53 protein-coding genes, 1 tRNA gene and 1 pseudogene are annotated in these 56454 nt (G+C 70.7%); 21 read left to right on the forward strand and 34 right to left on the reverse strand.

The window, feature by feature from the left end:
• Positions 1 to 60 precede the first annotated feature (60 nt).
• Entirely contained in the window at positions 61 to 852 is a 792-nt protein-coding gene (locus tag ACYVAQ_RS21845; RefSeq protein ID WP_460792686.1) for a hypothetical protein, read from the reverse strand.
• Positions 853 to 1286: 434 nt separating this feature from the next.
• Entirely contained in the window at positions 1287 to 2465 is a 1179-nt protein-coding gene (locus tag ACYVAQ_RS21850) for a hypothetical protein (protein WP_460792687.1), read from the reverse strand.
• Between the two features lie 386 nt (positions 2466 to 2851).
• Between ACYVAQ_RS21850 and ACYVAQ_RS21855 the strand changes: the two genes are divergently transcribed.
• The gene (locus ACYVAQ_RS21855) at positions 2852 to 2977 is read left to right on the forward strand and encodes a hypothetical protein (protein ID WP_460792688.1); all 126 of its coding nucleotides are present in this window, start codon (positions 2852 to 2854) and stop codon (positions 2975 to 2977) included.
• Between the two features lie 70 nt (positions 2978 to 3047).
• Here the strand turns inward: ACYVAQ_RS21855 and ACYVAQ_RS21860 are convergent, their stop codons facing one another.
• Together ACYVAQ_RS21860 and ACYVAQ_RS21865 are read right to left on the reverse strand one after the other, a co-directional pair.
• Positions 3048 to 4421 (reverse strand): helix-turn-helix domain-containing protein, encoded by a 1374-nt coding sequence (locus tag ACYVAQ_RS21860; protein WP_460792690.1) that lies wholly within the window; start codon positions 4419 to 4421, stop codon positions 3048 to 3050.
• A 309-nt stretch (positions 4422 to 4730) separates the two neighbouring features.
• Complete coding sequence (locus ACYVAQ_RS21865) at positions 4731 to 5960, reverse strand: IS256 family transposase (protein WP_460792692.1); 1230 nt, start codon at positions 5958 to 5960, stop codon at positions 4731 to 4733.
• 180 nt (positions 5961 to 6140) lie between these two features.
• On the opposite strand from ACYVAQ_RS21865, the pseudogene ACYVAQ_RS21870 reads away from it, so the two are divergent.
• Positions 6141 to 7091, forward strand: a pseudogene (locus ACYVAQ_RS21870) (beta family protein); the annotation flags it as partial.
• On the opposite strand, the gene ACYVAQ_RS21875 reads toward ACYVAQ_RS21870, so the two are convergent.
• From ACYVAQ_RS21875 to ACYVAQ_RS21905, 7 genes are all read right to left on the reverse strand, one after another.
• Complete coding sequence (locus ACYVAQ_RS21875; protein WP_460792693.1) at positions 7038 to 7967, reverse strand: sce7726 family protein; 930 nt, start codon at positions 7965 to 7967, stop codon at positions 7038 to 7040. The pseudogene ACYVAQ_RS21870 and the gene ACYVAQ_RS21875 sit on opposite strands and share 54 nt — an antisense overlap.
• Entirely contained in the window at positions 7964 to 8965 is a 1002-nt protein-coding gene (locus ACYVAQ_RS21880; protein ID WP_460792695.1) for a hypothetical protein, read from the reverse strand. Before ACYVAQ_RS21880 ends, ACYVAQ_RS21875 begins: the two co-directional genes overlap by 4 nt.
• Positions 8962 to 9462: an ImmA/IrrE family metallo-endopeptidase gene (locus ACYVAQ_RS21885; protein WP_460792696.1), complete on the reverse strand. Its 501-nt coding sequence runs from the start codon at positions 9460 to 9462 to the stop codon at positions 8962 to 8964. Before ACYVAQ_RS21885 ends, ACYVAQ_RS21880 begins: the two co-directional genes overlap by 4 nt.
• Positions 9463 to 9748: 286 nt before the next feature.
• Positions 9749 to 10888 (reverse strand): Fic family protein, encoded by a 1140-nt coding sequence (locus tag ACYVAQ_RS21890; RefSeq protein ID WP_460792697.1) that lies wholly within the window; start codon positions 10886 to 10888, stop codon positions 9749 to 9751.
• 904 nt (positions 10889 to 11792) lie between these two features.
• On the reverse strand, positions 11793 to 14171 hold the full coding sequence (locus tag ACYVAQ_RS21895) for a hypothetical protein (RefSeq protein ID WP_460792698.1): 2379 nt from the start codon (positions 14169 to 14171) through the stop codon (positions 11793 to 11795).
• Positions 14168 to 14626, reverse strand: a complete 459-nt coding sequence (locus ACYVAQ_RS21900) for a hypothetical protein (RefSeq protein ID WP_460792699.1) — start codon at positions 14624 to 14626, stop codon at positions 14168 to 14170. The genes ACYVAQ_RS21895 and ACYVAQ_RS21900 overlap by 4 nt, the downstream gene beginning before the upstream one ends.
• A gap of 312 nt (positions 14627 to 14938) precedes the next feature.
• Positions 14939 to 15015: transfer RNA gene (locus ACYVAQ_RS21905), tRNA-Met, on the reverse strand.
• 94 nt (positions 15016 to 15109) lie between these two features.
• Here ACYVAQ_RS21905 and ACYVAQ_RS21910 point away from each other — a divergent pair.
• A complete protein-coding gene (locus ACYVAQ_RS21910; RefSeq protein ID WP_460792700.1) occupies positions 15110 to 15763 on the forward strand; it encodes an alpha/beta hydrolase in 654 nt (217 codons plus the stop codon).
• Positions 15764 to 15775: 12 nt separating this feature from the next.
• Here the strand turns inward: ACYVAQ_RS21910 and ACYVAQ_RS21915 are convergent, their stop codons facing one another.
• The 5 genes from ACYVAQ_RS21915 to ACYVAQ_RS21935 are packed head-to-tail and all read right to left on the reverse strand — an operon-like array spanning position 15776 to position 21134.
• Complete coding sequence (locus tag ACYVAQ_RS21915; RefSeq protein ID WP_460792701.1) at positions 15776 to 18700, reverse strand: UPF0182 family membrane protein; 2925 nt, start codon at positions 18698 to 18700, stop codon at positions 15776 to 15778.
• Positions 18693 to 19244, reverse strand: coding sequence for a PPA1309 family protein (locus tag ACYVAQ_RS21920; protein ID WP_460792702.1), 552 nt, complete (start codon positions 19242 to 19244; stop codon positions 18693 to 18695). The genes ACYVAQ_RS21915 and ACYVAQ_RS21920 overlap by 8 nt, the downstream gene beginning before the upstream one ends.
• Before the next feature lie 26 nt (positions 19245 to 19270).
• Positions 19271 to 20326: a YlbL family protein gene (locus ACYVAQ_RS21925; RefSeq protein ID WP_460792703.1), complete on the reverse strand. Its 1056-nt coding sequence runs from the start codon at positions 20324 to 20326 to the stop codon at positions 19271 to 19273.
• A 34-nt stretch (positions 20327 to 20360) separates the two neighbouring features.
• A complete protein-coding gene (locus tag ACYVAQ_RS21930; RefSeq protein ID WP_460792704.1) occupies positions 20361 to 20669 on the reverse strand; it encodes a hypothetical protein in 309 nt (102 codons plus the stop codon).
• A 36-nt stretch (positions 20670 to 20705) separates the two neighbouring features.
• Entirely contained in the window at positions 20706 to 21134 is a 429-nt protein-coding gene (locus tag ACYVAQ_RS21935; protein WP_460792705.1) for a molybdenum cofactor biosynthesis protein MoaE, read from the reverse strand.
• 24 nt (positions 21135 to 21158) lie between these two features.
• Here ACYVAQ_RS21935 and ACYVAQ_RS21940 point away from each other — a divergent pair, with 24 nt between their 5' ends.
• Together ACYVAQ_RS21940 and ACYVAQ_RS21945 are read left to right on the forward strand one after the other, a co-directional pair.
• Complete coding sequence (locus ACYVAQ_RS21940; RefSeq protein WP_460792706.1) at positions 21159 to 22508, forward strand: zinc-dependent metalloprotease; 1350 nt, start codon at positions 21159 to 21161, stop codon at positions 22506 to 22508.
• On the forward strand, positions 22505 to 23047 hold the full coding sequence (locus ACYVAQ_RS21945) for an NUDIX hydrolase (protein ID WP_460792708.1): 543 nt from the start codon (positions 22505 to 22507) through the stop codon (positions 23045 to 23047). The genes ACYVAQ_RS21940 and ACYVAQ_RS21945 overlap by 4 nt, the downstream gene beginning before the upstream one ends.
• A gap of 51 nt (positions 23048 to 23098) precedes the next feature.
• Here ACYVAQ_RS21945 and ACYVAQ_RS21950 read toward each other — a convergent pair whose 3' ends face one another.
• The 3 genes from ACYVAQ_RS21950 to ACYVAQ_RS21960 all read right to left on the reverse strand — a co-directional run bounded on the left by ACYVAQ_RS21950 (position 23099) and on the right by ACYVAQ_RS21960 (position 25734).
• On the reverse strand, positions 23099 to 23482 hold the full coding sequence (locus ACYVAQ_RS21950) for a M48 metallopeptidase family protein (protein ID WP_460792709.1): 384 nt from the start codon (positions 23480 to 23482) through the stop codon (positions 23099 to 23101).
• 20 nt (positions 23483 to 23502) lie between these two features.
• On the reverse strand, positions 23503 to 24558 hold the full coding sequence (locus ACYVAQ_RS21955) for a PHP domain-containing protein (RefSeq protein WP_460792710.1): 1056 nt from the start codon (positions 24556 to 24558) through the stop codon (positions 23503 to 23505).
• Between the two features lie 357 nt (positions 24559 to 24915).
• Positions 24916 to 25734 carry an enoyl-CoA hydratase/isomerase family protein gene (locus ACYVAQ_RS21960; RefSeq protein ID WP_460792712.1) on the reverse strand — a complete coding sequence of 273 codons (819 nt, stop codon included), beginning with the start codon at positions 25732 to 25734 and terminating at the stop codon, positions 24916 to 24918.
• Positions 25735 to 25876: 142 nt separating this feature from the next.
• On the opposite strand from ACYVAQ_RS21960, the gene ACYVAQ_RS21965 reads away from it, so the two are divergent.
• Positions 25877 to 26035, forward strand: a complete 159-nt coding sequence (locus ACYVAQ_RS21965; RefSeq protein WP_460792713.1) for a DUF5679 domain-containing protein — start codon at positions 25877 to 25879, stop codon at positions 26033 to 26035.
• A 126-nt stretch (positions 26036 to 26161) separates the two neighbouring features.
• Positions 26162 to 26965, forward strand: a complete 804-nt coding sequence (locus ACYVAQ_RS21970; protein WP_460792714.1) for a hypothetical protein — start codon at positions 26162 to 26164, stop codon at positions 26963 to 26965.
• A gap of 10 nt (positions 26966 to 26975) precedes the next feature.
• Here ACYVAQ_RS21970 and ACYVAQ_RS21975 read toward each other — a convergent pair whose 3' ends face one another.
• From ACYVAQ_RS21975 to ACYVAQ_RS22000, 6 genes are all read right to left on the reverse strand, one after another.
• On the reverse strand, positions 26976 to 27137 hold the full coding sequence (locus ACYVAQ_RS21975; RefSeq protein WP_460792716.1) for a hypothetical protein: 162 nt from the start codon (positions 27135 to 27137) through the stop codon (positions 26976 to 26978).
• An 88-nt stretch (positions 27138 to 27225) separates the two neighbouring features.
• Positions 27226 to 27387 carry a hypothetical protein gene (locus ACYVAQ_RS21980; protein ID WP_460792717.1) on the reverse strand — a complete coding sequence of 54 codons (162 nt, stop codon included), beginning with the start codon at positions 27385 to 27387 and terminating at the stop codon, positions 27226 to 27228.
• A gap of 42 nt (positions 27388 to 27429) precedes the next feature.
• Positions 27430 to 27696: a WhiB family transcriptional regulator gene (locus ACYVAQ_RS21985; protein WP_460792718.1), complete on the reverse strand. Its 267-nt coding sequence runs from the start codon at positions 27694 to 27696 to the stop codon at positions 27430 to 27432.
• Positions 27697 to 27837: 141 nt separating this feature from the next.
• On the reverse strand, positions 27838 to 28059 hold the full coding sequence (locus tag ACYVAQ_RS21990) for a hypothetical protein (RefSeq protein ID WP_460792719.1): 222 nt from the start codon (positions 28057 to 28059) through the stop codon (positions 27838 to 27840).
• Between the two features lie 128 nt (positions 28060 to 28187).
• Positions 28188 to 30251 (reverse strand): ATP-dependent helicase, encoded by a 2064-nt coding sequence (locus tag ACYVAQ_RS21995; protein WP_460792720.1) that lies wholly within the window; start codon positions 30249 to 30251, stop codon positions 28188 to 28190.
• A gap of 39 nt (positions 30252 to 30290) precedes the next feature.
• Positions 30291 to 32051 (reverse strand): CocE/NonD family hydrolase, encoded by a 1761-nt coding sequence (locus ACYVAQ_RS22000; RefSeq protein ID WP_460792721.1) that lies wholly within the window; start codon positions 32049 to 32051, stop codon positions 30291 to 30293.
• An 89-nt stretch (positions 32052 to 32140) separates the two neighbouring features.
• Between ACYVAQ_RS22000 and ACYVAQ_RS22005 the strand changes: the two genes are divergently transcribed.
• From ACYVAQ_RS22005 to corA, 3 genes are all read left to right on the forward strand, one after another.
• Positions 32141 to 32947 carry a hypothetical protein gene (locus ACYVAQ_RS22005; RefSeq protein WP_460792722.1) on the forward strand — a complete coding sequence of 269 codons (807 nt, stop codon included), beginning with the start codon at positions 32141 to 32143 and terminating at the stop codon, positions 32945 to 32947.
• A 96-nt stretch (positions 32948 to 33043) separates the two neighbouring features.
• Entirely contained in the window at positions 33044 to 33295 is a 252-nt protein-coding gene (locus tag ACYVAQ_RS22010; protein ID WP_460792723.1) for a mycoredoxin, read from the forward strand.
• 36 nt (positions 33296 to 33331) lie between these two features.
• Positions 33332 to 34291: a magnesium/cobalt transporter CorA gene (gene corA / locus ACYVAQ_RS22015; protein ID WP_460792725.1), complete on the forward strand. Its 960-nt coding sequence runs from the start codon at positions 33332 to 33334 to the stop codon at positions 34289 to 34291.
• Positions 34292 to 34297: 6 nt separating this feature from the next.
• On the opposite strand, the gene ACYVAQ_RS22020 is transcribed toward corA, so the two are convergent.
• Positions 34298 to 35596 carry a hypothetical protein gene (locus ACYVAQ_RS22020; protein WP_460792726.1) on the reverse strand — a complete coding sequence of 433 codons (1299 nt, stop codon included), beginning with the start codon at positions 35594 to 35596 and terminating at the stop codon, positions 34298 to 34300.
• Between the two features lie 64 nt (positions 35597 to 35660).
• On the reverse strand, positions 35661 to 36572 hold the full coding sequence (gene nudC, locus ACYVAQ_RS22025) for an NAD(+) diphosphatase (protein WP_460792727.1): 912 nt from the start codon (positions 36570 to 36572) through the stop codon (positions 35661 to 35663).
• A gap of 37 nt (positions 36573 to 36609) precedes the next feature.
• On the opposite strand from nudC, the gene ACYVAQ_RS22030 reads away from it, so the two are divergent.
• Positions 36610 to 37116: an OsmC family protein gene (locus ACYVAQ_RS22030; protein WP_460792728.1), complete on the forward strand. Its 507-nt coding sequence runs from the start codon at positions 36610 to 36612 to the stop codon at positions 37114 to 37116.
• Here the strand turns inward: ACYVAQ_RS22030 and ACYVAQ_RS22035 are convergent.
• Complete coding sequence (locus ACYVAQ_RS22035) at positions 37094 to 40249, reverse strand: UvrD-helicase domain-containing protein (RefSeq protein WP_460792729.1); 3156 nt, start codon at positions 40247 to 40249, stop codon at positions 37094 to 37096. The genes ACYVAQ_RS22030 and ACYVAQ_RS22035 overlap by 23 nt on opposite strands.
• Positions 40249 to 43437, reverse strand: coding sequence for an ATP-dependent helicase (locus ACYVAQ_RS22040; protein WP_460792730.1), 3189 nt, complete (start codon positions 43435 to 43437; stop codon positions 40249 to 40251). Before ACYVAQ_RS22040 ends, ACYVAQ_RS22035 begins: the two co-directional genes overlap by 1 nt.
• Positions 43438 to 43567: 130 nt before the next feature.
• On the opposite strand from ACYVAQ_RS22040, the gene ACYVAQ_RS22045 reads away from it, so the two are divergent.
• Both ACYVAQ_RS22045 and tpx read left to right on the forward strand, forming a co-directional pair.
• Positions 43568 to 45175 (forward strand): SCO7613 C-terminal domain-containing membrane protein, encoded by a 1608-nt coding sequence (locus ACYVAQ_RS22045; protein WP_460792731.1) that lies wholly within the window; start codon positions 43568 to 43570, stop codon positions 45173 to 45175.
• 103 nt (positions 45176 to 45278) lie between these two features.
• A complete protein-coding gene (gene tpx / locus ACYVAQ_RS22050; protein ID WP_460792732.1) occupies positions 45279 to 45767 on the forward strand; it encodes a thiol peroxidase in 489 nt (162 codons plus the stop codon).
• A gap of 1 nt (position 45768) precedes the next feature.
• Here tpx and ACYVAQ_RS22055 read toward each other — a convergent pair whose 3' ends face one another.
• Together ACYVAQ_RS22055 and moeZ are read right to left on the reverse strand one after the other, a co-directional pair.
• Positions 45769 to 46059, reverse strand: a complete 291-nt coding sequence (locus tag ACYVAQ_RS22055) for an MGMT family protein (protein WP_460792733.1) — start codon at positions 46057 to 46059, stop codon at positions 45769 to 45771.
• Between the two features lie 163 nt (positions 46060 to 46222).
• The gene (gene moeZ / locus ACYVAQ_RS22060) at positions 46223 to 47422 is read right to left on the reverse strand and encodes an adenylyltransferase/sulfurtransferase MoeZ (protein ID WP_460792734.1); all 1200 of its coding nucleotides are present in this window, start codon (positions 47420 to 47422) and stop codon (positions 46223 to 46225) included.
• Positions 47423 to 47580: 158 nt separating this feature from the next.
• Here moeZ and ACYVAQ_RS22065 point away from each other — a divergent pair, with 158 nt between their 5' ends.
• The 3 genes from ACYVAQ_RS22065 to ACYVAQ_RS22075 are packed head-to-tail and all read left to right on the forward strand — an operon-like array spanning position 47581 to position 48882.
• Complete coding sequence (locus tag ACYVAQ_RS22065) at positions 47581 to 48231, forward strand: TetR/AcrR family transcriptional regulator (RefSeq protein WP_460792735.1); 651 nt, start codon at positions 47581 to 47583, stop codon at positions 48229 to 48231.
• A gap of 26 nt (positions 48232 to 48257) precedes the next feature.
• Positions 48258 to 48485 (forward strand): DUF3107 domain-containing protein, encoded by a 228-nt coding sequence (locus ACYVAQ_RS22070; RefSeq protein WP_460792736.1) that lies wholly within the window; start codon positions 48258 to 48260, stop codon positions 48483 to 48485.
• 55 nt (positions 48486 to 48540) lie between these two features.
• Positions 48541 to 48882, forward strand: coding sequence for a hypothetical protein (locus ACYVAQ_RS22075; RefSeq protein WP_460792737.1), 342 nt, complete (start codon positions 48541 to 48543; stop codon positions 48880 to 48882).
• Here ACYVAQ_RS22075 and ACYVAQ_RS22080 read toward each other — a convergent pair.
• On the reverse strand, positions 48879 to 49250 hold the full coding sequence (locus tag ACYVAQ_RS22080) for a hypothetical protein (RefSeq protein WP_460792738.1): 372 nt from the start codon (positions 49248 to 49250) through the stop codon (positions 48879 to 48881). The two genes, ACYVAQ_RS22075 and ACYVAQ_RS22080, sit on opposite strands and share 4 nt — an antisense overlap.
• A 224-nt stretch (positions 49251 to 49474) precedes the next feature.
• On the opposite strand from ACYVAQ_RS22080, the gene ACYVAQ_RS22085 reads away from it, so the two are divergent.
• The 3 genes from ACYVAQ_RS22085 (at position 49475) to ACYVAQ_RS22095 (ending at position 52706) form a co-directional block, all read left to right on the forward strand.
• Complete coding sequence (locus tag ACYVAQ_RS22085) at positions 49475 to 49816, forward strand: hypothetical protein (RefSeq protein ID WP_460792739.1); 342 nt, start codon at positions 49475 to 49477, stop codon at positions 49814 to 49816.
• Between the two features lie 184 nt (positions 49817 to 50000).
• A complete protein-coding gene (locus tag ACYVAQ_RS22090; protein ID WP_460792740.1) occupies positions 50001 to 51944 on the forward strand; it encodes a hypothetical protein in 1944 nt (647 codons plus the stop codon).
• 171 nt (positions 51945 to 52115) lie between these two features.
• Entirely contained in the window at positions 52116 to 52706 is a 591-nt protein-coding gene (locus ACYVAQ_RS22095) for a hypothetical protein (RefSeq protein ID WP_460792741.1), read from the forward strand.
• A 2-nt stretch (positions 52707 to 52708) separates the two neighbouring features.
• Here ACYVAQ_RS22095 and ligD read toward each other — a convergent pair whose 3' ends face one another.
• Both ligD and ACYVAQ_RS22105 read right to left on the reverse strand, forming a co-directional pair.
• Complete coding sequence (ligD, locus tag ACYVAQ_RS22100) at positions 52709 to 53602, reverse strand: non-homologous end-joining DNA ligase (protein ID WP_460792743.1); 894 nt, start codon at positions 53600 to 53602, stop codon at positions 52709 to 52711.
• Positions 53599 to 54471 carry an ATP-dependent DNA ligase gene (locus ACYVAQ_RS22105; RefSeq protein WP_460792745.1) on the reverse strand — a complete coding sequence of 291 codons (873 nt, stop codon included), beginning with the start codon at positions 54469 to 54471 and terminating at the stop codon, positions 53599 to 53601. The genes ligD and ACYVAQ_RS22105 overlap by 4 nt, the downstream gene beginning before the upstream one ends.
• A gap of 30 nt (positions 54472 to 54501) precedes the next feature.
• Between ACYVAQ_RS22105 and ku the strand changes: the two genes are divergently transcribed.
• A complete protein-coding gene (ku, locus tag ACYVAQ_RS22110) occupies positions 54502 to 55398 on the forward strand; it encodes a non-homologous end joining protein Ku (RefSeq protein WP_460792746.1) in 897 nt (298 codons plus the stop codon).
• A 3-nt stretch (positions 55399 to 55401) separates the two neighbouring features.
• Entirely contained in the window at positions 55402 to 56361 is a 960-nt protein-coding gene (locus ACYVAQ_RS22115; RefSeq protein WP_460792747.1) for a 2-hydroxyacid dehydrogenase, read from the forward strand.
• Positions 56362 to 56454 lie beyond the last annotated feature (93 nt).

Raw genomic sequence — 56454 nt, forward strand, 5'->3', positions numbered from 1 at the left:
CGACCCCGTGGATACTGGTGAGCACGCCGCCATCGAGAGCGGCGAGTAGGGCACCGAGGATCACCTCAAAGCCCACCACCCCACGGGGCTCTGTCGGATCGACAGGACCTGGTCGTCATCCGGGTTTCCCGTGACGAGGGCTCGCTCGGTGCGGGCCAGCAGCTCAGACGACACCATCTCGTCAAGCTTGGCCGCATCGGCCAGGGCCGCAGCGATGACGGCAATCAGCGCATGCCCGGCCAGCACGTGACGCGTCGGCTCGGGCAGGACCCCGCCGTAGCCGGCCACCCGCCCCAGCGACCCGACTGCACGAAGAACATGGTGCGGCTCCGAACGAAGGGCCTCGTAGCGCAGGAATGAGACGAGCTCAGCCGGGACATGCCCGAGGCCCTTCAGCTGGGTATCGGTGCGCCGTTCAGCCGCTTCACATTCAGGACCGTCGACATGCGCGAACCGGTCGGGCAGCCAGGCGTGCGTCACCTCTCGTCCGGCCAGAGTCGACCCGTCGATGACCCGCAAGCCGAGCTCACGCGCCAGCCCTCGACCTCGCCTCGAGACCGTCTGGCGCACGAGCACGGCGCGTTCGAACCGCAGGTAGCGCTGGAGTCCGGCAAGCCACAACAACCTGTCAGGCTCCTTCGCCTGCCCCTTGCCGCTCTTGCACTCCAGGATCGAGCGCGACACGCGCAAGCGCCCATCGACGTCAATGGCCATGACATCGATGTCGGTCAGGACGTCGCGTCCCGCATCGGCGTCAATGCGTATCGGAACACGCAGACGGACCAGGGCGCCGTCGTTGAACTCGGTGCGCCCGACCCGCCGCTCGAAGTCAGCACCCGGTGTCGTCGGCATGTTGCTTGCAGCTCGGGACCCTTGGGACGCTCGCAATTCGTCGACCACCGCTCCAGCCCACCCCGGCTGTCGGCCGGTTGGAGTTCCGGTAGGGGCAAGCGGGGAGCCGGCGTCACTGAGCTCGTCGAGCCCGAGGCTCACTGCAGGGTTCGTCTCCGAGTCTGGTGATGAGACGACCTCGTCGGACGCGGCAGACGACGGCTCCGGCCGGACCCCCGGGAGAGGATCCGCCACATCCGCATCCTGAGGACTGGCGACTTCGGCCGCACCAGCGTCGTCGAGCCCGCCAGCGTCCTCGGGCAGATCAGGATCGTCGAACGGAAGCTGCTCATCCGACACCGAAAGTCCCCCCGGACGTGACGTCACGCAAGGCGGCGATCAGCCTGGCCGCCTCCACATCGTCGACTGCGCCCACCGAGGCGACCTTCGCCCTCTCACGCTCGACATGGGAGTACGCCCGCTGGTCGCCAAGATTGTGGAGGATTGTGGAGGCTTCCAACTTCTCCCCGCGCCAGCGCACTGCGGGAATCGATGATCGAGAGTGCTTCCTCGGCCACATCTGACTGGAGGAGGACCATGCGGTAGTTGCCGTTGCCGCGACCCGTGACCACCTGGATCGTTCCCGCGGTCTCGAGCATCGGATAGTCGCTGCCAATGTTCGGCGCATTGCCGGCCTCCCCGTCCTCGATGAGGCGGTAGAGGAAGGCACCTGGATTCTTCAATGGCCAACTGGCGAAGACAGACGCATAGATCATGCTGCCGACGAGCTGTCGGACGTGCCCCGATGGGTCCGTCGGGTTCGTTCCGAACGGGTCCCGCCTGAGGTGTGGGCTGAACAGGAACCCTTCTTCGGCTCCGCCGGCGGTCTGCACAACCGACCGCTCGACCAGACCCTGGGAGACCGCGAAGTCGATCCACCGGGGGCTGGTCGACTTCACGTGCTTGACCGGGATACCAGGGCTCTGTGCCACCTCCTCCAACAGGGCACCGACCTCGGAACTGGCACGGGCGTCTTGAGCGCGCAACGCTGCGCCGGCCGCCTGCGCGTCGTTCGTCCACACCTGCGGGTTGAAGACAACGGGGCGGTCGACTTCGTGTTCGACTCGGCGCACCAGGTTCACCTTCTCCAAGTGGCCCAGCGCCCGCTCAGCCGGCTCCTCGCCCCAGGCAAGCCCAGCCGCGGCGATCGCGTCATCGACCGGTAGTGGCTGCCTGCTGGTCGCCCGAATCAGGTCGAGGGCCGCGCGCTGAACGCCGTCGACCAACAAGACGTCCAGCAGACGCGTCGCATCACCGATAAGGATGTCGTTCGGCGGGATGAGCGCCTCCATACTGCTCAACCCACCCTGCGGGTCGCGGTGGCATTCCACCCAGCCGAGCGACTCCATCGTCGGCAGAACCTCACCGTGCAACTGCCGCACGCCAATGTGAGCCTCGATCGCGATCGCCTTGACACGCTCCGCGCTCGACACCTGGGACTGACGCAATCGCCACGCGAGTTCGTACACCTGACCGGCGAAGTACAGGCCATCGAGCGCAGCATGCGACGTCGACACCTGGTAGGCCGACAGGTGCCGGCTCAGGCCGAGGATCAGTTCAGCGTCGGAAAGCACACGTCCTCCATGCGGCCACGGCGCACGGCGTGCCCGGGGGCGGACGGGTTGCAGTCGCCCCACTCGACTGCAACGCCGCCGTCCCGGACACGAGATTCGTGCACGTCCCCTCCCCCGGTCGCAGCCCCCACGGCTCCCTCGCTTCTGGTCGCCGCCCGCCAGACACAGTCTGACACATTCAGTAAAACGGGCGCTCTATCACCCGACCGCTGAGGGACAGCAAATACACCGAGGCACACGAACCGCTCGCGCGAGCGCGCCTCATTTGCCTCATTCACCCCTCCGGTCACGGATCTGACAGATCGGGTTCCCTCACATCGGACATGGCTTTACAAAACGTGTCAGCACTGACATGTCTGTCTGTGCCTGACACGAAGGGAATCGTCATGCGCACCATCACCCGTTTCATTGCAGCCACGGCCATCGCACTCACCGCCTCGCTCGGGGTGAGCGTCGCAACAGCGCCGGAGATGGGCATCGCTCACGCCAACGTCGGGCCGCGCTGCTGCTGAGACAGCCGTCGACGCACCGAAGCGGCCCATCCCGAACCGGGATGGGCCGCTTCGCGGGACTCGCCGAGCGCTAGACCCGGGTTGCGACGGTGGAGGAGCCCAACCGGAAGCCCGAGGAGGCGCCTGCGCTGCGGAACGCGTCGACCGCCGCCTGAACGTCGCCGGCCTCGGTGAGGAGATTGGCCAGCTCGAACCACAGTTCGGCCGCCTCCCGATCCGCACCCACAGCGGTCAGTTCCAGCGCCGCCTTCCGGAACAGGTCACGAGCCTGTTCGATCCGCCCGTCAGCCATGGCGACCCGTCCCTCAAGGGAGAACGTGACGGCATGCAACATTGGCGCCCGCAACGGCGCTACCTCGCGAGCACGCGCGACGTCGTCGGACACGGCTGCAAAGTCGCCGAGCGCTGCGTGTGCTCGTCCGCGGACGATGTGCAACACGCTGCGGTCCCACGCCGACGCATCCGACCAGTCGAGTTCACGCTCGGCGCCTTCGAGCATCTCGAGGGCGGCCGAGACGTCGGCCGGGTCGGCCTGCAGGTGGAGGTTCGCAACCTGCACCTTCAGCTTGGCGAGGTTCCGATTGTCCTGACCCAGCTCGAACAGAGCGAGCGCCTTCTTGGCCAGATCGATGGTGGCCGGGGTCGCGCCTTCCATCGCGGCCCGAATAGAGCTCGCATTCCAATAGGCCGACGCCTTCGCGATCGGGGAATTGAACTTCTCAGCTTGGCCGAGAGCGCGCATGCAGGTCCGCATCGCCTCATCCATGTTGCCCAGACCCTCGTGAGCGGACGCGATTGTGACGGTGAGCTGAATCGCCTCGGTCAGCCCGCCGATCTCCAGCTCGGCGATCGTCACCTCTGTTCGTTTGCCGACGTCGATCGCCTTCGCGAACTCTCCACTGTCGCGGTAACAGCGCGCGAGAGCGATCAGCGACTTCAGCCATTCGGAGTCCGGGGTCGGGTCGCCAGCCAGCCCTTCGAGCACGAGGATCGCGCCGTTGAGATCGCCGGTGGCTTCCAGAGCACCAGCGCGGACCCGGAGCGCTCGGCGCTGAAGTTCTGGGTCGGGTCGCACCGCGATGCGGGTCAGAAGGGCATCGCTTTGCTCCAATGCCGTGGCGCTGTCTCCCGAGACCAACGCGAGCTCGGCGTAATCGAGGGACAGTTCGATTTCTGCATCGCGGGGGGTTCCGCTGGGCGGAGGGTTGGAGTCGTCCCCCAGCAATTTCTCGAGAGTGGTGCCCATCCGCGCGGCCATCCGCTCGAGGAGGGTCGCCTCGGGGCGACGTTGGCCGTCCTCGATGCGGGACAGATAGGCGGGCGTGACCTCTCCGCCAACGACCTCTGCCTGCGTCATGCCGGCCGCGATCCGTGCATTGCGGATGCGGCGACCAAGTTCCTTGACATCGATCGTGCGGCTCAGTTCAGCGAGGTAAGGCTCCACATTCCCCATTGTTCCTTGCATCTGTTGACGCGGCGAGCATTTCGACAGTTGCCCACCGCGGTAGTCCGGTCAACCAGGACGACGCGAGACACCAAAAAGTCGCCTCGCCGGACCCGCGACGCGAGATGAGACGCAGTGGACGCCGGTCAGCCACCTGTCCTATCCATCTGGCTACATCAGGAAACAGTTACAGAGACGCGGACCTGTTTACCCCAAGTGTCAACCGCCGTTGACACATCGAGTTACACTGCTGTCGTTCGGTCAGACAGAGCCCCGCGGGGTGGTGGGCTTTGAGGTGATCCTCGGTGCCTACTCGCCGCTGTCGATCGCGGCGATGGGTCCAGTATCGCTGTCGGGGTAGAGCAGCGCCATCGATCCTTCGGACAGGTAGCGGCGGTCGCCTGCTTGCCATTCGTCGTGCATGTCGGCCAGGACCGCTCCAACGAGACGGATCACCGCGGCGGGGTTGGGGAAGATCCCGACCACGCGGGCACGGCGCTTGATCTCCTTGTTGACCCGCTCGAGTGGGTTGGTCGACCAGATCTTCTGCCAGTGCGCCCGCGGGAAGACCGCGAAGGCGAGGACTTCCGGCTTGGCCTCATCCATCAACGGACCGATCTTGGGGAACGACTTCGCGAGCTGGTCACGGACCTCGTCCCACGCGGTGGCGACCGCGTCAGCATCGGGCTGGGCGAACGCGGTTCGGAACACCGCGGCGACCATGTCGACGTGCGACTTGGGCACGTGAGCCAGCAGGTTACGGGCGAAGTGCACCCGGCAGCGCTGGTGCCCGGCGCCCTGGAAGGACCGCTTGAGTGCCTTGACCAGCCCGGCGTGCTGATCGCTGATCACGAGCTTCACCCCGTGCAAGCCGCGCTGCTTCAAGGTGGCCAGGAATCCACGCCAGAACGTCTCGTCCTCGCTGTCCCCAACGTCGAGTCCAAGCACTTCGCGTGACCCATCAGCGGCGATCCCGGTCGCGACCACGACCGCCATGGACACCACCTGCGAGGTCTGGTTGCGGACGTTGAGGTAGGTCGCGTCCAGATAGACGTAGGGGAACTCGACGTGGTCCAACGGTCGGGTCCGGAACGCACCGACCTGCTCGTCCAGGCCGGCGCAGATCCGGGAGACCTCGGACTTGGAGATCCCCGAATCGGAGCCCATCGCTTCGACCAGGTCGTCGACGCTGCGGGTGGACACGCCGTGGACGTAGGCCTCCATCACGACCGCGTACAGGGCCTGGTCGATACGCCGGCGGGGTTCGAGGATGACCGGAAGGAACGAGCCCTTGCGCAGCTTGGGGATGCGCAGCTCGACATCGCCGGCCTTGGTGGTCAGCATCCGCGGCCGGTGGCCGTTGCGATCAGTGACCCGATCAGGAGTGCGTTCGTAGGGTGCGGCTCCGATGCGTTCGGTCGCTTCGATCTCGATCAATTCCTGCAGCGCGACGCGGACCGATTCACGGATCAGGTCCACGCCGTCGCCAGTGCGGAAAGCGTCGAGGAGTTCGGACAGGGCAGACTGGGGCAAGGCCATCGGTGGTTCTCCTTCAGTGCGTGCTTAGCCGTTACACACCGAAGATCCCGCCGATGGCCGCCTACGTCAGACAGCCCCGCCGTGGTCCCTCAAACCCCACCACTCCCGGGGACTCTTACTTCGGTTCACGCCGTTCGGCGCAACGGGGCGTGCTCAGGAGGGGATGCGATGTTGGGCGGCATGGAATACGTACCGGTGCTGAAGGCACGAGACGCGGAGATCAAGGCCCTGCTGCGGGCACCTTCGTCTCTGGACGTGATCCCGCTGTTCGAGCTTCAACCCGCGGACCGTGCCCGGCCGAATCCGAAGACCGGGCAGGTGCCACGCAAGAAGGGCACGCTGACAGACGCCGCCTACTTCTTGGACGACATCGCCCGGCTCTGGCTCGATCCCTTCTTCGTCGACATCAGCCGGGTCGCCGACCACGGTGATCGGCCGACGTGGTGGCACCTGTTGGCGTCCCTCAACGCCCTGGCCCCGAGCCCGGCGTCGATGATCCCCGTGCTCACCGACGACAGTTCGCCCGCCGAGGTGAGGGCAGCAGCGCAAGTGGCAGTCCTCAGCCGACGTGCGGCAGTCCGGATCAACATGTCCGTTGCCCGAGCTCACCCCGGTCGCGTAGGCAGGGCCGTCGGATCGCTGACGGCTGGCCTCGGTATGCCACCGGCAGCAATCGACGTCATCCTCGACTGGGCCGACACGCTCGAGCAGCACAACCTCGATACCCTCGTCACCGATACCTTGGCCGTTGCGAACGCATTGCCAGCGCACGGTCGCCTGATCACCTGCGGCACGCCCAACAGTGCAAGCTTCACCCAGGTCGGGGACTGGCACCCTGTCCGCCGCGAATGGTGGCTGTGGCTCCGACTCGCGCATCGCGGCCTCGACGTCGTCTACGGCGACTACGCCCTATACCCGCCCGCAAATCCGGTACCCGTCTCACCGAAGTACGGGCACCTTCGCTATTCGCGAGATGACCGGATGCACGTCCACCGCCGCGCGATGCCTCCAACCGGCGGAGGCCTGGCAGCAGCCTTCGAGGCGTGCTGTTCTCACCTGGTGAGTCAGCCGCACTGCTTACCGCCAAACTTCAGCAAGGCCGATCAACGGCTCCACGCGATCGCGGCAGGCGCCGACAAGGAGAGCAACGCAGGGAAGTGGCGTCAGATCGCCGCGGAACATCATTTCGCCGTCGTGAAGACGCAACTTGCGGCGCCACCGGCCGCGCCGCCGGGCCGGTACGGCCTGAGCGCCTGCAATGTCCCAGGGCAGCGCAGAGGGCACCCGCCGGTCGTGGTTCGCCAGCAGCGCTTCCCGAACACGTTGAACGGTCTGCTTGGAACCAAACTCGCTGGCGAACCTCAGCCGAAGGTCGTCGACAGGGACACCCGACAATCGCCGGTGGCCGCGTTCACGCAACGCGCTGAGGAGGTCCTCGCGCAGGAGGAACGATGTCACTGCCAGCGGGCTGATGGCGGGGTTGAGGCGGCCTCCCCGAACCTGCTGCACCCGCACCTTGTCGCCCGCCCAGCGCGCCGACCAGATGTTCCACCATGGCGGAACGATCTCAGTAGCAGCTGCACGCAGTCGGTCCCCGACGATCAGCGTCGCGCGTTCGACCACCATCCCGTAAGAGGCGACCTGGCGCGGCAGTCGAGACAGGGAGTCCACGTCGCTCTTGATCTCGAACCCGTGGATCCTGCTGGAAAGCAGCAACGCATCGAGACGAGCCGGGATCGACCATCGAACGTCGACCTCGTGCAGCAACACATGTCGCCGGTCGCCCATCTGCCGAGCAATCGCAACTGCCATGGCATCACGCACGTCAGCATCGCGCACGTGTCGCACGCTACCCCGGTTACCTCTGGTTGCTGCGGTGCCGGCCCCTGCTGTAGATCGACTCACGCCTGGGACCGTGCCGGCATCGGACGGCGCAACAATCTCCGACCCAAGGCAGTCCAGGCGACACGACCGGGCGATCAGCGCAACGGCGTTGTTGCCGGTCACGCAGGTGGCGCCTGGGGTTTGTCCGGCGTCGTCGGCGTCGCGACGGGAGCCGGCAACGGCGCTTCGTCCTCCAGGGCATCGGTGCCGATGTCTTCGGGCAATGTCTCGGCGCCTTCCATGCTGTTGTCTCGGAGAGCGTTGAGGCTGTCTTCGGGGACGATGGTGAACTCGCGGTGGTGGGAGTCGGGGAGATAGAGGCGAGAAGGCCAGGCCGGCTCATCGGCGCAGGCCCGGCACAGGTTGACCACGTCAAGCGGCTTCACGGCGCGATCTCGCAGTCGTGACAGCGCGACGTTGACCAGGTCCGCGTGCTGCCGGTCGAGCGCGAACAGGGGATACTCGCGGCCGTTCCACACACCTTTGAACTCACGGGTCTCCAGCAGGAGAAGATCTGTCAGCGGAAACACGGTTTCGTCGGCTCCCGCATCAACAGCGCAGTGAGCGAGCGCCCACGCGACCTCGACCGATAGGGTGAAGTAGCGGTGGCTGCACGCGGAGAACACTCGGAAGCCGGTGTCGATGCTCGGCCCGAAGTAGTCGTAGAGATACTGCTCAGTCCGATTGGCCAGGGCGGAGTCGTTGAGTTCGACCACGCCGGCGTCGGACGTCTCGATGGTCGGGTTGCGAGGGATTGAGCTCTCGCTGTCAGGGCCGGGGAACGTCGCGACGAATGCCCCTCCCTTGGTTGCGAGCGAGACGTCTGCCAGAGCGTCGCGTTCGTACATATCCATGGCCCGGAGCCATATCCTCACGGCCGTGTAGATGTCGGCTTCGCTGCGTACGCGGGTGGTGAAGATGAGTTCGTCGCCGACCGGCTTCCACAGCGTGAATCCGGGCTCGTACTTGTGCTCTCGCGTGAGGTCGCCAAGCATCTGGGGGAAGGCACGATAGAAGGACAGGAACGTTGCCTGCCAGATCTTCTGCTGCTGCTTGTACTTGGTCGAGCCGACGATGTCGCAGGACAGGAAGAGCAGCGATCGGGGATCGGATGCGCTCACAGCAGACGGAGCACCTTGGCACGCACCTCGACAGCTGCCGGGGACACTTCGAATTGTCGTGCGAGCGCGTACACGTCTCCGCTGGACCTTTGCCAACTCTTCCGGAACTCGGCCTCCGGCATCAATAGTGAGGAGGCGAAGACGTTGGCTTGAGTTTCGACCATATTGCGTTGTCCTCGGCCGAAACTCGCAGAATCGTCGAGTTGGGGATGCAGGTAGTGGAGGAAGTAGTGACCGAGTTCATGCGCCATCGTGAACCGGTCGCGGCGAGAGGAGGTAACACGTGGAAGGTAGATCACGAAGTCGCCGACCGCGTTTACATGCAACGACTCGCTGGTGTCACCGTAGGCAAGCCGGCCGCCAAGCTGTGTGACAAGGTCGTGGACGTCGGCTGTGCCGGCCCGGTCGTAGATGCCGTAGTGGTGACCAACGCGTTCGGCGTACTCGCGAATCGCGCTGTTCGACAAGCGCGAAGGCTCGGTGACGACGGTCGACACGCCTCACTTACCCCTTCTGGTCTGCACGCTGTGCCCGTTCCGGATCTGTATGGCCGTCGGCGGCGCCGACTGGCTCCCTTCCTATCGCCGTCAGCCTAACGCGGCAGATGCCGACGCGACTTGACAACCGGCCGTTGTGAAGCGCGCGTCACGGCATGGCAGCGCCCTCACACCGGCGGACAACTCCGCTACTTCACACCGGCGGAACAACGGCGGCGTACACCGACAGGCCAGCTTCGAAGGGTTAGGTGCCTGGTTGTCGGTGTGGGAGCGTGCCGTGCTGGGATCACCCCTGCGGCATCCGAAGCCGGCGGCCTGACGACTCCGCGATTGCTGGTTCCTCGAATGCATTCGAGGAGGTCACATCGGCCAAGCAGCGGTCCCAGTCTGACCAGTCGACCGCCGCTACCCAGCGCTGAGCGAAGTCGAGTACCGACACGAGAGCCTGGGGCCCATTGCCGTTGGTCACACCCGTGAGAGCCGAGAGGTAGTTGTTGCGGAAGGCGGTTGGGATGATGACGCGTTGCTGTCCTGCGCTCACTAGCTCAGCGTTGGTCAGGATCCGCGCAAGGCGGCCGTTACCGTCGTCGAATGGGTGGCATTCGGTGACGACGAACATCGTCATCACTGCCCGCTGAAACGGATCTCGGAGACGCGCGATCTGCTCCCAGCCGACACGCAGGGTCCCTTCCAACTGGGTGGGGGCGACGAAGGCGGTCATGCCTGCGAAGTTCGCCAGCTGCTTGAACTGGCCAGGTCGCTTGTCGAGACGCGCAGCCATAAGGACGCTGTGGCGTTCCTTGAGCAGCCGCACGAAGTCGTCAGCGTCGCGCGGAACTTCGCGCATGAGCTCTGGGTCCTTGGCAATTCGGTAGGTCGCCGTGATGTCGTGTGCGTCCTGAGGCCGGTCGGAGTCCTTGCCGTCGATGGCGATCGCATACGCGTCTTCGACGGAGAATCTGGTCCCCTCGATGTAGTTCGAGAAGTAGGAATCGAAGAATGGGAGCCACTCAAGTTCGCCATCCTTCCGCAGATTCGAACGCACGATAGGGGACTCGTCCTGCAGGAGGGCGGCCGTCTTCTCGAACAGGTCCGCGCGGGCGGCGTCCAGGGGGTTGCCCGCCACCCGCGCGGCGAGGCGTTCGGATTCGATCTTCCCGCCTTGGTAGGTGCCGAGCGCGGCAGCAAGCAGTGCGCGCACTCTCTCGGCCACGCCGGGATCGAAGTACCCGCGAACTGTGTCGAACTGGGCGAACACGGTCGAGAGACGGTGTGCATCGACGTCAGATGCGAGCTGGTCGATGCGGTCTCCCACGGCAGCCATGCCCGCGGCGCGAGGCGGCCGCCCCGTCGGTGGGCGACCGGCCGTGTCAGCGTTTTCCAGCAGCCCGCGCGCTATGCCTGAGAGGGAGAGCCCTTCGGGCATCGGCATGTCTCCCGGGAGCCGTCCAGGGCCAATCCTGCAGGAGATCGTGATGCCGGGAAGCTTCAGGTCCGACCCTCGGGGGGGCTCCGGGTGGCAGACAAACACCCACCCGGAGGCACCAGGAGTCTCGAACGCGGTTCTGTCGCAAAGTACGGCGCCCGGCCAAACGTGAGCGACAATCGCGTACAGGTGGCGCTTGGCCAGGTCGGTCGGAGGGAGGCTGGACCCCACGACGTAGATGCCTGGAGCTAGACGGACCGCCCGGCCAGCCTTCTGTTGCCGTGCCAGCCTGCTCTTGGTCTCCTGGGTGCTGAAACGAAGGTCGCCCGCGGGGTTCGGAGGAGTGCCAGTCACCACCCACACCACCGTTCCGCCGCCGAGCTCCTATGCCACCAATTCAAGGAAACCCTAGCTCCACGACGCCACTTTTTTAGCGAAACCCCGGGCGTGGAGGCTGCTTGAGGGCGATTGCTGGTCACTTTTTTCCCAAAACCCCCGGCCTCTACACGGTTGGTTCCCGCATGGGTAAAGGGCCTGTTCTTCTTCCCGCTGCTGTGATGGCGGCCGGGCCGAAGTCGATCGCTCGCCTGTGCGGCGCTTTGCAAGGTCATCCTCGGAATGGGCAGTGGCGGGGCCTCAGCCAGATGCCGACAGAGCAGGGCTGCCGTACATCCGCAGCGTCCCCGCTCGCGCTGACAGTCGTTCAGGAACGCCCCCCTGCTAATGCACTAGTGCACTGGGTAAACCGACGGCACGGTCGGTCCCGTGCCCACGCGGCGTCGACGCAGAAGTCGGGTCGGACGACCCCTAGGGACCGCCGCCGCCGACGCTGGCCCGGTGCAAGCCCCCGCCTATACCGGCAGCACGAACAGGCCGGCCTCCGCGCGTGTAGCGTCCGGGAATCTCACGCCGCGGGCGGCATGGTGCAGCGGCCGCCAGCAGAGAAGTCCACCCGGATCCGCTCCGCTACCGAGACGTCGGTGTTCTCGGCGTGCGCCAGCAGGCTCGTGAGCGTCACATACTGGCGCGACGACCTTTGCACGACGTCGAGGACACCGGCGCGGGCCAAACGAGGCACCGTGCGCTGATCGCATCTCAGCAGCAGGGCGGCCTGACGCACCGTGACCCGGTCGTCGTGGCCCCGCCTGCCAGCACGCCGTGTGTCGCGGTCGTGCCCGAAGGCCTCGACCGACGACGCGGTGACCCGACGAAACCTATGCTCAGGGGCCGCTTCAACGACGTTGACGTAGCCGTGGTCGATCAGAGTGGTGACGTCGTCGACGCCGATGCCGAGGCGCTCGGATGCCTCGCTGACCGTCATGGATCTCGCCTCGATGCTCTCGCGCGCGTCGACAGCGGCGAGCAGAGTCGCCACGTCCTCGTCGTTGAGGCGCCAGCGCTGGCCGGGAAGGCGGTCGAGCTTCCCGAGGCCAAGCTTGACGGCGAGCGTCCAGATCTCGTGGTAGCTCCAGCCGACGTCGGCCGCGATGTCGCGCAGCTCGGTTCCCTGGCTGTCGAGCCATCTCTGCACGTCCGACTCCCACGCGGCCCACACCAGGCGGGTGTGCCACGGGCGTTGGAACGCGGGAATCTCGCCGGCAGCCATCATGCGGCGCGTGGTCGTGGCCGCGCGGCCCATACGGGCTGCGACCTCCTCGACGGACAGCGCGGACCCCTTGATCGGGTCGTGGTCGCGGACCCGCCAACTGGCCGCGATGAGGCGCTGCTCGATCACGTCGCGGTTCGTGTGATTCCGGGTGCCTCTCCCCCACTGCTCGCGGACTCCGGTCGCGGCGCGCAAGGACGCGGACTCGCCCAATTCGGCGTTGCTAAGTTTAGCAAGGACGTCGGCCGCCTCGATCAGCTTCGCCTTCGAGACGCCGAGGTCGTAGTGCCGTGACTGGATGTCCGTGCCGGACCCGTGTCCGGCGTAGGCGAACCTGATCCTCTCTTCGATCTGGGCTTCCTTGAGGTCGGTGATCAGCGAGCCTCGCAGGGTATGGGGCGTGAACTGGACGTCGGCTCGGGCGCACGCCTCCTTCAGGTAGTTGCGGTAGGTCGATTGGCCGCTGGCGTCGTCCTTGCCGATGCCGGGTATCAGCCGGGCGTCGGTCCGCACCCGTCCGGTGTCGGGGTCGGTGTGGAAGACGGCGATGAGCTGCTCGATCAGGTCGGCCAGCTGGAGCGGCAGTGGGATCACGCGTTCGCCAGCGTCGGTCTTCGTGCCATCGACGTGCTCGACCTTCTCGAGGAGGCCGTCGGGCGCGCGTTGCAGCATGCTGAGGCCGCCCTGCTTGTCGATTGCTAGCCATCCGCGACCGTTCGCGTCGCGGACGTAGTCGGAGACCAACGGGCCGAATCCTTCGCTGATGCGCACGCCGAGGAGTCGCTCGATCCATAGCGTCACCTGCGCGGTGACGGGAAGGTAGGGCATGAGCCGGGCGATGGTGGCGATGGAGACGTAGGTACGCCTGACGCTCCGCGGGCGTTGCCGGTTCGCGGGCAGCGGCTCCAGGGGCTGCATCAGGAAGCAGCCGATCAGGCCCGCGCCGTGCATCCTGGCGCGTTCGAGGCCGGCGTTGAGCTCGCGCAGGACGTTCCGGGCCGTGCCGGCGCTGACACCGTGCGGGTCGGCCGGCTCGACGAGGAGACCTGCGGCACGCAGGTCGTAGGGACGGATCAGACTCGCTCCCGTGCGCAGGTCGGCGTGGGTCCGGATCCGCTCGTCGGCGATGGCCCGTTCGAGGGCATCGGTGCCGCCGGCCGTCGCGGCGGCGGCGTCCTCGAGGCTCAGGTGCAGGCAGCTGACGGCGCGGCGGTCGAGGATGTCGCCGGCGACCGTGGCCGCGGGTAGCGACTGAGTGCCGGCCAGGATCCGCGGCAGCCGTTCGGTGTCGGTGATTCGCAGCGCCGCGGTCCCCCGCGCCTCAGCGGGCTTGGACCAGGCGAGCTCGACCAGGAACGGCACCAGGTAGCGACGCCAGACGTACTCGACTCCGGTAATCCGTTTCCCGCCGGCGTGCATGTTGAGGCCGTAGTGGTTGAGCAGGTGCTCGGTGACGTAGACGGCCGGGGCCGTCTCGTCGCGTTCGGCGACAGGGTCGAGCAGGTAGTCGTAGTCGTTGACGGTGTTGATCAGGGCGACCAGGTCGGTCTCCGCCTCGCTGAGCAGGACCGGGAATCCCTCGCAGGCGGCGAAGACCGCGGGACGGCGCTGCCCGAGACCGCGCAGCGAGAGCAGGTCGCGCCGCATCCGGATCGCGGCCGCGTGCCGGGCGCTCATGCCCGTCCTCCCAGCCGTGCGATGACATCGGCGAGCTTGCCGAGCTGGATCGTCAACTCCGCGAGCTGGCGGTCCTTGGCCTGCAGCTGCTGGCGGGCCGAGCCGAGCTGCCGCTCTGCCGATGCCAGCTGCTCGCGCAGGGTGGCGATGACGGCGTCGCTGCTGACCAGGCGGCCCTGCGTCTCGGCGATCTCAGCCCGGAGGTCGGTGATGGTGCCGCGTGACTTGATGACCTCGGCGGACTCCGCGGCGGTTCCGGCGATGCCGAGGTCGGTGATCTTGATGAGGTCGTGGGCGAGCAGGTCGGCAACACGGTAGGTCGCCTCGCCGGTGAGCGGATCGGGCCTGACCTCGATCTGGTGCCTCTTCTCCGCGCGGCGGATCGTGTCCGGGCTTTTGCGGGCCAGGGCGGCGGCGTCCTTGCGGCTGATCCGGTCCTCGGGGGTGTAGCTCATGACGGTTCTCCGGTGTGGGGCGACCCTTCTGGTCGCGTGCCGGATGACCGGTCCGGGCCCCCCGGAAGCTGCGCAATCGGCGCAACACCGTCGACTCGAACTGCCACCCCCTTGCCACCCTTTGGCGCGCAAAGTCCCAGGTCAGGGGGGGGTAGCACGGGGGTGGCAGGGTCGCATCTGCCATGGCAAATGCCCTGGCAGCAGGCTGTCCGAAGGCGGTTCGCGGACCGTTCGGCGAGGGCTGAAATCACGGAAGGCCTCCCAGTTCAAGCCTGGAAGGCCTTCCGACAATCCTGCAGTCGCAGGTTTGTTTGGTAGCGGGGGCAGGATTTGAACCTGCGACCTCTGGGTTATGAGCCCAGCGAGCTACCGAGCTGCTCCACCCCGCGTCGGTGAACCCAACGTTACGACATCGCCCCAAAGCGGACCAAATCGCCAGCGACAATGGGACATCCGACCCGTCGAGGAGAACGAACCACCACCGTGCCGCACGACCTTCCCGCCCCGCAGCCGGGCGCTCGCCCGGGCTTCACCGACCTGATCGCGCCCGAGCAGCCGCGTGCGACCGTGCTGGTGCTGCACGGCGGCGCGGAGCACAGCACCCTCCCGCTGACCGGCCGCAGCCTGTCGTGGCGTCGCGCGCGGCGCCTCGCGCTGGACCTCGCAGCGCGGCTGAACCGCGACGACATCGCCGTTGCGGTGCTGCGCTACCGGATGATCGGGTGGAACGCCGGCCGCGCGGACGAGCCCAGCCCGGTGCCCGACGCGCGCTGGGCGCTCGACCGGCTGGCCGAGACCTTCGGCACTCCGGTAGTGCTCCTGGGCCACTCCATGGGGGCGCGTACGGCGGCCGCGGTGGCCGACCACCCGAGCGTCCGCGGCGTCGTGGGGCTCGCGCCGTGGCTGCCGGCCGACGACCCGGTCGAGCGGCTGCGCGGCAAGACGCTGCTGACGGCACACGGCGCCCGCGACAAGATCACCTCGCCCCAGGCCACCCGCAGGTACGTCGCTCGCGCGGCCGAGGTCGGTACCGCACGCTTCACCGACATGGGGCCGGTCGGGCACTACCTGCTGCGCGACGTCCGGTCCTGGAACCGGTTCGCGCTGCAGGCGTGCCGCGAGATCACGCAGGCCTGACCGGCCGACGGGCTACTTCGCGGAGCGCTCCGCCGACAGCCGCGCCGCCTGCGCGACGGCCTGCTTCGCGATCGCGAGCTGCCGGGCCCACGTCACCGTGTCGTTGCGACGTTGTGCCGCCTCGGCTGCGGTGAAGGCCCGGTCGGCGCGCGCGATCGCCGCGTCGATCCGCTGCGTCAGCGTCTGCCCGCCGGCACCGCCGGGCCCGGGCTTGCCGGAGCCGTTGCCACCGTTGCCACCGTTGCCGCCGTTGCCCCCACCCGTCGCCGGAGCGTTCAGGGCGTCCCGGAGCGCGAGGCCGAGGTCGTCGCCGACGCCGACCTTGCCGTTGAACGAGACCTCGACGAACTGCAGGATGCGGAAGCCCGACGTACCGCTCCGCACCGCGTAGATCGGCCTGACGTAGAGGAAGGTGCCGTCCAACGGGACGGTCAGCAGGTTGCCGGGCACCGGCTGGGAGGTCGACTGCTCGAAGGGCTTCGACCGCTGCCGGACCTTGGGGCTGCCGTCCAGGTCGTTCGCGATCTGGCCCGGTCCGCTGACGGCCGAGTTCGTCATCTCGGTGAGCTGGATCTTGCCGAAGTCGTCCGACGTCGCGTCCGAGTTCACCGACATGTACGCCGCCAGCGTGTTCTTGCCCCGCGGCACGAAGTCCGACGTGAGCGACCACTGCTGCGAGCCGTTCTGGTCGATGAACATCCGGTAGGGCGGCTGCATCTGCACGTCGACCGCCGAGTTCGGGTCCGCCGGCACGGACCACTGGTCACTGGCCGCGAGGAACTGGGTGGCGTTGGTGACGTGGTACTTCGCGAGCTGGTAGCGCTGCACCTTGAAGAAGTCCTCGGGGTAGCGCAGGTGGGCCCGGAGGTCGTTCGAGATGGCCGACTTCGGCTGGACCGTGCCCGGGAATGCCTTCATCCAGGTCTGCAGGATCGGGTCCTCCTCGTCCCAGGCGTAGAGGGTGACCGTGCCGTCGTACGCATCGACGGTGGCCTTGACCGCCGACCTCATGTAGTTGATCTTGTCGGTGGGCAACGTGCTGAGGCCGTTGTCCTCCTGCAGGGAGTCGTCGATCATCGACTGGAACGACTCGCTCTGCGAGTCCGGGTAGCGATCGGTCGTGGTGTAGCCGTCGACGATCCACTCGACGTGCCCGTCGACCACCGCGGGATAGGGGTCGGAGTCGACCGTCAGCCACGGCGCGACCTTCTCCACCCGCTGGGCGGGGTCGCGGTTGTAGAGCACCTTCGACGCCGAGTTCACCCGACCGGACAGCAGGAAGTTCGGCTCCCCGAACTTGATGGCGTACATCAGCTGGTTGAAGGCGCCGCCGATCGGCACTCCCCCGGTCCCGGCGTACGTCGTCGTCCTCTCGCCGGCCGAGCCCTGGGCCAGGCTCAGCTCCCGGTCGGGCGCCGAGCTCGACGGCTTGCCGACGATGGAGTACGTCGGGCTGCCCTCGCCGTAGTAGATCTGGCTCTGGAAGTCGCCGAGGTCGTGGTCGGTCTTCACGCCCTTCGCGGAGTCGTTGAGACCCTCCGCCCAGACGAGTCGGCCGCTGCCGCTGTTGGTCGCGTTGTTGAGCGGCGTCACCTTGTTGGCGTACGCCGCGACGATGCCGTCGCCGTGGGTGTAGACCGTGTGCAGGTTCGCCCAGCTCTGGTCGGCGGGCGGGATACCCGTCTGGTCCAGCTCCCGTACGCCGAGCACGAGCGGCTCCTGCTGGCCGGCGATGTCGTAGTGGTCGACGTCGAGCACGTCGGGGACCTTGTAGTAGTTCGCCGGCAGCTGCAGCTGCTTGAAGGTGTCGCTGACCTGCTTCGGGTCGACCACCGGGACGTCGGTGACCTGCTTCTCGAGCGCGGCCGACGACAGCTTGCCGCTCGCGATCCCGTTGGAGTCCACCGTGTCGACGCTGCTCAGGCCGTACGCCTGCCGGGTGGCGTCGATGTTGGCCTTCATGAAGGCGTTCTCCTTGTCGGCCTCCGAGGGCCGGACCTGGAACCCCTGCACGATGGCCGGCCAGATCATCCCGATCAGGATCGCGGACAGCGCCAGCAGCGCCAGGCCGACGGTCGGCAGCTGCCACGTGCGCCGCCAGATGTTGAGGAAGAACAGCGCCGCACAGATCAGGGAGACGCCGAGCAGGATGTTGCGCGCCGGCAGCACCGCGTTCTGCCCGGTGTAGTTCATGCCGTCGAAGAGCGCGTGGTCGTTGGTCACCAGGTCGTAGCGGCCCAGGAAGTAGTCCGCGGCCTTGGCCAGCACGAACAGTCCGGCCAGCACGGAGATCTGGACCTGAGCGGCCCCGGAGAGCCGGTCGCTCGGCAGGTGCAGCCGGATCCCGCCGTACACGTAGTGCACGACGGCGGTCGCCAGGATGGCGACGATCGCGACCGCCATCACGTAGTCGGCCAGGTAGTGCCACCACGGCAGCCGGAAGACGTAGAAGCCGATGTCCTTGTGGAAGTAGGCGTCCTTCGCGTGGAAGGTGGAGGCGTTGCGCCACATCAGGTAGTCACGCCACTGACTGATGCCCGACGTGCCGGCGAAGGCACCGACGACCACGCACACGCCGGCCAGCAGCCAGCCACGGATCGGCGTGATCGCGTCGCGGTAGCGCTCGACGCTCGCGTCGCCGCCCATCCGGAACAGCGGGCGCATCCGGTAGGCCAGCACGATGTTGCCCCCGACGGCGGCGGCCATGATGCCGCCGAAGACCAGGAACAGGCCGAGCTTGGTCCAGAGCAGGGTCGAGAAGACCTCGCCGTAGTGGACCTCGTGGTACCAGAGGCCGTCGGTGTAGAGGGACGCGAACGCGCTGAGCAGGAAGATCAGCACGACGATGCCGACGGCGGCCGCGATCAGCCAGCGTCCTCGCCGGCGCGGCGGTGCCGGGAGACCCTCGTCCGGCTCGTCGTCGAACAGCTCACTCATCCGACGATTCCTCGTCGAGGAGGGTGTCGCGCAGCGCCGCCACGAGGTTGGGTACGACGTCCACGCCGCCCATCACGGCAGCGTCGTCGTCCTCGTTGCGCAGCCGCACGGCGCAGTACGCCGACCCGCCCCGCGTCACGCCGGCCACGATCCGCACCTCCTGCCGGTCCGGGTGCTCGCGCGCGAACTCCTCGGCCTCGGCGGGATCCTCGGGGATGTGTCCGTCGGCGGCCGGCGGGAGCACCAGCCGCTCCACGACCACCGCGCACCCGGCCACGCTGGTCGGCCAGCCGATGGTGTCCAGGGCGTCCTCGAGCCGGTCGCCCGGCAGCTCGTCCTGCTCGATCGGGGTCAGCGAGCCGCGCTCGCGGCTGTCGTCGAGGCCGAGCGACATCGCCAGCGCGGGCTCGGCGGCGACGAACTGCGCGGTGTCGACCAACGCGTAGAGCCGGGCCGGCTGGTCCCAGCCGATGCCGGCGTGGTGCTTCTCCAGCTCGAGGACGACCGAGGCCAGCGCCGGGTCGACGTCCAACTCGTAATCCACGACTGTCTCCTCGGTTCTCGGCAGGGTCATCCGCAGCTGGGCAGGGCGGCGTTGTGGTCGGCCGCCCAGGTCTTCACGGTGGTCAGTGCCTGCTCGGCGGTCGTCACCTTGACCAGCCGCATCCCGGACGGGTGCAGCTGGGTGACGTCGGGGCAGTTGCCTTGGGGCACCAGGAACAGCTGGGCGCCCGCGGACGTCGACGCCGCGATCTTCTGCGCGATGCCCCCGATCGGGTCGACCTTGCCGTCCGGCTCGAGCTGCCCGGTGCCGGCGACGACGGCCCCGCCGGTCAGCGAGCCGGGCGTCAGGGTGTCGTAGATCGCCAGCGAGAACATCAGGCCGGCGCTGGGTCCGCTGATCGTCGGGTCGACGTGCAGCTCGATCTCGAACGGGTAGTGGTACCCGATCGCCGGCCCGATGCCGATCCTGGGACCGTCCGGCGTCCTGGCCGGGGTGATCCGCACCTGCTGCCGCTTCCCGTCGCGAACGATGGTCAGGATCAGCGGGTGCACGCCCACCCGGGTGATGGTGGCGACGAGGAGCCGGGCGCCCTGGTCGGTGCCGGCCAGCCGCTTCCCGTTGATCGCGACGAGCTCGTCGCCGACCTGGAGCTTGCTCGCCGCCGGCGTACCGGGGCTGACCTGGGCGACCTTGAGCACGGCGGGGACCCGGTAGCCCAGCTCGCGCAGGGCGACCGCCTTCGCGTAGTCCTGCGAGGACAGCATCTCGGCGACGCCCTGCTGCTTCTCGTCGGCGGCCGAGACGGCCTCCGGGTGCACGTAGTCGTACGGCAGCACCGCGTCGCTGCGGTCGAACCACCGACCGAGCGCCTCGCCCAGCGAGAGCCGGTCCTCGTCACCGGTCTCCCGCACCGTGGTGAACCGCAGCTGACCGCCGGTGTCGTAGTACGTCGGGTGCCCGTCGACCTGCACCAGGTGGGCCTGGTTCGCGTCACGCCCGAGGATGTCGAAGGTGGGGCCGGGGCTGAAGCTCGCGAAGGGCAGCGGCACCGCCAGCGCCACGGCACCGAGGACCAGCACGAGGGGCGCCGCGACGAACGCGGCGATCAGGCGCTGGTGCATGGCGCCTACCCTCTCACCCTGCGGCAAGGCCGGGTCAGGAGGCTCGGGTCTCCTTGACGACCACGCCCTCGACGTCCGGCGCGAGCTCGACGGCCTCGCCCTGGAGCAGCACCGGCCGTTGCCGTGAGGGGCGCAGCGCCACACCCGTGCTCCGGTCAGGGGTACGCCGCTCCAGCGCGTAGCCAGGGGTGCGCCCCGGCTCCTGCGACAGGGCCTCGCCCAGCAGCCGCGCGGCGGTCTCCCGGTCGACCTGGCCCCGCTCGTCGCGGCCGACCCAGCCGACGACCAGCATCGCCACGCCGGTCACCACCGCGGCAGGCACGAGCCAGAGCAGGATCTCCACGTCACCAACGGTAGGCGGGCGTGGGGCGGGATCCGGTCAGGGCGCGCCGACCCATTCGTCGGTGCCATCGGTGAAGCTCTGGTGCTTCCAGATCGGGACCGTCGCCTTGAGCGTGTCGATGAGTGCCTCGCTGGCGTCGAACGCGCTGCCCCGGTGGGCGGACGCGGTCGCGACGACCACGGCCGCGTCGCCGATGGCGAGGTCGCCGACCCGGTGCACGGCGGCGAGGGCGGTCACGTCATGCTCCTCGGCGACCTGGTCGCAGACCTGCTGCAGCTGCTCGAGCGCGGACGGGTGGGCCGAGTAGGACAGGCCCGTCACGCCCTGGCCGTGGTCGTGGTCGCGGACGCGGCCGACGAAGAGCACGACTCCCCCGGACGACGCCTCGTCGAGCGCGGCCAGCACCTCGTCGACCGACAACGGCTCGTCACGGATCGCAGCCAGGCGTACGGCGGGATGAGGCATGGCGCCACCCTATAGATTTGCGACATGAGCACGGGAGGACCGGGCGGCCCCGACGACGCCGACAACCCGTTCAAGGGCACGCCCTTCGAGCAGATCTTCGGCGCCCTCGGCGGCGCCTTCGGCGGACCGGGTGGTGGCGCCGACTTCTTCAGCCAGATCCAGGCGATGATGCAGCCCCACGAGGGGCCGCTGAACTGGGACCTGGCGATCGACCTGGCGCGCAAGACCGTCGCCGCGGAGCCGGACCCGACGCCGAGCAGCCGCGACGCGAGCCGGATCGCCGACAGCATCCAGCTGGCCGACCACTGGCTCGACACCGCGACCGCGTTCCCGTCGGGCGTCTCGACCACGGCGGCGTGGAGCCGCGCGGACTGGATCGTCGAGACCCGTCCGGTGTGGCAGGTGCTCGTCGAGCCGGTGGCCGAGAGGTCCGTGGGCGGAGTGGGTGGCGTCGTACCGGACGAGCTCAAGGTGGCCGCCGGACCGCTGCTCGGCATCCTCGGCCAGGCAGTGGGCGCGATGCTCGCCAACCAGGTCGGCCAGGGCCTCGGCGGCCTCGCGGGTGAGGTGCTCACCGCGAGCGACGTCGGCCTGCCGCTGGGAGCGCCCGGCAAGGCGGCGCTGGTGATGAGCAACGTGCGCTCCTTCGCCGAGGGCCTCGGGGTCGGCGAGGACGACGTCGTCCTCTACCTCGCGCTGCGCGAGGCCGCACACCAGCGCCTCTTCGCGCACGTCCCGTGGCTGCGCGAGCACCTGATCGGCGCCGTCACCGACTACGCGCGCGGCCTGGAGCTGAACGCCCGCGAGCTGCAGGACAAGATGCAGGAGCAGCTGCGCAACATCGACCCGAGCAACCTCGAGTCGATGCAGGAGCTGCTCGAGAACGGTCTCTTCGAGGCGCCCACCTCGCCGGCGCAGGCCGCTGCGCTGTCCCGGCTCGAGACCGCGCTCGCGCTCGTCGAGGGCTGGGTGGACGAGGTCGTCGGCCAGGCGGCAGCCGAGCGGATGCCCACCGCCGACAAGCTCCGCGAGGCGGTACGTCGCCGGCGCGCGGCCGGTGGTCCTGCCGAGCAGACCTTCGCGGCCCTGGTGGGGCTCGAGCTGCGGCCGCGCCGGCTGCGCGACGCCTCCACGCTCTGGGGAGGCCTGCGCGCCCGCTCCGGTGCCGAGGCCCGCGACGGCGTCTGGATGCACCCCGACCTGCTGCCGACCGCGGCCGACCTGGACGACCCGCTGTCGTTCCGCTCCGACGCGACCGCGCCCGAGGAGCTCAGCGAGGACGAGTTCGACGCCGAGCTGCGCCGGCTGCTCGACGGCCCCGACGCCGACGCGCCGGACTCGCCGGACTCCCCCGATTCACCCGACGCCGAGTGACGCTGCACGCCGACGCCCTGGCCACGCTGCGCGGGTGGACCGCGCCCACCGACGCCCAGGAGCAGCTGCGGCAGCGGTACGTCGCGCTGCTGGCGTCGACACCGGACGGCGTGTGGCGCTCGGCGTACCCGGGACACGTCACGGCCGGAACCCTCGTCATCGACGAGTCCGGTGAGCAGGTGCTGCTGAACCTGCACCGCAAGGCCGGGCGCTGGTTCCACTTCGGCGGCCACTGCGAGCCCGGCGACGCCACGCTGAGCGGGGTCGCGCTGCGCGAGGCGCATGAGGAGTCCGGTCTCACGGAGCTGCGCTTCCACCCCGAGCCGGTCCAGCTCGACGTGCATACGGTCGCGTTCTGCGGCGACCACGGGGACGTCGACCACCTCGACGTACGGTACGTCGCCGCCGCTCCCCCCGACGCCCGGCACGCCGTCAGCGACGAGTCGCTCGCGGTGCGCTGGTGGCCCGTCGGAGACCTGCCCGAGCTGGAGCCGGCCATGCACGAACTGATCGCGCGGGCCCGAGCGGTCCTCTGCTGAGCGGTCCGGAGGTGCAGGAATCCCCGGTCGACCGGTGATTCCTGCATCCCGTCAGCCCGGCGGCGGCTCCACCCGGGCCGCGTCCGACCACCCCATCAGGTAGCCCTTCGCGAGCTCGGTCTTCGGGTAGTGCCCTACCCACGCCCAGAACTTCTCGTCGTGCTGAGGCTCGAGCAGGTGGGCCAGCTCGTGCACCAGCACGTAGTCGACCACCCAGTCCGGCATCCGCTGGAGCCGCTCGGAGAGCCGGATCGTCCGGTCGCCGGGCGTGCACGAGCCCCACCGCGCACGCTGGTTGGACACCCAGGTGACCGACAGCGGCACGGCCAGCCCACCCAGGTAGGTGTCGCTCAGCTCGGTCGCCCGACGCATGAGCGCCGCGTCCGGTGCCCGCCGGCGCCGCGGAAGACGCTTCTGCTTCGGCTCCGGCGACATGGCCCGACCCTATGTCGTGATCAGGCCAGGCGTGACGCGGCCCACTCCAGCAGCCGGTCGCGCGGCCAGGTGTTGACGATCCGGTCCGCGTCGATGCCGGCGTCCTCGGCGCGTTCGCAGCCGAGCACCGGGAAGTCGAGCTGGCCCGGAGCGTGCGCGTCGGAGTCGATGGAGAACAGGCAGCCGATGTCGCGGGCCAGCTCCAGCAGCTTCGTGGGCGGGTCGCGCCGCTCCGGCCGGGAGTTGATCTCGACCGCGACCCCCTCCTCCGCACACGCCTCGAACACGGCCCGCGCGTCGAAGGTGGACTGCTTGCGCATCCCGCGGTTGCCGGTGACGAGGCGGCCCGTGCAGTGCCCGAGCACGTTGGTGAACGGGTTGCGGACGGCGGCCACCATCCGCCGGGTCATCGCCGGCGCGTCCATGGCGAGCTTGGAGTGCACGCTGGCGACCCGCACCTGCAGCTGGGCAAGCATCTCCTCGGACTGGTCCAGCGAGCCGTCGTCGAGGATGTCGACCTCGATCCCCTTGAGCAGCGTGAACCCATCGCCGAGGTGCGCGTTGACCGCGTCGATGACGGCGAGCTGCTTGGCCAGCCGCTCCGCCGAGAGCCCGTTGGCCACGCGCAGCCGCGGCGAGTGGTCGGTCAGCACCTGGTACTCGTGGCCGAGCTCGATCGCGGTCATCGCCATCTCCTCGATCGGCGACCCGCCGTCGGACCAGTCCGAGTGGGAGTGGAGGTCGCCGCGCAGGGCGGCCCGCAGCCCTGCTCCGCCGCCGTGGTCGGTCAGCGGTCCGCCGTACTCCGCCTCGGCCTCGGCCAGGCGCGCCGGCACCACCCCGGCCACCGCGTCGGCGATGACGGCCGCCGTGCTGGCACCGACCCCCGGGATCTTCGTCAGCGTGCCCGCCTCCGCGGCCGCCACCACGTCGGCGGCCGGCAGCGGCAGGATCGCCGCGGCGGCGCCGCGGAACGCCTTGACCTTGTAGCTGTCCGCGCGTCCCCGCTCGAGCAGGAACGCGATCCGCCGCAGCGCGGCGACGGGGGTGCCGTCGTACGGCTCCGGATCCGGCATGGCATGCCTCACAATTTCTCCTCCACAAGCGGTGGACAACGGTGGAGCCTGGGGATGGACGCGTTTGCGCAGGTCATCCCACCGTACGACGCTCCACTCACCCGTTGTTCACGGTGGTTCTCCACAGCTCCTCCACCCTCGTCCACAACGCCGTCCACCGCTATCCCCAGTTCTTCACAGCCTTGTCCCCAGCGCTGTCCACAGGCGACACGCGGCACACGTTGACCCTGCCGCGGCGCCCTCCTAGCGTCGTCACCAGATGAGGCCTCCGGGCCCGTCGGGGCGGGGTTCGCAAGGGGAAGGCGAACCACACCATCGGCGGACCGGGGGCCTTTTCATGTCCGTCAGTCATCTCCGTCAGCGCCCGCGGAAGTCCGGCGTACGCCGCTCCTGCGCCGCCCGGATCCCCTCCTGGAGGTCCGCGGTGGCCAGCGTCACCGGCTGCGCGATCGCCTCCCAGTCCAGGCACGCCTCCACGCTCGCGTGCCCACGGGCCAGCGCCGTCTTGGTCAGCCGGCTCGCGATCGGCGCCGTCCCCGCCACCTCGGCGGCGGTCGCCAGCACCTCGGCGAGGAACGTCTCGTCGTCGATCACCCGCGAGACCAGCCCGAGCCGCAGCGCCTCGTCGGCGTCCACCAGCCGACCGGTCAGGAACAGGTCACGGGCGGCCGCCGGACCCACCACGTCCGGCAGCAGGTAGGTGCCCGCCATCCCCGGGTGGATCCCCAGCTGGGTGAACGGGACGCCCATCCGGGCCCCGGCGGCGGCGTACCGGATGTCGCAGGCGAGGGCCATGCACAGCCCGGCCCCGATCGCGGCACCGTTGATCGCGGCGATGGTCGGCACCTCGAGCCGCCGGATCGAGAGCCACGCCCGGTAGAACGGCAGCATCTTCGAGCGCAGCCGGTCGACCGACGCGTCCGGCTCGGCGGCCAGCCAGGACAGGTCGCCACCGGAGCAGAACCCCTTGCCCTCCCCCGTCACCACGACCACGCGGACGCTCGGATCGGCCGCCAGGTGGTCCACCGCCGCCACCCAGGACGCGGTCATCTCGTCGCTCATCGCGTTGCGCCGCTCGGGCTGGTCGAGGACCAGCAGCGCCACCCCGGGAGCCGGCCGCTCCAGCCGGAGGTGGGTGAGCGTGGGCGCAGGCGTGGTCAGGCTGTCTCCAGACATGCGGGGGAGGCTACTGGGCCACGCGGACACCGTGCCGTAGGGTCGACCGAGGCCGGAGGCGACGCCCCCGGCTCCGGCGGGCTTCCCCATACCGAAATCCCCGCCGCGACGACCACACAAGAAGATGAGCAAGGAGGCCGTCATGGCGGAGACCTGGAGCGGCGAGTTCTACTGCGTGAAGTGCAAGGAGAAGCGCGAGGCGACCGGCGAGGTCAAGGTGAACGACAAGGGCACCCGCATGGCCAAGGCTGTCTGCCCCGTGTGCGGCACCAACCTGAACCGCATCCTCGGCAAGGCCTGAACGCCCCAGCCTGACGTCACGGGCGGCCCCACCTCCGGGTGGGCGCCGCCCGTCGCCGTCTCCGGAGCCGACCGGACCTGTGGAGAGCCGGATGCCGGTACGTCGCCACAGTGCGACCCTGCTGCCATGGCACTCACTCTCGGGCAGCTGCCGACGTTGCGGGCGGGCCGCCCGATCCTGCGTCGTGACGACCACACCCTCCAGATCGGGATCGGCGCCCACCCGGTGCTGCTGCGCGACGAGCCGGCGGTCGGGGCCCTCCTCCAGCACCTCGACCCGATCACCACGCCCACCCAGCGGGTCGACCTCGACCACCCGGCCGTCCGCGACGCGCTCGCCCGTCTCGCGGCCGCCGGCCACCTGACCGGCGCCGAGCCCGAGCGGCCGCTGCCGGCGCTCGGCCTGCACGTGCTCGACCCCGCCCTCGACGACCGGGTCGCTCCCCTGCTCGAGGTCGCCGGGCTCCGACGCGACGACGCCGACGCGGAGGCCTGGCTCGTCGCCGCTCCGGGCCCGGTCCCCCGCGACGTCGCCGACGGCCTGCTCCGTTCCGGGACGCCCCACCTGCTGGTCAGCCTGCTCGAGGGAGCGTGGCGGATCGGCCCGTTCGTCGTACCGGGTGCGACCGCCTGCCTGTGCTGCGTCGACGCGCACGAGTCGGAGGCGGACCCGCGGCGGGCGCTGCTGCTCACCCAGGCCGCACGTGCGGCTCAGCGCCACCCCGAGCAGCCCGACCCGCTGCTGGAGCTGGGCGCCCTGTCCTGGGCGCTGCGCGACCTGCGCACCTACCTGACCGGCGGCGAACCCGGCACCTGGTCGGCGACCGTGGACCTCCCGGCACCCGACGAGCCGTACGGCGCCCCGCGGATCACCCGCTGGCTGCGCCACCCCGAGTGCGGCTGCGCGTGGGACCAACTGCCGTTCGACTGAACGGCGAGGGTCACCACCACTCGCTGTCGAGCTTCGCCTCCATCGAGCGCAGGTGGTTGCGCGAGCACACCTCACAGAAGGTACGCCGGCGGCCGTTCTCCACCGCCACGCTCCAGGTCAGGGGCGGCTGGTCGCCGGCCTCCTGACGTCCGCAGAAGTCGCAGTGCACCACGGGTCCCAACCTACGCACCGACAGCCCCGCGTGCGCGAAAAACGCCGAGACCCGCCGGGATTCCGGCGGGTCTCGGGGTTCGGCCCGATCACAGGCTGCGGGCAAGGGCGACGCGGGCTCGCGCGGCCGCACGCTGGGCGCGCTGGCTCAACCGAGCCTCACGGGCCAGCTTGGCCTGACGAGCGTGTGCCGCCCGGGCTGCATGCGCGGCGATCTCCGCGCGGACCAGCTCCTCGCTGAGGTAGCTCATGGTGGTGCTCCTTCGAATGGTGTGTTCAGTGATGTCGTTGTGTCATGCGGCCGCGTCCTTGCGCGGCCGTCCCCGCGGCCGCTTGCGCGGGATCACCGCTCCGGACAGGAACAGCTCGCCGCCCCAGACTCCCCACGGCTCGCTCCGCTCGAGCGCGCCCGCCAGGCAGTTCTGTCGGACGGGGCAGTCGCCGCAGAGCTCCTTGGCGAACTCCAGGTCGGAGGGCGCCTCGGCGAACCAGAGCTCCGCGTCGTTGAGGCGGCACGGCAGCAGCTCGTCCAACGTGGGCTCGAGAACGTCGATGGTCATGTGTGTCACCTCCTGTCTGGACCTGTCGCTTCGGGCATGTGCATCGGTGCTGTCAGTGGTCGGTTTCCGGGGCCGGAGAAAGACAAAGGCCGCGGATCCCGGTGTCGGGTTCCGCGGCCTGGAGGCTGCCTCTGGGTCTGGCTACAGAGGTGGGCTCCAGGCGAGTGAACCCTGGGTGTGGGCCGGCGCGAAACCAGTGCGCTTCATCCCACGGGTGGCGTCGTCCCAACGGTTGGCCGTCACGGCACCCGTCAGCTCACGCGCGGCAGCGCCCCGGACCTCGAGGGTCGCGACGGCGGAGATGGCGCACGGGACGACGGCGATGCCATCGGCGTGAACGCTGGTGTTGATCGTGGTCTCCATCGGGGCCACCTCCTTCCGGTACTGCTTCGGGCGCGAGCATTGCCAGTGCTCTGATGCGCGGCGATCAGGTCGTGAAGTAAAGGTAATGAGGGTTTGTTGCGGCGCGCAAATCATTTAACGCCCGAATTTCAACTATTTTCTGCCACCGTCGAAAGGACGGCTTCTCCGTACTGCTCGAGCTTGGCCGGACCCACCCCGCTGATCTTTCCCAGCGCGCGCAGGTCGGTCGGCTTGAACTCCGCGATCAGCTCCAAGGTCGCGTCGGTGAAGACGACGTACGCCGGCTTCTCCTGCTCGGTCGCCTCCGCCCGTCGCCAGGTCTTCAGCCGCTCCAGCAGGTCCTCGTCGAAGCGCACCGGGTGGTGGGCGCACCGCCCGCGCTTCTTCTCCGCCGGCGTGCCGAGCGGCTGGCTGCACTCGCGGCAGCGGGCCACCTTGCTCCGGCTGCGCGTGGCCTGCGCCTGCTCGGACGCGGGCAGCAGCCCGAGCAGGAACGGCGAAGGACGCCGACGCGGAGCCTGGCCCGGGTTGCGAGCGGCGGCCCACGACACCCACAGCTCCTTGCGGGCCCGGGTCACGCCGACGTAGAGCAGCCGGCGCTCCTCCTCGACCGCGTCGCGCCGGCCGGCGTCGGCGGCCTGTTGCGCGTAGGTGATCGGGACCGTGCCGTCCTGGACGCCGCAGCAGAACACGGCGTCCCACTCCAGGCCCTTGGCGGCGTGGAAGGTCGCCAGGGTGACGCCGTCGGCGGCCGGGGCGTGCTGCTCGGTAGCGCGACGGTCCAGGTCGGCGACGAACCCGCTCAGGGTCGAGGCCGCCCCCTCCTCCGTCGCGTGCTCCTCGGCCTGGTCGACGAGTGCCTGCAGCGACTCCCACCGGTCGCGGACCTGACCGCGGTTGGCGGGCGGCTCGGCCGCCCAGCCCATCCCGCCGAGCACGGCCTTGACCGCATCGGTCCAGTGACCGGCCGGCTCCTCGGAGCGCGCGGCACCCCGCAGCCGGGTGACGGCCTCGCGGACCTCGGGCCGGTCGAAGAAGCGGGCTGCGCCGCGGACCAGGTAGGGCACACCGCGGTCGACGAGGGCGTCCTCGAAGGACTCCGATTGGGCGTTGATGCGGAAAAGGATCGCCATCTCGCCGTAGGGAACACCGGCCCGGTGCAGCTGCACGATCCGCTCCGCGACGGCGCTGGCCTCGGCGACCTCGTCGGGCTGCCCGGCGTACCGCACCGTCGGGCCCGCGGGCTGCTGCGCGCGCAGCTCGACGCCGGCGCTCGGGGTGCCGGCGAGGAGCCCGTTGGCCGCCGCGACCACCTGCGGGGTCGAGCGGTAGTTGCGCACCAGCTCGATCGAGGTGGCGCCCGGGTAGGTCTTCGCGAAGTCGCGGAGGTACGTCGCGTCCGCTCCAGCGAAGGAGTAGATGGTCTGGGCGGGGTCGCCGACCACGCAGAGCTCGTCGCGGCCGCCGAGCCACTGCTGCAGCAGCGCCCACTGGACGGGCGAGACGTCCTGGAACTCGTCGACGACGAACCACTTGTACTGCCGGCGCACCTGGGCGGCGACCCGCTCGTCGGAGTCGAGCATCGCCACCGTGTAGAGGAGCACGTCCTCCATGTCCATGCGGCCCTGGTCCCGCTTGACCTCCTCGTACGCCGCGAGGACGCGGGCCACCGTCTCGGGCGGCTGGTTGGCGACCGAGCGCCCGTGGGCGGCCGCCATCTCGACGTACCTCTCCTCGGTGACGTTGCTGACCTTGGCCCACTCGATCTCGGAGGCGAGGTCGCGCAGCAGCGCCTGGTCGGAGGAGATGCGCAGGTTGCGGCAGGCGCCGGCCACGAGCGCGAGCTTGGACTCGATCAGCTGCGGCAGCTCGTGGCTGCCGGTCACGTGCGGCCAGAAGTAGCGCAGCTGGCGCAGCGCCGCGCTGTGGAAGGTCCGCGCCTGGACGCCCGGGGCGCCGAGCTGGCGCAACCGCTGGCGCAGCTCCCCGGCGGCACGCGTGGTGAAGGTCAGCGCGAGCACCTCGGCGGGCGCGTAGACGCCCGAGGAGACGCCGTGGGCGATCCGGTGGGTGATCGCGCGGGTCTTGCCCGTGCCCGCTCCGGCGAGCACCCGCACGGGCCCGCGCAGGGCCTCGGCGACGGCCCGCTGCTCGGGGTCGAGCGCGGCCAGCAGGGAGTCCGAGGCGTTCACGACGTACGACCCTAGACGGGGCCGACGACACTTCCGGCGTCAGCCACCGAGCGCTGTGGACAAGCTCTCACCGGGCGCCGCCGGGAACACCAGCCGCGACCCCGAAGCGCCTCCGATCGTCACGGTGTTCAGCGAGGGCAGCGCGGGCATCGACAGGGCGGACTGGCCGACCAGGGAGAGCTGGATCCGGTGCCCCACCTCGAACCGGTTGGCGATCGGCCAGAGCTCGACGTGGTACATCCGGGACAGCAGCGGCAGCGCCGGCGAGAGGGTCGCGTAGTCGCCGTACGGCTGCACGAGCCGGCCCTCGGAGTAGAGGGACTTCGAGGCCACCACGCCCGGGAACGAGGTGTTGAGCCGGCCCACCGCCATCGGGTGCGCGTGCCCGTCCGGTGACACGTCGGAGACCACCGCCCAGATGTTCGTCGACCCGAGCAGGCTGGAGAGCCGGATGTCGAGGTCGGCGGGACCGGCGGCGGTGATCGGTGACCTCAGCGGGGCACTCGTCCAGGTCAACCCGGTCAGGTTCGAGACGTCCATGTCGCTCAGTGCCGGGACGTACGTCGCCAGCTCGTTGAACCAGCCGCCGTCGCCACCCGCCACCGTGGCGATCGTGTTCGGGTCGGTCGCGGTCGGAGCTGAGGTGAACGCCGGGTAGCTCTGGCTGCGCACGGTCGCGTCGGGCGTCAGCGCCAGGCTGCCCCGGTTGAGCGAGGTGGTGCCCGGGGCGGTCGCGGCGGAGAGCGACAACGGGGTCCAGGTGGTGCCTGGTGCCGGGTAGTCGCTCGCGTCGTACCGGACGTACCTGCCGGCCAGCATGTCCTCGCGGTCGCCGTCGGCGAGCAGCATCTGCACCGCTGGCTCGCGGTCGACGCCGTTGTCGACGCCCCGCACGTAGTGGTCGAGCCAGCGGGCGATCTCCCCGACACCGTTGTCGGTGCCGGTAGGTGCGCCGTCGTGGCCGCCCACGACGAGCAGGTGCGTGGGCACGCCCTCCTTCCGCAGCTCCTCGAAGCCCTGGTAGTCGCCCCGCGGCTCGACGTCGAAGGCGCCGTCCACGAACAGCGTGGGGATCGTGTTGGCGTCGCCGCGGAAGCCCCGCTGGCTCCAGAAGGCGTCGAGCGTCGGGTGCAGCAGGCCGGCGTCGAGGCCCGCCGTGGTCAGGCCGAGGATCGTCTCCAGACTCGAGAGCGGGTTGCGCTGCAGCCGCTCCGGACCCTCCTGCAGGGCCGGGGCGCCGATCAGGCCGAGCACGCCGAGCCCGGGCACGGTGTTGGGGATGCCGCCGGGCACCAGCAGGTCGCGGTAGAGCTCGAAGGTGCCCGAGCGCAGCACGGCGGCCTTGACGCACGGCAGGCGCAGGTGCAGCGAGTTGAAGACCATGATCGCGCTCGCCGAGAAACCCGCGACCGCCAGCGACCCGTTGCTCCAGTCCTGGGTGCAGGCCCACGACAGCACGTCCTGGACGTCCTGCTGCGACTGCGGCCCGAGCGCGTCGAACTGCCCGTCGCTGTCACCGGTCCCCCGGATCTCGACCAGCAGGTAGTTGTAGTCCGGGCCGACGGCGTACGACGCCCCACCGGCGCCGTACGGCGTGAACTCGACGACCGTCGGCCGCGGGACCAGCGGCGCTGCGCCGGTGAGCACCGCCTTGATCGACGTCCCGTCCGGGGCGGTCCACCGCACCGCCTCGGTGGTGGTCGCGGTCGCCCCGTGCGCCGGCTGCGCCACGAGCGCCACCAGGCCCAGGCACAGCGCCACCAGCGAGGCGAGCGCACGACCGCGACGAGTGGATCGCATTCGAGACACCAATCAGTGGAGGTTCGAGTCGTTCAACGACGATGGCGACGCTACGTCACCTCGTGGCCCGCCGATGCCAAGATGGCGACGTGATGCTCCTCGGGCTCGGCGGCGCGCTCGCGGCCGCGCTGCTGTACGGCGCCGGCACGGTGCTGCAGGCGCGCGGGGTCACCGGCCGCCCGATCGTGTACGCCGCCGGGCTGACCGGCGACCTGCTCGGGTTCCTCGCCTCGCTGCTGGCCGTGCGCCACCTGCCGCTCGTCGTCGTGCAGTCCGCTGTCGCCTCCAGCGTCGCCGTCACGGCGCTGCTCGCCGTGTGGTGGCTCGGCGCCCGGCTGGGCCGCCGTGAGGTCGCGGGCATCGCGGCCGTCGCCGTCGGCCTGGTCGCCCTCGCCGCGGCTGCGCGCGAGGGCGCGGCGCGGCCGATCGGCCACCGGGGCGAGCTGTGGCTGTGCGCGTGCGTGGCGCCGATCCTGGTGGCCGGCGCGGCGGCGTACCTCTCCCGCCGCTCGTGGAGCGGTCCCGTGCTCGCGGCGGTGGCCGGGCTGGGGTTCAGCGGCACGGCGATCGCCGCCCGCGTGCTTCCCCTCCGCACGCCCTGGTGGCGCACCGCCACCGAGCCCGCGCTGTGGGCACTGGCGGCGTACGGGCTGATCGCGCTCGTCGCCTTCGGCTACGCCCTCACCCGCGCCAAGGTGACCGCGGTGGCGGCGCTGACCTTCGTCGTGGAGACCGTCGTGCCTGCCGGTGTCGGTGCGGTCTGGCTGCACGACCGGTTGCGACCCGGCACCACGCCGCTCGCGGTCGTCGGTCTGGTCCTGACGCTCGCCGGCTGCTGGGTGCTCGCCCGCTTCGCCGCCCCGGAGATCCCTGGTGGCCCGGAGACGCCCGACTGAGCCGGAATGCACGGGAGGCCGGCCGGGTTGTCCTCTGCGGAGCGGTCACGACACCCGCTCAGCCGTCATGCGTTCGCGCAGCTCAGAGAGGTCCCCATGTCCGACACCCAGTTCACGATGTACAGCACCCCCTGGTGCGGCTACTGCCACCGGCTGAAGTCGCAGCTGGACCGCGAGGGCATCGCGTACGAGGTCGTCGACATCGAGCAGCACCCCGACGCGGCCGCCATCGTGGAGAAGGTCAACAACGGCAACCAGACCGTGCCGACCCTCGTCTACAGCGACGGCACCGCGCAGACGAACCCCTCCCTCAAGCAGGTGCAGGCGAAGATCGCCAGCCTCGCCTGAGCCGTTCCGGAGGCGGTCGGGGCTAGCCTCGACGGCGTGCAGGTCCTGGGCGCTGTCGACGAGGCGAAGGTGCGCGACCTGTGCGCGCGGCACGAGTTCTTCTGGCTCGACCTGGTCGCGCCCACCGATGACGAGGTACGCCGGCTCGGCGACCTGATCGGCCTGCACCCGCTCGCCGTCCAGGACACCCTGGCGTTCGGTCAGCGCCCGAAGCTGGACGTCTACGAGAACCAGGCGCTGCTGGTCCTCGAGGGCGGTGTGGCGGCGGACCCCGAGGAGGACAACCCGCACCCGCTGGAGGAGATCCACTGCTACGTCAGCGGGGACTTCGTGGTGACGGTGCGGCGCAACGAGTTCGGGGACCTGGACCGGCTCAAGCAGCAGCTGGCCGCGACCACCACCACCCGGTCCGAGCAGTACTACGTCTACCGGATCGTCGACACCGTCGTGGACAGCTTCTTCCCGGTGCTGTCCGGCCTCGACGACGAGATCAACGACCTCGAGGACGCGATCATCGAGCGGCCCAGCAAGTCCGAGCTGGTCAAGATCTTCAAGCTCAAGCGGCTGCTGCTCAAGCTGCGCAAGGCGGTCACGCCGATGCGGGACCTGTTCGCACGGGAGATCGAGACGATCGCCGAGCTCGCCGGGCTGGACCGCGACAGCCACGACTACTTCCGCGACGTCTACGACCACCTGCTGCGGATCAGCGACCTGCTCGACTCCTACCACGACCTCGTGAGCGGCTGCACCGATCTCTACCTGTCCAACGTCGCGAACCGACAGGGCGAGATCGGCAAGCAGCTCACCATCGTCGCCAGCATCTTCCTGCCGTTGAGCTTCCTCACCGGCTTCTTCGGGATGAACTTCGACTGGTTCACCGGTCACGTGCTGCACGGCCTCGCGACGTTCCTCGTGCTCGGGCTCGGGTCGATGCTCTTCTCCGCGGGGGCGATGCGGCTGTGGTTCCAGCACAAGGGCTGGATCGGCGACGACTGAGTCCGGTCAGCGTCCGACCAGCCGGGCGGCGGAGTCCACCGAGCGCGGGGTGCACCCGCTGCGGCGTGCCGTCACCCGGACCTTGATCCGCTTGCCGACGTCGGCGCGGCCCACGGCGTACGTCGCTCCGGTGCGGCCCGCGACGAGCACGCCGTTGCGGTACCAGCGATAGGAGTACGACGCCGGCGTCGGCGACCAGCCGCCCGTGCTCGCGCGCAGGGTCCGGCCGGGACGCGCGATCCCGCTCACGACCGGCGCCTTCGTCAGCGTGAAGCTCTGCGCGACCGGCGGCGCCTGGAGCGCGGCCGGCGACCAGTCTGGCTCGGTGCCACCGGCCACGATCTTCGTCAGCGTGGTGCTCGCGTCGCAGCTGCCGAGGCCGTGCACGACCCACAGGTCGCCGCTCTCGCTGTACGCCGCCGAGTCGCTGTCCGGGCCGAACGCCGCGTCCTTGGCGACCGGGCTGCCCTTGTCGGAGCTGAGGCCGCAGAGGAACCGGCTCGGCTTCCGGGGCGAGGCACCGGCGGGGTCGCCGTCGGCCGCGACCACCACGAAGCCCGCGTCGGTGCCGAACATGACCCGCTGGTGGTCCGGCGACACCTCCGGCTCGTTGAGCGGGATGAAGTCGGTGAAGACGTCCTTGGACCAGAACCACGGCTGGGCGTCGTGGCCGAGGTCGGCCAGCTGCACGTCGCCGTTCACGTCGAGCGCGACCCGGCTGTTGCTGACCCAGCTCGGGGAGAAGCCCAGCACGATGCCGTACTTGTCCGGACCGGTCCGCTGGGTCGCGTCGGTGAAGCTGGTCTCCGCCTCGGTGACGAAGTAGTTGTAGTCGTCGGTGCTGCTGCCGTAGTGCTCCAGCCGCAGCTGGCTGTAGGCGATCTTGGTGCCGTCCGGCGAGATCTCGGCGCCCTGGATCGGGCCGATCGTGACCGTGGCGTAGTCCGGGACGAACAGGTCCTCCGGCGTGATCCGGTTGAGCACCGTGCCGTCCTGGCGGAGCCGGACGATCGTCGCGCCCTTCATCGCCGCGATGACGCCGTTGGTGGAGATCGAGGGGTGGTCGTACGGCGCGCCGGCGGTGCCGTCGGTCGTCAGCGCGCGGGCGCCGGAGCCGTCGGGCCGGGAGACCCAGACGTCGTAGGCCTTGATGAACACGATCGTGCCGGTGGCGGCCGTCGTGGTCCGGGTGACGACGGGGCGGCCGGTGCCGGACGGGGCGGCGTGTGCGGGGCCGCAGACGCCGAGGACGGAGGAGGCTGCCAGTACGGCCAGGGACAGGGAGGGGATGGGCTTCAGGGGCATGCCCCGAGGTTCGGGGGCCGCGAGTCCCGGGGCCCAGTGACGGGCGTCCCGGATCAGTCCCGTCTCACCAGGAGCCCGGGAGGTTCCCGCCGTACCAGTGGTCCACGAGGGAGCGGCTGATCGAGACGCCGCCGGGCAGCACCAGCTCGCCCGACTCGGCGCCCGCCCGCATCTCCTCGCGGGTGACCCAGATGGCCTCCTCGACGTCGTGGTCCTCGAGCACCAGGTCGGTGGTGGCGGCGCGGCCGTAGAAGCCGAGCATCAGGCTGGACGGCAGCGGCCAGGGCTGGTTGCCGAAGTAGGTCACCTCGTCGACGACCACGCCGGTCTCCTCGAGCACCTCGCGGCGTACCGAGTCCTCGAGGGTCTCCCCCGGCTCGCAGAAGCCGGCCAACGTCGAGAACCTGCCCTGCGGCCAGGCCTTGTTGCGGCCGAGGAGCGCCCGCTCCTCGCGCGAGCCCGGCTCACCGGCGGTGATCAGCATGATCACGGCCGGGTCGGTGCGCGGGAACTGAGGCTTGCCGCAGGAGGTGCAGACCATCTCGTGCCCGGCCGCCCGCGAGGTCAGCGCACCGCCGCAGTGCGGGCAGAAGCGCATCGCCCAGTGCCACTCCGCCAGCCCGAGCGCGTGGAAGACCAGCGGCGCCTCGGCGACACCGTCCCCCGCGAGGACGGGCAGCAGACCACGCAGCGGCACCCACGCCTCCGGCTCGGCCTTCGCCGCCTCGGGCCCGGTGATCACGGCCCACGACGTCACCCCGTCGCGCTCCCCCAGCAGCAGCCGTACGCCGTCCGGCGCCTCAGCGCTCGGCACCCACGCCAGCGCCCGGTCGACCGGGCGCACGCGGGTCCCGGAGACGACCAGCACACGGCTGCTCGGCTCCTTCCACCGGGCGTCCAGCCACGCCTCGTCGGTGCGGTGCAGGCCGAGCCGCTCGTGCGGGTTCCGGGTCAGCGAGAGGTGGGGGTGGCTCACGGGTTCCAGCCTAGGAGCAGCTGCGCGATGATCAGGCATGGACGCCGAGACCCTGCGTGCACGCCAGGCTCCGCTCAAGGAGCGCTACCGCGACGACCCGGCGAGCGCCCTGGTCACCTCCGGCGCCACCGGCGACTTCCTCGACCCCGGCATCACCGCGACGATCGAGGGCTGGGCGGGCCCGATCCGGGCCGGGCAGCACCCCGCGACCGGTGGCGACGGCCTCGACGCCTGCTCGGCGGACCTGCTGATGGAGGCGCTGCTGGCCTGCGCCGGCGTCACCTTCCGCGCGGTCACGACGGCGATGGGCGTGAAGGTCGAGAACGTCGCGCTGGAGGCGAGCTGCACCTGGGACGCCCGCGGCACGCTCGGCCTCGAGCGCGACGTGGCCGTGGGCGTCAGCAACGTGGTCGTGACGATCACCGTCGACAGCGACGCCGACGACGCGCGCCTGGACCGGATCGCCAGCTCGACCGAGCGCTACTGCGTGGTCGGGCAGAGCCTCGCCACGCGGCCGCGGATCATCGTGGTGCGACGGGGCTGAGGATCTCTTCGAGGTCGGCGCGGTCGGCCAGCTCGTCCGGTACGACGAGGCGACCGGTCCGCACGTAGTAGAACCCGGCCCGCACCCGCTCGACCGGTACGCCGTGCAGCTCGGCCCAGGCCAGCCGGTAGACCGCGAGCTGCAGCGGGTCGGCCGCCGCGCGCGCGTTGGTCTTCCAGTCGACGAGCAGGTAGCCCGATGGGTCGGCCGGATCGGCGTACACGGCGTCGATGCGGCCGCGCACCACGTGGCCTCCGAGCACCAGCGCGAACGGCGCCTCCACCGCGATCGGCACCCGGTCGGCGAACTCGCCCTGCTCGAAGCGCGCGATCAGCTGGTCGAGCTCGGCCTCGTCGGCGCGCGACACCTCGCTGTCGCCGCGCCCGCTGAGCCGGTCGACGTCGAGCAGGCTCTGCTGGCCGAATCGCGCCTCGACCCAGGCGTGGAAGCGCGACCCGAACCGGGCGGCGGGCGAGGGCTTGCGCGGCATCGGCCGGGCCAGCTCGCGGCCGAACGCCTCGGGGTCCTCGCGCAGCTTGAGCAACGCGGTCGCCGACAACGCCGAGGGCAGCGCGACCTCGTCGTCGCCTCCCACCCGGGCCGCCTCGGTGAGCAGCCGCTCGATCTCGGCGTCCCAGGTGGCCACCAGCTCGGAGTGCTCGCCCAGGTCGCCATCGGGAGCCTCCACGTCGACCTCGCGCACCCGCTCGGCGGCGTCGAGCCGCCGCAGCGCCTCGGCCGACCGCTCCGTGACCGGCCAGAGCACCGTCTCGCGCCGGCCGACCGTCGGGTTGGGCGCGTCCTTCTCGGGCCGCTCGAGCCACGAGTCAGGCTCGCCGCCCCACGCTGCCATCGCGTCGCGCACCTGCTCCTGGAAGGGCGAGGGACCGACCGGCGTCGCGCGCGTCTCGTTCCAGAGGTACGACGACACCCACAGCACGTGCCGGGCGCGGGTCAGCGCGACGTACGCCAGCCGCAGCTCCTCCTCGTGCTGGTGCACCCGTGCCTGCTCGAAGAACGCACCGAGTCCCTTCGCGTCGACCGGCTGCCAGACCGGGAGGTCAGCCCAGTCGCCACGGAGCGGGATCGGCAGCACGGCCTGCCCGACCGGCCACTGGGTGCGCAGCGTCTTGTGCGGGAACTTCTCCACGCACCAGCCGGGCAGGAAGACCACGTCGTACTCCAGGCCCTTGGCGCGATGGACCGTGAGCAGCTTGACGGAGTCGCTCTCCGACGGCGTCGCGATGTCGAGGCCCTCACCGAGCTCGTCCTCGGCCTCCAACCAGGCGAGCAGCGCCGGCAGGCTCTGGGCGCCGTCGATCGAGGTGAAGTCGGCGACGGCGCGCACGAAGTGGTCGAGGTTGTCGCGGCGCGCGGCCGCCGCCGGGCTGACCGAGGACGCCAGCTCGACGTCGATGCCGGTCGCGTCGATGACCCGGCGGACGAGGTCGAGCAGGGGCTCGCCGACGTGGACCCGCAACCGACGCAGCTCGGCGTTGAGCAGCGCGAACCGCTCGCGGGCCGCCTCTGAGTAGGGGAAGTCCTCGGGCTCGCCGGGATCGGCCAACGCATCGGAGAGCGCGGGTAGGTCGACCGGGTCCGAGCCCTCGACCGCACCGGCGAGCGCCTCCGTCACGGTCTGCTCGCCCTCGACGCGGCCGCCGTCGGGCCGGCCGGCCAGCGCGCGCGCCCGCCGACCGAGCAGCGACAGGTCGCGCGGCCCGATCGCCCAGCGCGGGCCGGTCAGCAGCTGCAGCACGTCCGGGTTGGCCGTCGGGTCCGCGAGCACGTTCAGCGTGGCCACGACCTCGGCGACCTCGGGCAGCCGCAGCAGGCCGCCGAGCCCGACGATCTCGACCGGGATGTCGGCGCGCGAGAGCGTGTCGAAGACGTCAGCGGCGTTGGCGTTGTCGCGGGTGAGCACACCGATCTCACCCCAGCTAGTGCCGGCGTCGTGCGCCTCGCGCACCGAGCGGGCCAGCCAGGCCAGCTCCTCGGCGTACGTCTCGTGGACCAGGGTGCGGACCTCGCCGTCCTCGGCATCGGGCTTGGGCTGGAGCGGCTCCACCATCGGGAAGCGCCGGTAGAGCGGAGCGGCCAGGACGTTGGCCACCTCGAGGATGCGCCGGTCCGACCGGCGGTTGACCACCAGCGGGAAGGTGGTCGCCGGCGACCCGTCAGACCTCGGGAACTGCCTCGGGAAGCCCACGATGTTCGACACCGACGCGCCTCGCCAGCCGTAGATCGCCTGGTTCGGGTCGCCCACCGCCGTCACCGCGTGCCCGCCACCGAAGAGCCCGGCCAGCAGCTGGGCCTGGGCCACCGAGGTGTCCTGGTACTCGTCGAGCAGCACCAGCTTGAACTTCGCCCGCTCCCCGGCACCGACCGACGGATGCTCGGCCACGAGCCGCGCCGTCAGCGCGACCTGGTCGGAGAAGTCCATCAGGCCCAGCGCCTCCTTGAGCCGCCGGTAGTCGTCCACCAGACCGAGCAGCTCGGCCCGCCGGTCGAGGGCCGTCAGCACCCGGCCGAGGTCGCCCTTCGGCCCGGCCTCGAGCGCCGCGTCGACCGCGGGCCGCAGCTTCGCGTCGAACGCCCGCACCGCGTCGGTCGTCTGCAGGTGCTCGCTGATCGCGGACTCCAGCGCCAGCAGGTTGTCCACCACCGTCGGCGGGTGGTCGCTGAGCGACTCGACGCGGCCGCGGTGCCGGGCGACCGCTCGGGCCGCGAGCTGGTAGCGCGACGCGTCCGCCATCACCCGGACATCGGGCTCGTGCCCGATCCGCAGCCCCTGCTCGGTGAGCAGGTTCGCGGCGTACGCGTTGTAGGTCGAGATCGTCGGCTCCGGAACGTCCGGCTCGGGCGGAAGGAACTTGCGGATCCGCTCGCGCAGCTCGGAGGTGGCCTTGGTGGTGAAGGTCAGGCCGAGGACCTGGTCGGGCGTGACCAGCCCGTTGCCGACGCAGTAGACGACGCGCGCAGCCATCAGCTCGGTCTTGCCCGAGCCCGCACCCGCGATGACCACAGCCGGCTCGAGCGGCGCCGAGATCGCCGCCCACTGCGCATCGCTCGCCCGGTACGGCGTCCCCATCACCTCGGCCAGGTCGGCCGGGGACGCGATCTTCAGGCTCATCAGATGACTCCGTCCGAGTTCCAGGCCGGGCACTGCACCCGGAACCCGCAGAACTTGCAGTTGCTCGTGTCGTACTTCGTCGGGAAGACCTCGAGCTGGAGCAGCTCCGCGGCCTCCCGCATCCGCCGCTCGATCGGTCGCTCCTCGCCGCCCTCGGCCGCCTCGAGCGGTGCCTGACGCTGCACCTTGAGCCTCCCGTACGCCGATCGCCGCAGCTGCCACAGCTCCGCACCCCCGGCACCACCGGCGGCGCCCTCCGGCAGCAGCGCGTCGAAGGCGCCCTGCTCCGCGGCGAGCTGGTAGAGCCCGAGCTGCGGGTCCTCCGGCAGGTTCTTGTCCGGCGGCGGGTTCTTCGAGGTCTTCAGGTCGACCACGACGATCCGGCCGTCCTCGTCGATCTCGAGCCGGTCGGCGAAGCCGTTGAGCACCACCCGGGTGCCGTCGGGCAGGGTCACCGGCGTCGAGAAGGACTGCTCGAACGCCACCGGCGTCCGCGTCGACTGCTCGTGCCACGCCACGAACCGGTCGAGCGCCGCGCGGGCCTCCTCGCGCTCCTTGGCACCCGACCAGGGCGTGCGGAACGGCAGCTGCTCCCACACCTCGTCCACGCGCTCCATGAGCAGGTCGACGAGGGCGTCCCGCGACTCGGCGGTGATCTCGCCACGACCGACCCGCTCGGCCAGCGCGTGGATGACGTTGCCGAACGCCTGGGCCTGGTTGCTCGGCTGCCCGCCGCCGGCCTCCCGCTCGAGGAACCACGCGGTCGGGCACCGCTCGATCGCGGTGAGCATGCTCGCGCTGACCCGCAGCGGCTCGGCGGGGTCGCGCAGCGCGCGCTCGGAGCGGGACGCGGCGCGGGTGCCCCACCAGCTCGCCGGGTCGGCTGCGGGCACGGGCAGCCGCGCCAGCCGGCGTGCCGCGGCGTCCCGCAGCGCCTCGGGCTGCGACTCGTCCGCGACGGTACGCCGCAGCTCGGCGACCAGACCGTCCAACGACATCGGCCGCGGCGGCCGACCGACCCGGTGGATCAGCTTCGGGTCGGTAGACAGGCCGAGCTCGCCGAGGAAGCGGCTCGCGTCCTCGCCGTCGTCCTCGGCGCTCGCGACCGCCGTCACCACGAGCCGCTCCCGCGCGCGGGTGCACGCGACGTAGAACAGCCGCCGCTCCTCCGCGAGCAGCTCGCGCACCGTCGCGCGAGGCACGATGCCGTCGCTGCCGATCTCGTCGACGCCGAGCAGACCCGACCGCAGCCGCAGGTCCGGCCACGCGCCCTCCTGCACGTGCGCGACGACGACCAGGCGCCATTCGAGCCCCTTGGACCGGTGCGCGGTCATCAGGCGCACGGCGTCGCCGTGGGCGCCGCGCTGCGAGAGCGAGTCGCCCGGGATCTCCTGGGCACGCAGGGTCTCCAGGAACGCCACCACACCGGTGCGGTCGACCCGCTCCTCGACGCGGGCGGCGTAGTCGAACAGCGCGCAGATGGCATCCAGGTCGCGGTGCGCGAGCCGCGAGCCGGACTCGGCCGACCTCCGCAGCCGGTGCGGCCAGGTGGTGCCGTCCCAGAGCTCCCAGAGGACCTCCTCGACGGTGCCGCCCTCGTCGAGCACCGCACGCCCGCGGTCGAGCAGCGCCACGAACTCCTTGACCCGCACCACCCCGTCCAGGTCGATGCCGTCGAGCAGCGACGGGTCGGCGAGCAGAGCGGCAACGGCCTCGGGCGAGGACATCGGCGCCTCCCCGTTCTCCCGCGCCCGTTGGCGCAGCGCCCGCGCGACCACCCGCAGGTCCGTCGGATCCAGGCCGGCCAACGGCGAGAGCAGCAGCGCCTGCGCCCGCTCCGGGTCGAGCCAGGCCGGGTCGCCGATCAGGTTGAGCGCGTCGAGCAGCGGCTGGACGGCCGGCTCGCGCTGCAGCGGCACCTCGTCCGCCGACACCTCGATGGGCACGCCGGCGGCGACCAGCGCGCGCCGCAGACCCGGGATCGCGGCGCCCGATCGCACCAGCACGGCCATGTCCGACCACGGCACCTCGTCGTTGAGGTGCGCGCGCCGCAGCAGGTCGGCGATGTTCTCGGCCTCGGCACGCTCGGTGTCGAAGGTCCGCACGAGCACCTGTCCGGAGCCCGCGGGCGCCTCGGTCAGCGGCGAGCGGAAGGCGTCGGCCTGCTCCCCCGTCAACGCCCCGGGCAGCGGCAGCCGTTGCGCCACCGAACGCGCGGCGTCGAGCAGCTCCGGCCCGAACCGACGCGTCGTGCGCAGCACCACGACGTCGGCCTTCGCCCCGTCCGGCTTCGCGAACCGCTCGGGGAAGCGGAGGATCCCGCGCACGTCGGCGCCCCGGAAACCGTAGATCGACTGGTGCGGGTCACCCACCACGACGAGCTCGGCGTCGGGCGCCGCGATCTCGCGCAGCAGCGCCACCTGGCTCGGGTCGGTGTCCTGGTACTCGTCGACGAACACGTGCCGGAACCGCCGTCGGAGGTCGTCACGGATCCCGGTCGTCGGGTCCTGCAGCATCGCCACCGCGGTCGCGATCAGCGCGGAGTAGTCGAGCGCGTTCTGGTCGCCGAGGACGTCGTCGTACTGGTCGAGGAAGTCGGCGGCCGCGACCCACTCGAGCCGGCCCTCCGCGAGCCCGACCTCGCGCAGCCGCCGCGACCCCAGCCCCCGCTCGGTGGCCCGGCCGATGAGCGAGGACAGCTCCCGGGCGAACCCGCGCGTACGACGCGCCTGCGCCAGCTCGGCCGGCCAGCCGACCGCGTGCTCCCGCTCGCGTAGCAGCTCGGCCAGGACGACCTCCTGCTCGGGCGCGGAGAGCAGCCGCAGCGGCGGCCGGGCAGGGTCCGGGAACAGCCCGTCCCCGCCGTACTCCCGCACGAGGGAGTAGGCGAAGGAGTGGAACGTCGAGCTGAGCTGCGTGGCCATCGTGCGGCCGAGCCGCAGGGTGACCTTGTCGCGGAGCTGCTCGGCGGCCTTGCGGGAGAACGTCAGGGCGAGCACCTGGTCGGGGCGCGCACCGCGCCGCTCGATCCGGTCCACGATCGCCTCGACGAGCGTCGTGGTCTTGCCCGTCCCCGGACCGGCGAGCACCAGCAGCGGCCCGTTGCCGTGGTCGACCACCTGCTGCTGGAACGGGTCCAGCGTCGGCACCGGAGGTGCGACGGGGGGTGGGGCGATCCGGATGCTCACGGCGTCAAGCCAACCACCCACCACCGACGCAACCCCGCACCGGTCACCGGAGATTCGAGCATCGGTACTCAGTCGCACCTGAGTCGCCGGACCGAGTTCCCGCGCGCGCGGATTTGAGGGGATGGATCCCATGAACCCGACCCACATCCCGCCCCTGCCCACCACGCCGCTGCCCGCCCGCAACGGCGTCAGCTACGCGTCCGTCCCGAAGATCCTGCTCGGGCTCGGCGCCTTCTGCCTGCTCGCCGCGGCCGCCACCTTCCTGGCCGTCTCCTGGTCCACGCTCGGTGTCGGCGGCCGCACCGCCGTCCTCGCAGGCCTCACGCTGGCGGCCTTCGGCTCGACGCTCGCCCTGCACCGCAGCGGCCTGCGGATCGCCGCCGAGGCGATCAGCGTCGTCACCCTCGGCTTCCTCACCCTCGACGTGTACGGCGCTGCCGTCGCCGGCCTGCTGGGCGACATCACCGGACCCGTCACGACCCTGCTCGCCGGCTCCCTGCTGGCCGTCGCCGGTGGCACGTTCGGCCTGCTGACCCGCGGCCGCGGAGCCTCGCTCGTGGCGCCGGTCGTCATCAGCGGCATCGGCGTCGTCCTGGCGTACGCCGGCAGCGTCGGTCTCCCGCACGCCACCATGGCCAGCGCGCTGGCGACGGCGATCGGCATGACCGCCGTCGCCGCCATCGCGCTGGCCCTCGGCGGGACCGCCCTGCGGACCGCCTCGATCGCCCCGATCGCGGTCGGGTCCGGGCTGCTCGGCATCGCGTCCCTCATCGCCGTCGGCTACGACCTGGCTCGCTGGACCACCCTCGCGCAGCCGTTCTCGCACCGCCTGGTCGTGCACCTCGACGGCGCCACCACCCCGTTCGCCGGCTGGCTGGTGGTCCCGACGGTGCTCGTCCTGGTGAGCACGCTGGTCACGGTGTTCGCCGGCTCGCGTCTCGTCGACGTCGTGCTGCTGGCCCGGGTCGCCCTGCCGTCGACCGGCGTCGCCGCGGCGCTGGCCCTGGCGGCGTACGACGTCGCGCTCGCGCTCCCCGTTGGCATGGTGGCGCTGACCGCCACCGCTCTCGGGGCGTACGCCGGCCGCCGGACCAACCCGTCCTACGCCGCCGTCGCCTACGGCCTGGTCACGGCCGCCGTCATCGCCGCGCTGCCCAGCGCGGGCCTGACCTCCGCGGCGTCCGGCGTCGGCGCGCTGCTGGCGACCTGGCTCGCCGCCACCGCCATCGCGACGCCGGTGCGGGTCCTCAGCGAGGTCGTCCTCGTGCCCGCCTCCGCGGCGACCGTGTTCAGCCTGCTCGCCGACCGGCACGTGACCGTGGTCGAGGCCTACACGCTGCCCTTCGCCGCCGCCCTGCTCGTCGTCGGTGTCCTCCACCTCCGCCGGAACCCGCAGGCCGGCACCGAGGCGCTGCTGCCCGGCCTGCTGCTCGCGATCGTGCCGTCGACCCTGCTGGTGCTCGGCGACCCGATCTCGCTGCGTGCCGGGCTGCTCGGCGCGGGCTGCGTCGCGATGGTCCTGGCCGGCGCGCTGCTGCGCTGGAGCACCCCGGTCATCGTCGGCACCGTCGCCGGCGTGGTCCTCGTGCTGCGCGAGATCGGCCCCTACGCGAGCACCGTGCCGCAGTGGGTCTGGATCGGCCTGGCCGGTGTGGTGCTGACCCTGGCCGGCATCACCTGGGAACGCCAGCTGCGCGACCTGCGCCGGGCCGTGACGATGATCGGCCGCCTGCGCTGATCACCCCGCTGATCACCCGCTGATCCACCCTCACCGACCCCGAAGGGCCGTCTCCGCCGTACCGGCAGAGGCGGCCCTTCGTGCACCTGCTAGGAAAGGACCCATGGCTACCACTGCACTCGGCGGCAACCCCGTCCACACCAACGGCGACCTTCCCGCGGTCGGCGCCGACGCCCCCGCGTTCGAGCTGACCGGCTCGGACTTCGCGACCGTCAAGCTCACCCCGGGCCAGCGCACCGTCCTCAATATCTTCCCGAGCGTCGACACCGGCGTGTGCGCGGCGTCGGTGCGCAAGTTCAACGAGCTCGCGTCCGGCCTGGAGAACACCACCGTCGTGTGCGTCTCCAACGACCTCCCCTTCGCGCAGGCGCGCTTCTGCGGCGCCGAGGGCATCGAGAACGTCGTCGCCGCGTCGGGCTTCCGCTCGTCCTTCGGTGAGGACTACGGCGTCGCGCTGACCGACGGCAAGTTCGAGGGTCTCCTCGCCCGCTCGATCATCGTCGTCGACGAGAACGGCAAGGTCATCCACTCCCAGCTGGTCCCCGAGATCGCCCAGGAGCCGGACTACGACGCCGCCGTCGCCGTCCTCTGACTCACGCAGGACTCCAGAACGCAGCACGCACGTCGACCTTCCCGGAGGGGAGGGTCGGCGTGCGTTCTTCTTCGTAGCGGGCCCGTGCGCGGCCGTCATGGCACAGCGGCGGCGTGCCGTCGGCGCGGATCACGCGCCACCACGGCACGGGACCGCCGTGGTGTGACATCACCGAGCCGACCTGGCGGGGTCCGCCGCCGACGACGTCGGCCAGGGCGCCGTACGTCGTGACCCGGCCGGGCGGGATCCGCTCCACCAGCTCGAGCACCCGCTCGACGTACTCCTCGTGCACGGGACTGTTCTACCCGACAACGCGAGAGGGCCCCACCGCGAACGGTGAGACCCTCTGCTTGCTCCCTCGTCGGCGATGCACGCTTCGAAGCTTCACGCGGCCGCCCCCACGACGGACCGCGCTCTGCCCTGCTCAACGAGCCTCGCGCGGGGGTGTTACGCCATCAGTACGCCGGCTGGCTCGGGTCGATCTGGTTGACCCAGGCGACCACGCCGCCACCGACGTGGACGGCGTTCTCGTAGCCCGCACCCTTGACGACCGCGAGGCACTCGGCCGAGCGGACGCCCGACTTGCAGTGCAGCACGATCTGCTTGTCCTGCGGCAGCTGCTCGAGGGCGTTGCCGTTGAGGAACTCGCCCTTGGGGATGAGGACCGAGCCGGGGATCTGGTTGATCTCGTACTCGTTGGGCTCGCGCACGTCGATGAGGACGAAGTCGCGGGTGCCCTCCTCACGCTCCTTGAGCATGTGCTCGAGCTGCACCACCGAGATGGTCGAGTCGGCGGCCGCGTCGGCAGCCTCCTCGGAGACCGCGCCGCAGAAGAAGTCGTAGTCGATCAGGTCGGTGACGGTCGGGTGGTCGCCGCACAGCGCGCAGTTGGGGTCCTTGCGGACCTTGAGCTTGCGGTACTCCATCTCCAGCGCGTCGTAGATCATCAGCTTGCCGACGAGCGGCTCGCCGATGCCGGTGAGCACCTTGATGGCCTCGTTGACCTGGATCGAGCCGATCGAGGCGCAGAGGACACCCAGCACGCCACCCTCGGCGCAGGAGGGGACCATGCCCGGCGGCGGCGGCTCGGGGTAGAGGCAGCGGTAGCAGGGAGCACCCTCGACCTGCTTGGGCGCGAAGACGCTGGCCTGGCCGTCGAAGCGGTAGATCGAGCCCCAGACGTAGGGGATGCCGAGGAAGTACGCCGCGTCGTTGACCATGTAGCGGGTCGCGAAGTTGTCCGTGCCGTCGACGATCAGGTCGTAGCCGGAGAAGATCTCCTTCACGTTGTCGTTGTCGAGGCGGGTGTCGTGGACGATCACGTTGACCAGCGGGTTGATCTCCGCGACCGACTCCTTGGCCGAGACGGCCTTCGGGCGCCCGATGTCGGACTGGCCGTGGATGACCTGGCGCTGCAGGTTGGACTCGTCGACCTCGTCGAACTCGACGATGCCGAGCGTGCCGACGCCCGCGGCGGCCAGGTAGAGCAGCGCGGGGCTGCCCAGGCCGCCGGCACCGATGACCAGCACCTTGGCGTTCTTCAGCCGCTTCTGACCCGCCATGCCCACGTCGGGGATGATCAGGTGGCGGCTGTAGCGACGTACCTCGTCGATGGTCAGCTCGGCGGCCGGCTCGACCAGCGGGGGGAAACTCACGGTGTGCTCCTGCTCGGGGACTCTCGGTTGTCACGGGCCTCAACGCCGTACGGCGGTGACGTGTTCCCAACCCCTCCATGGTCGCAGTCGAAGGCAAAGCGGCGGGTCGACGCATCCCGTCATCCGGACGCGGCCAACCGGCGAGTAGGGTTTCGGTCGTGGTCAGGGAGTCGTACGACGTCGAGGCGGGCCGGTCGCGTGCCGTGCGCCTGCCCCGGCGCGAGCGCCGTCAGCAGCTGATGTCGGCTGCGCTGGAGGTGTTCGTGGCGAACGGCTACCACGCTGCCGCCATGGACGACATCGCGGAGCGGGCCGGCGTCTCCAAGCCCGTGCTCTACCAGCACTTCCCCGGCAAGTTCGAGCTGTACCTCGCGCTGCTGGACACCTCCTGCGACGCGATCATCGAGAACTGCCGCACGGCGCTGGCGTCCACCCAGGACAACGAGCAGCGCGTGCGCGCCACGGTCGACGCCTTCTACGCCTACGTCGAGCACGACACCGGGGCGTTCCGGCTCGTCTTCGAGTCCGACCTCACCAACGACCCGGCCGTCCGCGAGCACCTGGAGCGCGTCACCACCGAGTGCGCCGACGCGGTCGCCGCGGTCATCCAGGAGGACACCGCGCTGCCCGCACCGGCGGCCCGCCTGCTCGCGGCGTCGCTGGTGGGAATGGCCCAGGTGAGCTCGCGGTTCTGGCTCTCCGACAGCGCCGGGATCAGCCGCGACCAGGCGGTCGCCCTGGTGTCCGCGCTGCTGTGGCGCGGCATCGGCGGCTACCCGCTCGAGCACGGCGACCACCCCACTGCCTGAGTTTTCAGCACAACCGAGGAGATGACATGACCGTCGAGGTCAAGATCGGCGTCCAGAACGTCGCCCGCGAGCTGGTCGTCGAGACCGAGGAGTCCAACGACGCGATCGCTGCCGCACTCAAGTCGGCGATCGACACCGACGGGGTCTTCTCGCTGACCGACGCCAAGGGCAAGGTCACCCTCGTGCCCACCGCCAAGCTCGCCTACGTCGAGATCGGCCGCAGCGTGTCCGGCCAGGTCGGCTTCCGGAGCTGACGCTCGCGGACTGATCTCCGCGCGGCGGGGAGTCCGCCGCACTACAGTGGCTGGCATGAGCAATCGGTCGTACGAGTACGCGCGCCTGTGGGTGCCGCTCTACGACACGGCCGCGCTCGCGGTCACCCGGCCGGTCTACCTGATCGAGGCCGGCGACGGCTTCGAGGGCTTCGTCGCCGAGAAGAACACGACCCTGGTCAGCCTGTTCAACGACCTCGGCCACCGGGGCTGGAAGATCGAGCCCTCCCCGCAGCGCGTCTCGAACCCGTCCCCCGAGATCCAGCTCCTCGTCGACGCGACGCTGGACGAGATCGACGGGGGCAGCTCGCACGAGGCCCTAGCCTCCGCGCACCCGGTGGCGGAGTACGACGTCTACTCGATGCGCCGCCGCGACTAGGGAACCCTCCTGCCGCCGGTCATCGGGCGCGGCAGGGATTCCTCGAAGCGGTCCCGGCTCGCCGGGAGGCGCAGCCACCACTCGAGTAGGACGTTGCCGGCCACGAGTCCGAGAACGGTGGCGATGCCACGTCCGTCGAGACCGACCGCGTCACCGGGCAACAGCATCATGATGCCGACCGCGATCGCCATCCAGGCGACCGCTCCGAAGCGATCCACGAGGTCGCGTCGGTTGAGCCACTGCCACGCGCAGCCGGCCGCCAGCCCGACGAAGAACGAGAGGGCGACCGCACGGGCCATCGCGATCTCGTGGTGCCGCAACGACCGGTCGATCGCCGATCCGCAGCCACTGACGCTGAGCCACGCCACCACCCACGCCCCCGACCACTGACCGGGTCGACGGACGGCCTTGCGCAACTCCTGGGCGGTCCGGGCGACACGACTGCCTGACGGTCTCGGCGAGTAGCGGCGGGGCACGGTTGATGATCTCAGGGATCAGCGATTCTCGTCACCGTCTGAGGTCGCGTCGCCGCCGGAGGACGCGGCCTGTCATGGTTGTCCGGGGAGATGCCCCGACCCGACGGGAGTGCGCCATGGTTGCCAGCCGATCTGCTCGCGAGAGGAAGGCCGGCGTCGACGCGGGCCCGCTGGCGACGGTGAGGATCGACCTCGGCACGGACGAGCAGTTCGTGTACAAGCTCCGCTGCTCGGTGTGCGAGGGCAGGGGCGGCCGGCCGTGGTCGACGTACCGACCCGGCGAGGACAACGGCTACCTGGCGGCCATGGACCGCTGGATCCTCCACCTGGTCGAGCGGCACCCGGGTGCCGAGGCACCCTGCCTGGCCTACCTGCAGGCCGCGCAGGAGCGCCTGCAGGAGCGGCGCACGCGCGGTCAGCACGACCAGCACCGCCAGGGCGGGAGCAGCCCGGCCTGAGCCGGGTCCGAGGGCGCTGCCGCGGCAGGTCGCTCAGATCACCATCCACGCATCCGATGAGGCCCTTCGGATGGACGGGACCAGCCGGACATCGGGACCCCTGGTCCCGGGTCTGCGTATTCCGCATCGGTGCTACCGCATTTCGTGCGACCCTCAGACCTCACCTTCCTTCGAAAGGCATCTCGTGAAGATTCGTACGTCGCTCGGCGCCGGCGTTGCTGCGGCAGCCGTGGCCTCCACCGTCATCGGGGTGGCCACGCCCGCGCTGGCCACCCCCACAGGGGCGTGGCACACCCAGGTCGGTGGCTTCGGCACCGGCACCGCCGGCCTGACCGTCTCCGGCGACGGCTCCACGGCCTTCGTGGTCGTCAACGGCAGCGGAGGCTCGAACCTCGTCCCCGTCGACCTCAGCTCCGGCACCGCCGGATCGGCTGTCGCCATCCCGGCCTCCTGGACGGTCGGCAACCCGGTCGCGAACGGCGACACCGTCGCGATCGCCGGCTACGACACCGGCGGCGCCGGCGACGTGTGGACCGTCAGCAACGGCACGGCGTCCGCCGTCGCGCTCCCCGGCGACACCGGCAGCGGCTTCTTCGTCCAGGGCGTGACGACGACGACCGACGGCTTCCTCGCCGTCGGAGCGACCGGCAACTGCTTCACGAGCTGGACCTGGGCAGTGGGCGACACCACGGCAACCGAGGGCACCCCCACCTGCAACGATGCCGGCGGCTACATGCCGTTCGCCGTCGCCACGCAGCCCGGCACGGGCGTCGTCTACGCAGTGGTCGCGGACCAGCGCGAGGCCTCCTCGACCGAGCAGCTGTGGAACCTGAGCGACGGAACCTCCACGCCCATCGCCCTCCCCGACGGCCTCGGCTCGCCCTCCGGCATGACGGTCGCCGCGGACGGCACGGTGTACGTCGCCGGGTCGGGCGCCGACAGCAGCAACACCCAGATCGCCACCGTGGACCCGGCCGACCCGGGCACCATCACGGTCCGGGGCACCGGCGCCTCCCCCGCGGGCAACGCCCAGCTCGGCCTCGTCGGCGGCAAGCTGTGGCTCGGCTCGTGGAGCGGCATCAGCGTCCTCGACCCGACCGACACGACGTCGTACACGCCGGACGCGCCCGCCCCGACGCTGACGACCGACAACGGGGGCCCGCAGAACTTCCTGGCCACCGCCGACGCGGACTACCTGTTGCTGCCCTCCGACTCGGCCTTCACCGACGTCGACAGCAGCACCGCTCCCGGCCTGCTCGAGGTCATCGCACCGACGGCGCCGGCTCCCGCGGCGACGCTGAGCGGCACCACCGCGACCGTCGACTGGGACGCCTCCGCCAACGGCGGCACCGCGATCACCTCGGCGACCGTGACGGCCACCGACACGACCACCGACACCGTCCTCCCGGCCGTGACGACCAACTTCTTCGACGGCGTCGGGTTCCTCGACAACAGCGCCGCCACCGTCGACGTCACCGGCCTCACCCGTGGCCACACCTACACGTTCGCGGTCACCCAGGGCAACGGCTTCTTCACCAGCCCGGCCGGGACCAGCCCTGCCGTCAGCGTGCCGCTCCTGGCCACCGCCAAGCCCTCCCGCATCTCCATCGTCGGCACGCCGGCCGTGGGGACGAAGCTGACGACGAAGACCACCGGTGCGTGGTCGACGGGCGCCGCCCTCACCTATGCGTGGTACGCCAACACGACCAAGGTCGGCACGGCTGCCTCCTACACCCCGAAGGCCGCTGATGCGGGCAAGAAGATCAAGGTCGCAGTCACAGGCACGGCCACGAACCGCGCCCCGGCGACGGTCACCTCGGCCTACGTAGGTCCGGTCACCAAGCCGGTCTACAAGGTGCCGAGCAGGCCGACCATCACCGGCACCCCGGCGGTCGGCCGGATCCTCACCGCGCACATCTCCGGGCTGCCGACCGGAGCGACGGTGAAGTACCAGTGGGCCTACAACGGCGGGCAGTACGGCGGCGCCATCGGTCGACCGACCACCACGACCACGCTCAAGGTGCCCGCCTCCGTGCGCGGCACCCGGATCGAGGTCATCGCCCTGGTCACCGTGCCCGGCTACCGGACCGGCTCCGCCACGAGCGCGCTCACCGCCGTCGTCCACTGAGGACACGGCGGACCCTGGGCGCGCGCTGAGGTCGCGGCTGCGGGACAGCGGAAATGCTGGCCCGCAGGCATGGCGCCCGCTCCCGGCCGGGCGTACGTTCGCAGGTGGGCCCGGCCGGGGCCCGTCCCAGCCTCGACCGGACCGTTCGACGAACGACGGAGGAGGCACCACATGTTCATCCAAGTAGTCCAGGGCCGCTGCACGCGGCAGGACGAGGTCCACGCGCTGCTCGACGAGTGGCGCCGGGACCTGGCACAGGGCGCGGACGGCTGGCTCGGCGGCACGTACGGCTTCACCGACGACGACCAGCTGATCGCCGTGGTGCGTTTCGAGTCGCGGGAGGCCGCGACCGCCAACTCGGAGCGGCCCGAGCAGGGCGCCTGGGCCGAGCGGCTCGGCAAGGCCATGGACGGCCCGCTCGAGTTCCACGACTGCGACGACGTCACGCTGATGATGGACGGCGGGTCCGACGACGCGGGCTTCGTGCAGATCATCCAGGGCCGGGTCGACGACCCGTCGAGGCTCAAGGCGATGATGGCCGACACCACGATGCTGCACGAGATGCGCCCTGAGATCCTCGGCGCGACGCTCGCGATCGAGCCGGACGGCACCTTCACCGAGACGGTGGCGTTCACCTCGGAGAGCGCGGCGCGGGAGGGCGAGAAGATCGAGCCGCCGGCCGACGTACGGAGCGAGCTCGAGCACGTCATGCAGGGCGCGAAGTTCCACGACCTGCGGCGTCCGTGGTTCGAGAGCAGGTGAGGTCAGGCCAACAGGTCGCCGAGCTCCTCGACCCGGCTCAGCACCTGCGCGGGTGAGAACTGCTCCAGCCCGAGGGGGTCCTCGGCACCCTCGGACACCTCGTCCCAGGTGACCGGCGTGGCCACCTGGGGCCGGGGCGTCGCCCGCAGCGAGTAGGGGGCGACGGTCGTCTTGGACCCCGAGTTCTGCGACCAGTCCAGGAACACCTTGCCGCGCCGCCGGGCCTTGGTCATCGTGGACGTCACCAGCTTCGGGTGGGCCTGCTCGAGCCCCTCGGCGAGCTCTTTGGCCAGGCTGGTCGCCTCGTCCGGGGGGATCGGCGCGTCCAGCGGCGCGTAGACGTGGAGCCCCTTGCTGCCGCTCGTCACCGGCAGCACGTCGAGGCCGCGCTCGGCCAGCAGGTCCCGCGCGAGCAGGGCGACCTGGCAGCACTCGTGCAGACCTGCGGGCTCCCCCGGGTCCAGGTCGATCACGATCCGGTCGGCGCCCACCGGCTCGCCCTCGTCGGAGACCGTCCACTGGTGCACGTGCAGCTCCAGCGCGGCCAGGTTGGCGGCCCACATCAGCGCGGGCAGGCTGTCGAGGATCGGGAACAGCAGGGTGTCGCCGTTGCGGCTCGGACCGCGCGACCCGGTCGTCGGGACGCGCACCGTGCGCACCCACGACGGCGTGCCGCGCGGGGCGTTCTTCTCGAAGAAGCTCTCCCGCCCGACCCCGTGCGGCCAGCGGATCCGGGTCACCGGCCGGTCCGCGAGGCGCGGCAGCAGGACGGGCGCGATCCGCGCGTAGTAGTCGAGGACCTCGCCCTTGGTGAACCCGGTGTCCGGGTAGAGCACCTTGGCCAGGTTCGTCAGCTTCAGCTGACGTCCGTCGACCTCGACCCAGGTCTCCGTCATCGCAGGTCCTCCGGGGTCAGGTCGATCCGCACGCCCTGGTACGACGGCTGCCGCAGCCTGCCCTGGGAGCCGATGCCGAGCGACTCGATGTCGACGACGACCCGCGGCTCGACCCAGGTCGTGCCGATCGTGTCGGCCTTGGGCAGCGCGGCGACGAACGGGCTCGTCGCGCGGGTCAGGCCGGCCAGCTGCTCGGCGAGGCGCAGGCCCGCCCGGCCGACCAGACCGGAGCCGACCCGGCCCAGGAAGACGAGGCCGTCGGGCGTCGGCGTACCGACCAGGATGGCGCCGAGCCGGTTGCCGGTGGTGTCCTTCTCCGGACGCCAGCCGCCGACGACGTACGACTCGCGCGGCCGGTGCGGGAACTTCAGCCAGTCCCGGCTCCGCACGCCGGGGCGGTACGGCGCCGAGCGCCGCTTCGACACGATGCCCTCCAGCCCCTGCGCCCGGGTGGCCTCGAGCAGCATCTGGCCGTCGTCGTACACCGGCGGTACGACCCAGTGGTCGTCGCCGAGGTGGAGCGCGTCGAGCTCGGCCCGCCGCGCCTCCCAGGGCAGGCCGGTCAGGTCGCGGCCGTCGAGCGCGAGCAGGTCGAAGATGCAGAGCTGGCCGCCGTCGCGCGCGGCGCCCGGGCCGCGCTCGTCGAGCCGGACGAGCTCGGCGTCGAGGGTCATGGTGTGGCCGAGGGCGCCCAGCCCGGCCAGCTGCTGGGTCGCGACCGGGTTGCCGTTGCGGGTGAAGGCCCGGACCCGCCCGGGCTCCACGAGCACGATCGCGCGGATGCCGTCCCACTTGACCTCGTGCACCCACTCATCGCCCGCGGGTACCCGGTCACCCTTGGTCGCAAGCATCGGCGGCACGAACGGCATGCTGTCCATCCTGTCGGATACCGTGAACACATGCGTGCGATCTGGAAGGGCGCGGTCTCGTTCGGGCTGGTCAGCGTGCCCGTGAAGCTCTACTCCGCGACCGAGAGCCACGACGTGTCGTTCCGCCAGGTGCACGCCTCCGACGGGGGTCGGATCCGCTACCAGCGGATCTGCTCGATCGACGGCGAGGAGGTGCCGTACTCCGAGATCGCGAAGGGCTACGAGACCGAGGACGGCGAGATGGTCGTCCTCACCGACGAGGACCTGCGCGACCTGCCGCTGACGGCCTCCCGCGAGATCGCGGTGGAGAAGTTCGTGCCGGCCGAGCAGGTCGACCCGATGATGTTCGAGAAGGCCTACTACCTGGAGCCCGAGTCGACCGGCGCCAAGCCCTACGCGCTGCTGCGGGAGGCGCTCATGGAGGCCGGCCGCGTCGCGGTCGTGACGGTCGCCCTGCGCCAGCGCACCACCATCGCGCTGCTCCGCGTCCACCAGGTGCCCGAGGGCGAGCCGGTCATCGTGCTGCAGACGCTGCTGTGGCCCGACGAGATCCGGGTCCCCGACTTCACCATCGACACCGGCGAGGTGAAGCCCGCCGAGCGGAAGATGGCGAGCACCCTGGTCGAGACGCTGTCCGGCGACTTCGACCCCACCGAGTTCGAGGACCACTACGCCGAGGCCGTCCAGGCGGTCGTGAAGGCGAAGATCGAGGGCGGCGAGGTGCAGCGCACCGCCGCCTCCACCAAGACCGGTGGCGAGGTCGTCGACCTGCTGGCCGCGCTGCAGCGCTCGGTCGAGGCTGCCAAGAGCGCCCGCGGCGAGAGCTCCGAGGCGGAGAAGAAGCCCGCGAAGAAGACCGCGACCAAGAAGACGGCGGCCAAGAAGACAGCCGCGAAGAAGGCTCCCGCCAAGAAGAAGGCCGGCTGAGTGCTGCCCAAGGTGTACGTCGCCTTTCCCCCACCCGGCGGCGTCCCTGACGAGATCGCGGAGCTGCCCTGGGACGTGACGATCGCCCAGCGTTCCGACACGCCGCGCGAGGAGGTCCTCCGGCGGGTCGCCGGCTGCGACGCGATGATCGCGCGGCTCACCGACCGCATCGACGCCGAGCTGCTCGACGCGGCCGGCCCGCAGCTCAAGGTCGTCGCGAACTTCGCGGTGGGCTTCGACAACGTCGACCTCGAGGCGGCGCGGGCGCGCGGCGTACGCATCACGAACACGCCAGGCACCCTCGACGGCGCCACCGCCGACCTCGCGATGGCGCTGGTGCTCGCGACCACGCGCCGGGTCGTCGAGGGCGACCGGTTCATCCGGGCGGGGCGCCCCTGGGAGTGGAGCCCGACGTTCTTCGTGGGCCTGGACCTGAGCGCGGGCGCCACGCTCGGCATCGTGGGTCTCGGCCGGATCGGGCTCGCGGTGGCCCGGCGCGCCCTCGCCTTCGACATGCGCGTCATCGCGACGCCCACCCGCTCGCACGCCGCCGAGGCGGCCGAGCTCGGCATCGAGGTCATGCCGCTCGACGACCTGCTGCGCGCCTCGGACGTGGTCAGCCTGCACTGCCCGCTCAACGCCGAGACCCGGCACCTGCTCGGCGCTCGGGAGCTGGAGCTGATCGGCCCGGACGGCGTCCTGGTCAACACCTCGCGCGGTCCGGTGGTCGACGAGGCGGCCCTCGTCGAGGCGCTGCGCAGCGGCGCTCTCGGCGCTGCTGGTCTCGACGTCTTCGAGGACGAGCCGACCGTCAGCCCCGGCCTCCTCGACCTGGAGAACGTCGTGCTGGTGCCGCACATCGGCAGCGCGGCCGGCGCGACCCGGGAGGCCATGGCCCGGCTCGCGGTCGCGAACGTCGCGGCCGTCCTCGACGGGCGCGAGCCGCCGACGCCGGTGGTCTAGCCTCGATGTTTCGTCTGGCTGGGGGATTGAAGGTTTGGCTGCATGGCGGTCGCTGCGGTGCTGGTATGGCGTGGCTGATTGCCGGCGTTGGTG

It is taken from the genome of Nocardioides maradonensis (assembly GCF_054777115.1).

Excerpts from the sequence above, each read along its gene's own strand:
- ACYVAQ_RS21845 (WP_460792686.1), bottom strand. The coding sequence starts at position 852 with ATGCCGACGACACCGGGTGCTGACTTCGAGCGGCGGGTCGGGCGCACC.
- ACYVAQ_RS21855 (WP_460792688.1), top strand. The coding sequence starts at position 2,852 with ATGCGCACCATCACCCGTTTCATTGCAGCCACGGCCATCGCACTCACC.
- ACYVAQ_RS21865 (WP_460792692.1), bottom strand. The coding sequence starts at position 5,960 with ATGGCCTTGCCCCAGTCTGCCCTGTCCGAACTCCTCGACGCTTTCCGC.
- ACYVAQ_RS21890 (WP_460792697.1), bottom strand. The coding sequence starts at position 10,888 with ATGCCCGAAGGGCTCTCCCTCTCAGGCATAGCGCGCGGGCTGCTGGAA.
- ACYVAQ_RS21895 (WP_460792698.1), bottom strand. The coding sequence starts at position 14,171 with ATGAGCGCCCGGCACGCGGCCGCGATCCGGATGCGGCGCGACCTGCTC.
- ACYVAQ_RS21900 (WP_460792699.1), bottom strand. The coding sequence starts at position 14,626 with ATGAGCTACACCCCCGAGGACCGGATCAGCCGCAAGGACGCCGCCGCC.
- ACYVAQ_RS21915 (WP_460792701.1), bottom strand. The coding sequence starts at position 18,700 with ATGAGTGAGCTGTTCGACGACGAGCCGGACGAGGGTCTCCCGGCACCG.
- ACYVAQ_RS21925 (WP_460792703.1), bottom strand. The coding sequence starts at position 20,326 with ATGCACCAGCGCCTGATCGCCGCGTTCGTCGCGGCGCCCCTCGTGCTG.
- ACYVAQ_RS21935 (WP_460792705.1), bottom strand. The coding sequence starts at position 21,134 with ATGCCTCATCCCGCCGTACGCCTGGCTGCGATCCGTGACGAGCCGTTG.
- ACYVAQ_RS21940 (WP_460792706.1), top strand. The coding sequence starts at position 21,159 with ATGAGCACGGGAGGACCGGGCGGCCCCGACGACGCCGACAACCCGTTC.
- ACYVAQ_RS21950 (WP_460792709.1), bottom strand. The coding sequence starts at position 23,482 with ATGTCGCCGGAGCCGAAGCAGAAGCGTCTTCCGCGGCGCCGGCGGGCA.
- ACYVAQ_RS21955 (WP_460792710.1), bottom strand. The coding sequence starts at position 24,558 with ATGCCGGATCCGGAGCCGTACGACGGCACCCCCGTCGCCGCGCTGCGG.
- ACYVAQ_RS21960 (WP_460792712.1), bottom strand. The coding sequence starts at position 25,734 with ATGTCTGGAGACAGCCTGACCACGCCTGCGCCCACGCTCACCCACCTC.
- ACYVAQ_RS21965 (WP_460792713.1), top strand. The coding sequence starts at position 25,877 with ATGGCGGAGACCTGGAGCGGCGAGTTCTACTGCGTGAAGTGCAAGGAG.
- ACYVAQ_RS21970 (WP_460792714.1), top strand. The coding sequence starts at position 26,162 with ATGGCACTCACTCTCGGGCAGCTGCCGACGTTGCGGGCGGGCCGCCCG.
- ACYVAQ_RS21980 (WP_460792717.1), bottom strand. The coding sequence starts at position 27,387 with ATGAGCTACCTCAGCGAGGAGCTGGTCCGCGCGGAGATCGCCGCGCAT.
- ACYVAQ_RS21985 (WP_460792718.1), bottom strand. The coding sequence starts at position 27,696 with ATGACCATCGACGTTCTCGAGCCCACGTTGGACGAGCTGCTGCCGTGC.
- ACYVAQ_RS21990 (WP_460792719.1), bottom strand. The coding sequence starts at position 28,059 with ATGGAGACCACGATCAACACCAGCGTTCACGCCGATGGCATCGCCGTC.
- ACYVAQ_RS22000 (WP_460792721.1), bottom strand. The coding sequence starts at position 32,051 with ATGCGATCCACTCGTCGCGGTCGTGCGCTCGCCTCGCTGGTGGCGCTG.
- ACYVAQ_RS22010 (WP_460792723.1), top strand. The coding sequence starts at position 33,044 with ATGTCCGACACCCAGTTCACGATGTACAGCACCCCCTGGTGCGGCTAC.
- ACYVAQ_RS22020 (WP_460792726.1), bottom strand. The coding sequence starts at position 35,596 with ATGCCCCTGAAGCCCATCCCCTCCCTGTCCCTGGCCGTACTGGCAGCC.
- ACYVAQ_RS22030 (WP_460792728.1), top strand. The coding sequence starts at position 36,610 with ATGGACGCCGAGACCCTGCGTGCACGCCAGGCTCCGCTCAAGGAGCGC.
- ACYVAQ_RS22035 (WP_460792729.1), bottom strand. The coding sequence starts at position 40,249 with ATGAGCCTGAAGATCGCGTCCCCGGCCGACCTGGCCGAGGTGATGGGG.
- ACYVAQ_RS22045 (WP_460792731.1), top strand. The coding sequence starts at position 43,568 with ATGAACCCGACCCACATCCCGCCCCTGCCCACCACGCCGCTGCCCGCC.
- tpx (WP_460792732.1), top strand. The coding sequence starts at position 45,279 with ATGGCTACCACTGCACTCGGCGGCAACCCCGTCCACACCAACGGCGAC.
- ACYVAQ_RS22070 (WP_460792736.1), top strand. The coding sequence starts at position 48,258 with ATGACCGTCGAGGTCAAGATCGGCGTCCAGAACGTCGCCCGCGAGCTG.
- ACYVAQ_RS22075 (WP_460792737.1), top strand. The coding sequence starts at position 48,541 with ATGAGCAATCGGTCGTACGAGTACGCGCGCCTGTGGGTGCCGCTCTAC.
- ACYVAQ_RS22085 (WP_460792739.1), top strand. The coding sequence starts at position 49,475 with ATGGTTGCCAGCCGATCTGCTCGCGAGAGGAAGGCCGGCGTCGACGCG.
- ACYVAQ_RS22095 (WP_460792741.1), top strand. The coding sequence starts at position 52,116 with ATGTTCATCCAAGTAGTCCAGGGCCGCTGCACGCGGCAGGACGAGGTC.
- ligD (WP_460792743.1), bottom strand. The coding sequence starts at position 53,602 with ATGACGGAGACCTGGGTCGAGGTCGACGGACGTCAGCTGAAGCTGACG.
- ACYVAQ_RS22105 (WP_460792745.1), bottom strand. The coding sequence starts at position 54,471 with ATGCCGTTCGTGCCGCCGATGCTTGCGACCAAGGGTGACCGGGTACCC.
- ku (WP_460792746.1), top strand. The coding sequence starts at position 54,502 with ATGCGTGCGATCTGGAAGGGCGCGGTCTCGTTCGGGCTGGTCAGCGTG.